The 57,671-nt window shown below is 71.4% G+C and carries 43 protein-coding genes, 1 tRNA gene and 2 pseudogenes (2 of these 46 only partly in view); 28 read left to right on the top strand and 18 right to left on the bottom strand.

All coding sequences use genetic code 11. The annotated features are described in order from the left end of the window. Window positions 1-601 (top strand): annotated as a pseudogene (locus AC07EJ_RS29480) (phosphatase PAP2 family protein) (its annotated part extends 194 nt beyond the left edge of the window); the annotation flags it as partial. A 284-nt stretch (window positions 602-885) separates the two neighbouring features. Then, the gene (locus tag AC07EJ_RS29475; protein ID WP_389484273.1) at window positions 886-1,944 is read left to right on the top strand and encodes a DMT family protein; all 1,059 of its coding nucleotides are present in this window, start codon (window positions 886-888) and stop codon (window positions 1,942-1,944) included. Window positions 1,945-2,028: 84 nt separating this feature from the next. Here AC07EJ_RS29475 and AC07EJ_RS29470 read toward each other — a convergent pair whose 3' ends face one another. Beyond that, window positions 2,029-2,619, bottom strand: coding sequence for a TetR/AcrR family transcriptional regulator (locus AC07EJ_RS29470; RefSeq protein ID WP_389484276.1), 591 nt, complete (start codon window positions 2,617-2,619; stop codon window positions 2,029-2,031). A gap of 290 nt (window positions 2,620-2,909) precedes the next feature. On the opposite strand from AC07EJ_RS29470, the gene AC07EJ_RS29465 reads away from it, so the two are divergent. Continuing rightward, window positions 2,910-4,421 (top strand): MFS transporter, encoded by a 1,512-nt coding sequence (locus AC07EJ_RS29465; RefSeq protein WP_389484432.1) that lies wholly within the window; start codon window positions 2,910-2,912, stop codon window positions 4,419-4,421. A gap of 36 nt (window positions 4,422-4,457) precedes the next feature. Here the strand turns inward: AC07EJ_RS29465 and AC07EJ_RS29460 are convergent, their stop codons facing one another. From AC07EJ_RS29460 to AC07EJ_RS29445, 4 genes are all read right to left on the bottom strand, one after another. After that, on the bottom strand, window positions 4,458-5,423 hold the full coding sequence (locus tag AC07EJ_RS29460; protein ID WP_478885388.1) for an LURP-one-related family protein: 966 nt from the start codon (window positions 5,421-5,423) through the stop codon (window positions 4,458-4,460). Between the two features lie 143 nt (window positions 5,424-5,566). Continuing rightward, window positions 5,567-7,624: a phosphocholine-specific phospholipase C gene (locus tag AC07EJ_RS29455; protein WP_478885387.1), complete on the bottom strand. Its 2,058-nt coding sequence runs from the start codon at window positions 7,622-7,624 to the stop codon at window positions 5,567-5,569. Between the two features lie 172 nt (window positions 7,625-7,796). Beyond that, the gene (locus AC07EJ_RS29450) at window positions 7,797-10,880 is read right to left on the bottom strand and encodes an alpha-mannosidase (protein WP_478885386.1); all 3,084 of its coding nucleotides are present in this window, start codon (window positions 10,878-10,880) and stop codon (window positions 7,797-7,799) included. Between the two features lie 13 nt (window positions 10,881-10,893). Continuing rightward, window positions 10,894-12,222 carry a 6-phospho-beta-glucosidase gene (locus tag AC07EJ_RS29445; protein WP_478885385.1) on the bottom strand — a complete coding sequence of 443 codons (1,329 nt, stop codon included), beginning with the start codon at window positions 12,220-12,222 and terminating at the stop codon, window positions 10,894-10,896. Window positions 12,223-12,279: 57 nt separating this feature from the next. On the opposite strand from AC07EJ_RS29445, the gene AC07EJ_RS29440 reads away from it, so the two are divergent. The 3 genes from AC07EJ_RS29440 to AC07EJ_RS29430 all read left to right on the top strand — a co-directional run bounded on the left by AC07EJ_RS29440 (window position 12,280) and on the right by AC07EJ_RS29430 (window position 15,746). Continuing rightward, the gene (locus AC07EJ_RS29440; protein WP_478885384.1) at window positions 12,280-13,119 is read left to right on the top strand and encodes a hypothetical protein; all 840 of its coding nucleotides are present in this window, start codon (window positions 12,280-12,282) and stop codon (window positions 13,117-13,119) included. Window positions 13,120-13,170: 51 nt separating this feature from the next. Next, window positions 13,171-14,505, top strand: a complete 1,335-nt coding sequence (locus tag AC07EJ_RS29435; RefSeq protein ID WP_389484291.1) for an MFS transporter — start codon at window positions 13,171-13,173, stop codon at window positions 14,503-14,505. 101 nt (window positions 14,506-14,606) lie between these two features. Continuing rightward, on the top strand, window positions 14,607-15,746 hold the full coding sequence (locus AC07EJ_RS29430; RefSeq protein WP_389484293.1) for a lactonase family protein: 1,140 nt from the start codon (window positions 14,607-14,609) through the stop codon (window positions 15,744-15,746). A 40-nt stretch (window positions 15,747-15,786) separates the two neighbouring features. Here AC07EJ_RS29430 and AC07EJ_RS29425 read toward each other — a convergent pair whose 3' ends face one another. After that, window positions 15,787-16,401: a hypothetical protein gene (locus AC07EJ_RS29425; protein ID WP_389484295.1), complete on the bottom strand. Its 615-nt coding sequence runs from the start codon at window positions 16,399-16,401 to the stop codon at window positions 15,787-15,789. A 396-nt stretch (window positions 16,402-16,797) separates the two neighbouring features. Here AC07EJ_RS29425 and AC07EJ_RS29420 point away from each other — a divergent pair, with 396 nt between their 5' ends. The 8 genes from AC07EJ_RS29420 to AC07EJ_RS29385 all read left to right on the top strand — a co-directional run bounded on the left by AC07EJ_RS29420 (window position 16,798) and on the right by AC07EJ_RS29385 (window position 29,953). Further along, window positions 16,798-17,025 carry a type A2 lantipeptide gene (locus AC07EJ_RS29420; RefSeq protein ID WP_116507716.1) on the top strand — a complete coding sequence of 76 codons (228 nt, stop codon included), beginning with the start codon at window positions 16,798-16,800 and terminating at the stop codon, window positions 17,023-17,025. Window positions 17,026-17,126: 101 nt separating this feature from the next. Then, a complete protein-coding gene (locus tag AC07EJ_RS29415; protein WP_389484298.1) occupies window positions 17,127-17,930 on the top strand; it encodes an HlyD family efflux transporter periplasmic adaptor subunit in 804 nt (267 codons plus the stop codon). Further along, window positions 17,915-20,170, top strand: coding sequence for an NHLP family bacteriocin export ABC transporter peptidase/permease/ATPase subunit (locus AC07EJ_RS29410; RefSeq protein ID WP_389484300.1), 2,256 nt, complete (start codon window positions 17,915-17,917; stop codon window positions 20,168-20,170). The genes AC07EJ_RS29415 and AC07EJ_RS29410 overlap by 16 nt, the downstream gene beginning before the upstream one ends. 67 nt (window positions 20,171-20,237) lie before the next feature. Continuing rightward, a complete protein-coding gene (locus AC07EJ_RS29405; RefSeq protein WP_389484433.1) occupies window positions 20,238-23,027 on the top strand; it encodes an NHLP bacteriocin export ABC transporter permease/ATPase subunit in 2,790 nt (929 codons plus the stop codon). A gap of 191 nt (window positions 23,028-23,218) precedes the next feature. Beyond that, on the top strand, window positions 23,219-25,900 hold the full coding sequence (locus tag AC07EJ_RS29400) for a glycoside hydrolase family 31 protein (protein WP_478885383.1): 2,682 nt from the start codon (window positions 23,219-23,221) through the stop codon (window positions 25,898-25,900). A gap of 141 nt (window positions 25,901-26,041) precedes the next feature. After that, entirely contained in the window at window positions 26,042-26,686 is a 645-nt protein-coding gene (locus AC07EJ_RS29395; RefSeq protein WP_478885382.1) for a hypothetical protein, read from the top strand. Between the two features lie 148 nt (window positions 26,687-26,834). Further along, a complete protein-coding gene (locus AC07EJ_RS29390) occupies window positions 26,835-27,548 on the top strand; it encodes a pentapeptide repeat-containing protein (RefSeq protein ID WP_478885381.1) in 714 nt (237 codons plus the stop codon). 224 nt (window positions 27,549-27,772) lie between these two features. Next, window positions 27,773-29,953: a CpaE/TadZ family protein gene (locus tag AC07EJ_RS29385; RefSeq protein WP_478885380.1), complete on the top strand. Its 2,181-nt coding sequence runs from the start codon at window positions 27,773-27,775 to the stop codon at window positions 29,951-29,953. Between the two features lie 193 nt (window positions 29,954-30,146). On the opposite strand, the gene AC07EJ_RS29380 is transcribed toward AC07EJ_RS29385, so the two are convergent. The 6 genes from AC07EJ_RS29380 to AC07EJ_RS29355 form a co-directional block, all read right to left on the bottom strand. Further along, window positions 30,147-31,304: a thiolase gene (locus AC07EJ_RS29380; RefSeq protein ID WP_393583319.1), complete on the bottom strand. Its 1,158-nt coding sequence runs from the start codon at window positions 31,302-31,304 to the stop codon at window positions 30,147-30,149. After that, window positions 31,301-31,672, bottom strand: coding sequence for a Zn-ribbon domain-containing OB-fold protein (locus AC07EJ_RS29375; RefSeq protein ID WP_389484315.1), 372 nt, complete (start codon window positions 31,670-31,672; stop codon window positions 31,301-31,303). Before AC07EJ_RS29375 ends, AC07EJ_RS29380 begins: the two co-directional genes overlap by 4 nt. A gap of 26 nt (window positions 31,673-31,698) precedes the next feature. Continuing rightward, window positions 31,699-33,852 (bottom strand): acetate--CoA ligase family protein, encoded by a 2,154-nt coding sequence (locus tag AC07EJ_RS29370; RefSeq protein ID WP_478885379.1) that lies wholly within the window; start codon window positions 33,850-33,852, stop codon window positions 31,699-31,701. Then, on the bottom strand, window positions 33,849-34,997 hold the full coding sequence (locus tag AC07EJ_RS29365; protein ID WP_389484320.1) for an acyl-CoA dehydrogenase family protein: 1,149 nt from the start codon (window positions 34,995-34,997) through the stop codon (window positions 33,849-33,851). The genes AC07EJ_RS29370 and AC07EJ_RS29365 overlap by 4 nt, the downstream gene beginning before the upstream one ends. Window positions 34,998-35,075: 78 nt before the next feature. Further along, window positions 35,076-35,969, bottom strand: coding sequence for an HpcH/HpaI aldolase/citrate lyase family protein (locus AC07EJ_RS29360; RefSeq protein WP_389484322.1), 894 nt, complete (start codon window positions 35,967-35,969; stop codon window positions 35,076-35,078). Further along, a complete protein-coding gene (locus AC07EJ_RS29355; RefSeq protein WP_478885378.1) occupies window positions 35,966-36,859 on the bottom strand; it encodes an HTD2 family dehydratase in 894 nt (297 codons plus the stop codon). The genes AC07EJ_RS29360 and AC07EJ_RS29355 overlap by 4 nt, the downstream gene beginning before the upstream one ends. Before the next feature lie 221 nt (window positions 36,860-37,080). Here AC07EJ_RS29355 and AC07EJ_RS29350 point away from each other — a divergent pair, with 221 nt between their 5' ends. From AC07EJ_RS29350 to AC07EJ_RS29335, 4 genes are all read left to right on the top strand, one after another. Further along, window positions 37,081-38,286 (top strand): MmgE/PrpD family protein, encoded by a 1,206-nt coding sequence (locus AC07EJ_RS29350; RefSeq protein WP_393583327.1) that lies wholly within the window; start codon window positions 37,081-37,083, stop codon window positions 38,284-38,286. Further along, window positions 38,283-39,515 (top strand): CaiB/BaiF CoA transferase family protein, encoded by a 1,233-nt coding sequence (locus tag AC07EJ_RS29345; protein ID WP_389484329.1) that lies wholly within the window; start codon window positions 38,283-38,285, stop codon window positions 39,513-39,515. Before AC07EJ_RS29350 ends, AC07EJ_RS29345 begins: the two co-directional genes overlap by 4 nt. Then, the gene (locus tag AC07EJ_RS29340; RefSeq protein WP_389484330.1) at window positions 39,512-40,678 is read left to right on the top strand and encodes an acyl-CoA dehydrogenase family protein; all 1,167 of its coding nucleotides are present in this window, start codon (window positions 39,512-39,514) and stop codon (window positions 40,676-40,678) included. Before AC07EJ_RS29345 ends, AC07EJ_RS29340 begins: the two co-directional genes overlap by 4 nt. Before the next feature lie 104 nt (window positions 40,679-40,782). Then, window positions 40,783-41,526, top strand: a complete 744-nt coding sequence (locus AC07EJ_RS29335; RefSeq protein ID WP_389484332.1) for a GntR family transcriptional regulator — start codon at window positions 40,783-40,785, stop codon at window positions 41,524-41,526. Window positions 41,527-41,563: 37 nt separating this feature from the next. Here the strand turns inward: AC07EJ_RS29335 and AC07EJ_RS29330 are convergent, their stop codons facing one another. Both AC07EJ_RS29330 and AC07EJ_RS29325 read right to left on the bottom strand, forming a co-directional pair. Next, window positions 41,564-43,531 carry an oxidoreductase gene (locus tag AC07EJ_RS29330; RefSeq protein ID WP_478885377.1) on the bottom strand — a complete coding sequence of 656 codons (1,968 nt, stop codon included), beginning with the start codon at window positions 43,529-43,531 and terminating at the stop codon, window positions 41,564-41,566. 61 nt (window positions 43,532-43,592) lie between these two features. Then, on the bottom strand, window positions 43,593-44,198 hold the full coding sequence (locus AC07EJ_RS29325) for a TetR/AcrR family transcriptional regulator (RefSeq protein WP_389484336.1): 606 nt from the start codon (window positions 44,196-44,198) through the stop codon (window positions 43,593-43,595). A gap of 153 nt (window positions 44,199-44,351) precedes the next feature. Here AC07EJ_RS29325 and AC07EJ_RS29320 point away from each other — a divergent pair, with 153 nt between their 5' ends. Then, complete coding sequence (locus AC07EJ_RS29320; protein ID WP_389484338.1) at window positions 44,352-45,818, top strand: APC family permease; 1,467 nt, start codon at window positions 44,352-44,354, stop codon at window positions 45,816-45,818. Here the strand turns inward: AC07EJ_RS29320 and AC07EJ_RS29315 are convergent. After that, on the bottom strand, window positions 45,764-46,492 hold the full coding sequence (locus tag AC07EJ_RS29315) for a Mut7-C RNAse domain-containing protein (RefSeq protein WP_389484340.1): 729 nt from the start codon (window positions 46,490-46,492) through the stop codon (window positions 45,764-45,766). The genes AC07EJ_RS29320 and AC07EJ_RS29315 overlap by 55 nt on opposite strands. A 364-nt stretch (window positions 46,493-46,856) precedes the next feature. Between AC07EJ_RS29315 and AC07EJ_RS29310 the strand changes: the two genes are divergently transcribed. From AC07EJ_RS29310 to AC07EJ_RS29285, 6 genes are all read left to right on the top strand, one after another. Beyond that, window positions 46,857-47,966, top strand: a complete 1,110-nt coding sequence (locus AC07EJ_RS29310) for a beta-ketoacyl-ACP synthase III (protein ID WP_478885376.1) — start codon at window positions 46,857-46,859, stop codon at window positions 47,964-47,966. A gap of 76 nt (window positions 47,967-48,042) precedes the next feature. Beyond that, window positions 48,043-48,345 carry a phosphopantetheine-binding protein gene (locus tag AC07EJ_RS29305; RefSeq protein ID WP_389484345.1) on the top strand — a complete coding sequence of 101 codons (303 nt, stop codon included), beginning with the start codon at window positions 48,043-48,045 and terminating at the stop codon, window positions 48,343-48,345. After that, entirely contained in the window at window positions 48,342-49,583 is a 1,242-nt protein-coding gene (locus AC07EJ_RS29300; protein ID WP_478885375.1) for a beta-ketoacyl-[acyl-carrier-protein] synthase family protein, read from the top strand. The genes AC07EJ_RS29305 and AC07EJ_RS29300 overlap by 4 nt, the downstream gene beginning before the upstream one ends. Window positions 49,584-49,648: 65 nt before the next feature. Beyond that, window positions 49,649-50,641: a 3-oxoacyl-ACP synthase III family protein gene (locus tag AC07EJ_RS29295; RefSeq protein WP_393583342.1), complete on the top strand. Its 993-nt coding sequence runs from the start codon at window positions 49,649-49,651 to the stop codon at window positions 50,639-50,641. A 40-nt stretch (window positions 50,642-50,681) separates the two neighbouring features. Continuing rightward, a complete protein-coding gene (locus AC07EJ_RS29290; protein ID WP_389484353.1) occupies window positions 50,682-51,296 on the top strand; it encodes a carboxymuconolactone decarboxylase family protein in 615 nt (204 codons plus the stop codon). Beyond that, window positions 51,293-52,573 (top strand): cytochrome P450, encoded by a 1,281-nt coding sequence (locus tag AC07EJ_RS29285; protein WP_478885374.1) that lies wholly within the window; start codon window positions 51,293-51,295, stop codon window positions 52,571-52,573. Before AC07EJ_RS29290 ends, AC07EJ_RS29285 begins: the two co-directional genes overlap by 4 nt. A 42-nt stretch (window positions 52,574-52,615) precedes the next feature. Here AC07EJ_RS29285 and AC07EJ_RS29280 read toward each other — a convergent pair whose 3' ends face one another. Then, entirely contained in the window at window positions 52,616-53,149 is a 534-nt protein-coding gene (locus AC07EJ_RS29280) for a hypothetical protein (RefSeq protein WP_389484387.1), read from the bottom strand. A 119-nt stretch (window positions 53,150-53,268) separates the two neighbouring features. Further along, window positions 53,269-53,808: a RidA family protein gene (locus tag AC07EJ_RS29275; protein ID WP_478885373.1), complete on the bottom strand. Its 540-nt coding sequence runs from the start codon at window positions 53,806-53,808 to the stop codon at window positions 53,269-53,271. Between the two features lie 21 nt (window positions 53,809-53,829). Between AC07EJ_RS29275 and AC07EJ_RS29270 the strand changes: the two are divergent. Together AC07EJ_RS29270 and AC07EJ_RS29265 are read left to right on the top strand one after the other, a co-directional pair. Then, window positions 53,830-53,982, top strand: a pseudogene (locus tag AC07EJ_RS29270) (IS5/IS1182 family transposase); the annotation flags it as partial. Between the two features lie 565 nt (window positions 53,983-54,547). Further along, on the top strand, window positions 54,548-57,001 hold the full coding sequence (locus AC07EJ_RS29265) for a SpoIIE family protein phosphatase (protein WP_478885372.1): 2,454 nt from the start codon (window positions 54,548-54,550) through the stop codon (window positions 56,999-57,001). Between the two features lie 202 nt (window positions 57,002-57,203). Here AC07EJ_RS29265 and AC07EJ_RS29260 read toward each other — a convergent pair. Then, window positions 57,204-57,291: transfer RNA gene (locus tag AC07EJ_RS29260), tRNA-Leu, on the bottom strand. Between the two features lie 142 nt (window positions 57,292-57,433). Between AC07EJ_RS29260 and AC07EJ_RS29255 the strand changes: the two genes are divergently transcribed. Beyond that, window positions 57,434-57,671 carry the 5' end (the start) of a DUF2254 domain-containing protein gene (locus tag AC07EJ_RS29255; RefSeq protein WP_478885371.1) on the top strand. 1,100 nt of this gene lie beyond the right edge of the window, so the window shows 238 of its 1,338 coding nt (coding positions 1-238); it begins with the start codon at window positions 57,434-57,436; its stop codon lies beyond the right edge, outside the window.

Raw genomic sequence — 57,671 nt, 5'->3', positions numbered from 1 at the left:
CGCGCACCGCGTGTGGGACCTCGAACGCGCCGTCCATCTGCCGGGCGAGGGCGCTGTGCAGCATGCCCTGCTGCACAGCGACGGCCTCGTCCACATCGCGAACACGTACTACGCGACGGTGCACTTCCCGGCGACGGCCGCCTTTCTGATCTGGCTGTATCTGCGCAGGCCGCGGCACTACATATGGACGCGCCGGGTACTGGCCGCCCTCACCGCCGCGGCCCTTGTGCTGCATCTCACCTTCCCGCTGGCCCCGCCGCGGATGCTGGCCGCGGCGCACCTCGTGGACACCGGCCAGGTGTACGGGCCGACCGTCTACGGCGCGACGCCGCAGACCGACTCGATGGCGAACCAGTTCGCCGCGATGCCGTCCCTGCACTTCGGCTGGGCCCTGATGGTCGCCGTCGGCCTCATCGCCGCGACCCGCTCCCGGCTGCGCTGGCTGTGGCTCCTGCACCCGGCGCTCACCCTGTTCGCCGTGATCGGCACGGCGAACCACTACTGGCTGGACGCGATCGTGGCGACGGCCCTGCTCGGTATCGCGCTCGCGGTGATCCGGCTGCCCGGCACCGTGCAGACCCCGCGGCCGGGGCAGTCCCTCGGCCGGCACCTGCTGCCCGCCCCTCGCACCGCGACCTCGCTCACCGCGACGGCGGAGACCATGGGCGCGGCGATACCCGCCCCCTGGACCCCGGCGCATCAGCGCGGCGGCTCCCTCTCCGCGGCCGAAGTGCTCGCGCGCATCCCGGTGTCGGTGACCGCGGGCTCGGCGTCCGCCGTCGAGGCACCGGTCGCGTCGGTCGCACCGATCTCATCGGTGTCATCGGTCCCGTCGGGAGCGACGGGTCCGTGGCGCACGGTCCTCACGGCGACAGGAGCACACCGGTGAACGCCACCCTCCTCGCCGTCGCACTCTCCCTCGTCTCCGCGGTCGCCTACGCCGCTGCCGCCGTCGCCCAGGAACGGCTCGCGTCGCGCGCCGCGGGAACCGACTCGGGCATCCTGCGCCTGCTCGGCACAGGCGCCTGGTGGGGGTCGGTCCTGCTCAACGCGTCCGCCGCGCTGCTGCATGTAGCGGCCCTCAAGTACGGCCCCCTCACCCTCGTACAGCCCCTCGGCGCGCTGACGCTCGTGGCGGCCGTGCCGCTCGGGGCGCGCATGGCCGGACGGCGCGTCCTGTCCGTCGAATGGCGCGGCACCGCGCTCACGCTCGCCGGACTCGGCGCGCTCCTGCTCACGGCCTCGGGCCCGGCCCCCGACGACACGCTCAGCCTCGGCGAGGCGCTCGCGGTCGCCGGTGCGACGGCCGCGCTGATCGGTCTCCTGTCGCGGCGCGGCGCGAAGCCGGGGCTGCGGCAGGCGACGGCCTCCGGTCTCGCCTCGGGCATCGCCTCGGCGCTCGCCCAGACCGTGACCGTCGCGGTCACCGACCGGACGGGACCGCTGCTCAGCGTCGAGGTGATCGTCGTGGCGCTGCTGATCGCGGCGTTCGCCGTGGGCGGCCTGCTCCTGTCGCAGATCGCCTACCGCGGCGGCCTGGGCGCCCCGCTCGCGATGGTCACCCTGTCCAACCCCGTGGCCGCGGCGATCATCGGTGTCACCCTGCTCGGCGAGCGGCTCCAGGGCGGACTCACGGGGATCCTGCTCGCGGCGGCGGGGGCGACGCTCGCGGCCCGGGGCGTCCTGCTCCTCACGCGTACGTCGCCGGAGACCCAGGAGATCCAAGAGACTCCGCAGGCTCGACCGCAGCCGTCGCTCACGGCGGCGGAACCGCTGCCCGAGCTGCCGCCCCGCGTGACGGAGCCGGGCCCGGTCGCGGGCCTGTCCGGGCCGTCCGGCCTGCAGAGCCTCCCGCCGATGCCCGTACTTCCGGGCACGGTGGTCATCCTGCCGTCGGTCCCGCCCCAGCCGGAGCCGGCCCCGGGCGCGCTCCAGGCTTCCTGAGAGCGCTCTTCCTTCACGCGGTCCGCTCTACGCGTCGCGCGTCACGGCCTGCGCGTCATGCGTCACGGCTCTACGCGTTGTACGTCACGGCCTGCGCGGCGCGGGACGCGTCCTCATGCCGTCGAGCGTGATGCCGAAGACCCGGTCGCGCTGCTCGGTGTCCACGTAGGCGGCGCCGGTGACGCCGGAGATCAGGCGGAGCAGGTCGTCGAAGGACATGTCCGTGCGGACCTCCCCGGCGGCCTGCGCGCGCAGCAGCAGCGGTTCACCGGCGTCGAGCATGGCGCGGCGGCAGGCGGTGAAAATGTCCGACTCACCGCTGAGCGCCTCCCTGATGGCGCGCTTGGTGACGGTGTAGTCCACGAAGCGGCGCAGCCAGGTGGCGAGCCCGTCCCACGGCGGGGCGTCCTCTAGTTCGTCGGCGAGCCGGCACAGGGCGTCGACCTCTTCCGCGTAGACGGTCTCGAAGAGGTGCCTGCGCGTGGGGAAGTTGCGGTACAGGGTGCCGATGCCGACGCCGGCCTGGCGGGCGATGTCCTCCAGCGACGCCTCCGCGCCCTTCTCGGCGAACGCGTCGCGGGCCGCGGCCAGGAGCGCGTCGAAGTTGCGGCGCGCGTCCGCGCGGCGCGGGCGCTGGGCCGCGACGATCCCGCCGACGAGTTCCCTGTCCGTCATGCGTGCCACTCCCGGGGTGAGGCAGCGCGGGCTGCCGAGGTTGTACCGGAGGCTCCCCTCCGCTATCGTTATCGAAGTCGAGGGGTGCCTCCACTTTAACAGCCGACGCACCCCGTGCCCCGCCGCACAGCGCTGCGGGCAGACCGGCCGAAGCGGCCGGATCCCACCATCCTCCCAGCTCGCGCGCGCCCGCGGACCGCGGCCCCTGCCGCAGGTCACGCCGGTGTGCCCGGCCACCTTCCGTTCAGAGAGACACCGCCTTGAACCGGAATCGCACGCCCAGGAATCCCCTGCCCCAAAGCCCCGCGTCCTCAAGTCGCACGGCGCCGGGCCCGGCGTCCAGAAGCTCCAACCGCCTCACCTTCGCGGTCCTCGCGACGGGTGCCGGCGTGTTCTCGATGATGCAGTCGCTGGTCGCCCCGGCCCTGCCGACCGTCCAGCACGCCCTGCACACCACCCAGGCCACCTCGACCTGGGTGATGACCGCCTATCTGCTGTCCGCCTCGATCTTCACGCCCATACTCGGCCGGGTCGGCGACCTCGTCGGCAAGAAGCGCACCATGGTGGCCGCGCTCGTCGCGCTGACCGTGGGCTGCCTGCTCGCGGCCCTCGCCCCGAGCATCACCGTCCTCATCGTCGCCCGCGTCGTGCAGGGCATCGGCGGCGCGCTCTTCCCGCTGTCGTTCGGCATCATCCGCGACGAGTTCCCCGGTCACCGGGTCAGCCCCAGCATCAGCAACCTCTCCGCCGTCATCGCGGCGGGCGGTGGCGTCGGCATGGTCGCGGCCGGGCCGATCGTGGGCGCGCTCGACTACCGCTGGCTGTTCTGGCTGCCCGCGGCCGTCGTCGCCGTGACGGCGCTGATCGCGTACCGCTACGTGCCCGAGTCGCCGACGCGCGGCACCGGACGCGTGAACTGGCTCGGCTCCGTGCTGCTCTCCGGCTGGCTCGTCGCCCTGCTGCTGCCCATCAGCCAGGCCACGTCCTGGGGCTGGGGATCGGTCAAGGTCGTCGGACTGCTGGCCGCCGCCGCGGTCCTGTTCGCCGCCTGGGTGCTGTCCGAGGCCCGCTCCGCGAGCCCGCTGATCGACCTGCGCGTCATGCGGCTGCCCGCCGTGTGGACGACGAACACGGCCGCGCTGCTCTTCGGCGCGGGAATGTACGCGGTGTGGTCGTTCCTGCCCGGGTTCGCCCAGACGCCGCCGTCCGCCGGGTACGGCTTCGGGGCGAGCGTGACGGGCGCGGGGCTGCTGATGCTGCCGATGCTCGTGGCGATGTTCCTCGCCGGAGTCCTCAGCGGCAGGCTCGAACCTCTCGTAGGAGCGAAGGCACTGCTCACCACCGGTGCGGCGTTCGGCGCGGCGTCCTGCGCGATGCTCGCCGCCTGGCACGCCGAGCAGTGGCAAGTCGCCCTCGCGGCAGGCGTGTTCGGGCTCGGCATCGGGCTCGCGTTCGCGTCCATGGCGAACTTGATCGTGCAGAACGTCCCGGCGGCGCAGACCGGCGCGGCCACCGGCATGAACGCCAACATCCGCACCATCGGCGGCTCGATCGGCGCCGCCGTGATGAGCATCCTGGTCACGGGCCACCTCCAGGCGTCGGGACTCCCCTACGCCTCCGGCTACACCCACGGCTTCACGCTGCTCGCGGCGCTGTGCCTCGCCGCCGCGCTCGCCGCGTTGCTGGTCCCGGGCGCGCGCCGCGCGGGCGGACCACGCGTCCCCGCCGCGCACGGGACGACGGCCGGCACGACGGCCGGGGCGGACGAGCAGGTGGGCCTGGAGCAGCCCACGTCGCGGTGATGGTGCCACTACGGCGCCCGCCGGGCGCCGGACCCGTCAGCCGAAGCCGCGCGAGTCCTGCTTGAGGGCGGTGTCCACCGTGAGGGCGGTCGCCACGACGAGGCTCAGGAGCGGCTCGGGGAGCTGGTAGTGGATCTGGAGGACGTAGTTGTCCGCGGTCGTGAACATCGTCTTGGCGAGTCCCTCCCACGTCTTCGTGATGCGGGCGACCTCGTTATCGGCGTGGTCGACGATCGAGAAGTTCCAGGCCCGCCAGTTCTCGGCCTTGATGGCGCCGATCTGCTGGCCGTTCACGTTGATGCCGAAGTTGATCTTGCCGATCATGTTCTGCTGGACGATCTCGCCGACCGGCGAGCCGTCCGGGCGCTCCACGACGACACGCGACTTCATGAACTTCGCGGGCCGCGTCATGACGAGCTGCGGCTGCCCGTACGCGTCGCGGATCTCCAGCTTGTGGGTCATGAACTGGTCGAGGCTGGAGACGAAGCGCGCGACCTTCTTGAGCGTGCTCTGGCCGACCTGGACGACGGAGCCGATCTGGGCGCCGTTCTGATCCATGACGGTGTACTCGTTCGTCAGCTCGATCAGCTTGGCCTTCTGGTTCACCACCAGGACGGGCTCGGTGAAGAGGCTGCCGCCGCCCTGACCGGTGGGCGCGACGCCTGCCTGGTGCTGCACCTGGCGCTGCACCTTGGCGGGGTCGATGTACTGCTGTTGTTGCTGCTGCGGGGCCTGCTGCCCGTACGGACCGGCGGCGTGCTGCTGGGGCTGGTGCTGCTGCACAGGCTGCTGGTGCTGCTGAGGCGCGAACTGCCCCTGGGCCTGCTGCTGCACGTGCTGCTGCTGAGGCTGCTGCGCCTGCTGCGGGACCTGCTGGCCCGCGGGCTGCTGCACGGGGCTGGTGTGTTCGGTCCACTGCGCGCCGTCCCACCACCGCAGTGTCTGGGGCGCGCCCTGGGGGTCGGGGTACCAGGCTGCAGGGGTGTTCGATGGCGTCGTCACCCGGGCACACTATCGCGCCATCCTGTGGTGGCATCCAGACCGGACAGATGTGACGTACGCCGCCGCCCGAACCGGGACGGAACGGGCGGCGGCACCACTTTCGAGCGCCAGAAGCGCCAGAGAGGTCCTGACGCCCGGCGGCCTCAGGCCGTGACGATCCCTGGGTCGCTCACGCCGGCCTGTCCGTTCTCGACGTGGCCCGCGAGGCGGCGCAGATACGTGCTGTCGCTGTCGGCGGTCACCTTCAGGTCGTACCAGCGGTTGGTCGCGCGCAGGTCGACGGTCTGTGTGACGGTGGCACCGGCCCGCACGGTGTACGTCTGCGGCTGTCCGCCGTAGGCGTTGGTGACGGTGAGGTGGACGTCGCCGCCGGTGGGGTTCGTCAGCGTGAGCGTGAGGTTGCCCGTGCTCGCGTCGTGGCGGGCGGTGAGGCCGGGCTCGGCGGCCGTGTTGATGCCCTTGAAGGCGCGCAGGAATCCGTTCGGGCCGTGCACCGTGAGGTCGTACTTCCCGGCGGAGTAGGTCGAGTTCCAGGAGTCCGAGATCGACTTACCGGCCTCGGTGGAGTACGTCCAGGGGCCGTCGGTCCGGCTCTGCGACCTGACCTGGAAGGCCGCGCCCGCGGAGGGGCCGCCGCTGAACGTGAGCTGGAACTTGCCGGTCGACGGCGTGGAGACCCCGTCGACGTACGGCGCGTACGGCAGCGGGCGCGCGGGCCGGGAGCCCGCCTCCTGCTTGGGCAGCACGGGGTTGGCCGGCGGCTTCGGTACGTAGCTGGAGTGCCGGTCGTGGTCCGGCGGCACGTATCCGGCCGTGCTGGGCAGTTGCGCCGGGTCCGTGTTCGTGAGGGAGAAGTCGAACGCGGAGGACAGGTCGCCGCAGATGGCGCGGCGCCATGGCGAGATGTTGGTCTCCTTGACGCCGAAGCGCTTCTCCATGAACCGCAGGATCGAGGTGTGGTCGAGCGTCTCGGAGCAGACGTAGCCGCCGGTGGACCACGGCGAGACGACGATCATGGGGACGCGCTGGCCGAGGCCGTAGGGGCCCGCCGCGTAGCTCGCGTTGCCCTTGAAGTAGTCCAGCGTGGTGTCGGCGGTGGACAGGCCCTGGTTCGCGGAGGCGGGGGCGTACGGCGGCACCACGTGGTCGAAGTAGCCGTCGTTCTCGTCGTACGTGACGAACAGGGCCGTCCTGCTCCACACGTCCGGGTTCGACGTGAGCGCGTCTAGGACCTGCGAGATGTACCAAGCACCGTAGTTCGCGGGCCAGTTGGGGTGCTCGGAGAACGCCTCGGGCGCGGCGATCCAGGAGATCTTGGGGAGCTTGCCGGCCTTGACGTCGGCCTTCAGGACGTCGAAGTAGCCGTCGCCCGCCTTGGCGTTCGTGCCGGTGCGGGCCTTGTCGTAGAGGGGGTCGCCCGGCTTGGCGTTGCGGTAGTTGTTGAAGTACAGGAGCGAGTTGTCGCCGTAGTTGCCACGGTAGGCGTCGTCGATCCAGCCCCAGCTTCCGGCGGCGTCGAGGCCGTCGCCGATGTCCTGGTAGACCTTCCAGGAGACCCCGGCCTTCTCCAGGCGCTCGGCGTACGTGGTCCAGCCGTAGCCGGCCTCCTGGTTGCCGAGGACGGGCCCGCCGCCGGTGCCGTCGTTGCCGACGTGACCCGACAGCATGTAGTAGCGGTTGGGGTCGGTCGCCCCCATGAACGAGCAGTGGTAGTCGTCGCACACCGTGAACTTGTCGGCGAGCGCGTAGTGGAACGGGATGTCCTGGCGCGTCAGATACGCCATCGTGCCCGTGCCCTTGGCGGCGATCCAGTTGTCGTACTTGCCGCTGTTGAACGCGCTGTGCCCGCCGGCCCAGTCGTGGTCGAGGCCCGCGATGAACTGCATGCCCAGGTCCGCCGCGTCGGGGTGGTAGGGCAGGACCTCCTTGCCGCCGCTCACCTGGTTCCACACGGGCTTGCCGCTGGGCAGCGTCACCGGGCGCGGGTCACCGAAGCCGCGGACGCCCTTCATCGTGCCGAAGTAGTGGTCGAAGGACCGGTTCTCCTGCATCAGGACGACGATGTGCTCGATGTCCTGGACAGTGCCCTTGACGCGGGCCGCCGGAATGGCCGCGGCGCGGTCGATGCTGTTCGACAGGGCGGTGAAGCCCGCGGTCGCGCCTGCTATCTGGAGGAAACGCCGCCGGTTGAGTTCAGGCATGGGTGTGGGGCCTCTTGAGTGTGTGGGGACAGAAGCGAGCAGAGTGTTCCAAGAGGACCGGCCAGAGGGGAAGGGGTGATGACACTTGCATGAAAATTCGCTGTATGCGTCAGAAACAATCACGCAGCCGGGATCCGTGGGGAGGACCAACCGGCCCTCCCCACGGACGACTTCATCCCCGGTCGCCCACCGCGAGCCGCAGCGTCACGATCTGGAACGGCCGCAGCGCCACCCGCACGGCGTCACCGCCGTCCGACGGCTGCCGCCGCACCTGGTCCGGCTGCTGCGCGAGCGGCCGCTCCAGGAGGTCGGTGACCTGGACACCGACGAGGGGGAAGCCCGTGCGCAGGATGCCGGCGGCCCGGCCGCCCAGGGACTCGTAGAGCCGGACGACGACATCGCCCGAACCGTCGTCGGCGAGCTTCACCGCCTCCACCGTCAGGCCGTCGCCGTCCACCGACACCACCGGCTCCGGCGCGGCGCCCGAACCGGCCACCCGTAGCGGCAGGTTGAGCGCGTACCCCTCGGCAACGGCATCGGCGATGCTCGCGCCGGGCAGCAGGGAGTAGGTGAAGCGGTGCGCGCCCTGGTCGGCCTCGGGGTCGGGGACGCGCGGGGCGCGCACCAGGGAGAGGCGGACGGTGGTGGTCGTGCCACCGTCGTCGCGGGTCGTGCGCGAGACGTCGTGCCCGTACGTGGAGTCGTTGAGGACCGCGACGCCGTAGCCGGGTTCACCGATGTGGACCCAGCGGTGGCCGTACACCTCGAAGCGGGCCGCCTCCCAGCTGGTGTTGGTGTGCGTGGGGCGCTTGACGTGGCCGAACTGGATCTCGGCGCTGGAGTGGTCGGCGCGGACGTCGACGGGGAACGCGGCCTTGAGGATCTTCTCGGTCTCGTGCCAGTCGATCTCTGTCTCTACGTCGACGCGCTTGCTGCCGGCGTTCAGGGTGACGGTCTGCGTGACGCGGGAGCCCTTGCCGAAGGCGCGCCCCACACGGACGGCGGCGCGCAGCGGCCCCTCCTCGGCCACCGTCACGGACTCGGCGTCGAGGAGGTCGCGGTACTTGTTCCTGTAGTGCTTGTCGATGTCCCAGGCGTCCCAGTAGTTGGGCAGGTCGCTGTGGAGGCGGAGCAGATTGCCCGGCCCGGCGAGGACCTCGCGTTCCGCGGTCAGGTCGTACACGGAGGCCAGCGTCCCGTCGGGGCCGATGACGACGCGCACGAGGCCGTTGTCGAGGGTGCGGCCGTCCGTGACGGTGACCGGGTGGTCGGGGACGGCCGGGGCGAGGGGCGCCGACCCGTTGGCGGGCACGTGGGTGAGGGCCGGCTCCCCGGCCGGGGTGCGGATCACTTCGGTGCGGGCGTACGGGCTGGTGTTGAACACGTGCGGCCCGCCCTCGCCGACCCCGAGCGCCGCGACCGCCTCCGCCGTGATCGCTTCGACTTCGCCCGCCACGCGCGCGTACTCCGCCTCGGCCTCCCGGTGCACCCAGGCGATGGACGACCCGGGCAGGATGTCGTGGAACTGGTGCAGGAGCACCGTCTTCCACAGCCGGTCGAGCTTCTCGTACGGATACGTGTACCCCGGCGCACGCAAAGCGGCCGTCGTGGCCCACAACTCGGCCTCGCGCAGGCGGTGTTCGCTGCGGCGGTTGCCCTGCTTGGTGCGGGCCTGCGAGGTGTACGTGGCGCGGTGCAGCTCCAGATAGAGCTCGCCCGACCACACCTGGTCCTCGGGGATCTCCTTGCTCGCCGCGGCGAAGAAGGCGTCCGGGTGCTCGACCACGACCTTCGCGGAGCCCTCCAGGTCCGCGAGCCGGCGGGCACGCTCCAGCATCTCTCGGGTGGGGCCGCCCCCGCCGTCGCCGTGCCCGAAGGGCGCGAGGGAGCGGGTGCCGCGCCCCTTGTCCTGGTAGTTGCGGACGGCGTGCGCCATCTCCCTGCCGGAGAACTCGACGTTGTAGGTGTCGACCGGCGGGAAGTGGGTGAAGATCCGCGTGCCGTCGATGCCCTCCCACCAGAACGAGTGGTGGGGCAGCTTGTTGGTCTGGTTCCAGGACAGCTTCTGCGTGAGGAACCACTCGTTTCCGGCGAGCCGGGCGAGCTGCGGGTAGGCGGCGTTGTAGCCGAACGAGTCGGGCAGCCACACGCCCTTGGTCTCGACGCCGAAGTGCTCCATGAAGAAGCGCTTGCCGTGGACGAGCTGGCGGGCGATGGCCTCGCCGCCGGGCAGGTTGCCGTCGGACTCGACCCACATCCCGCCGACGGGCGCCCACTGGCCGTTGGCGACGGCCTCCTTGATGCGGTCCCACACGTGCGGGTAGTTGTCCTTGACCCACTCGTACTGCTGGGCCTGCGAGCAGGCGAAGACGAACTCGTCGTACTCGTCTGCGAGCGCCGTCACGTTCGAGAAGGTGCGGGACGTCTTGCGCTTCGTCTCGCGGATCGGCCACAGCCAGGCCGAGTCGATGTGCGCGTGGCCGACGGAGGAGAGGGTGTGCGCGCCCGCGTGCGCCGGCTTCGCGAGGGCCGGGGCGAGGACGGCGCGGGCGGCGGCGGCCGTGCCGGAGATGTCGTCGAGGTCGAGGGCGTCGAGCGCCGCTTCGAGAGTGTGCGCGATCTCATGGCGGCGCGGCTCGTGCTCGCTCAGCTCCAGCATCAGCTCGCGCAGGACCTGGAGGTCGAGCGAGAGGTGGAAGACGTCCTCGTCGAGGATCGCGAGGTCGGCGCTCCTGAAGGTGTAGAGCGGCTGGTCGCCCGCCGTGCGCGGGTCGCCGAGCGGGGTGGGGTGCGCGAAGCGGTCGGCGAGGATGTCCGGGTTGGAGGCGGCCTCGATGAGGTAGTCGACCTCTTCGCCGCCCTGCGCGGGGCGGGCCACGGGCACGTACTGGTTCTGCGGGTTGACGGCCTTGAGGGGGCGGCCGTCGGGGAGGTGGACGAGGGCCTCCGCCTGGTTGCCGGGCCAGTCGTTGACGAAACCCAGGTCGAAGACGGCCTCGACGCGGCGGCCCGCCCACTCGGCGGGGACCGTTCCGTGCGCCGTGAACCAGGTGGTGCCCCAGGGCGGGCCCCAAGGGGTGCCGACACTGAACGGCTTGTACGCGGCCGACTTCGCCTCGGTGAAGGGCACGGGTTCGCCGGGCGCGTGCCAGGCCTGGAGGGCGAGCGGGACCCTGGCGCTGTGGACGGCGGGCTTGACGCGCTGGTCGTGGACGCGGGCGACGCGCTGCTCGATGCGGCGGAGTTCGTCGTGCATGCGGGCTCCTCTGCTAGCGGGTCAGATAGGCGAGGCCGGGGTGGGCCGCCGTGTATCCCTCCAGGAGGCGACGGGCCACGGTCACGGAGTCGACGAGGGGGTGCAGGGCGAACGCCTTGACGGCGGTGGCGCGTGCGCCGCTCTCGGCCGCGGCCAGCACCTCGCGCTCGACGGCCTTGACCGAGGAGACGAGGCCCGTGGCGTGGCCGGGCAGCGGCGCCACGCTGACGGGGTGTGCGCCGTTGGCGTCGACGAGGCAGGGGATCTCGACCACGGCGTCGTCGTCGAGGGACGGCAGGGCGCCGCGCCCGCGCACGTTGAGGATCAGCGTCGCGCGCTCGTCGCGGGCGATGGCGCGCATCAGGGCGAGCGCCACCTTCTCGTAGCCGCCCGACTCCTCCAGGTCGGCGGCGTCACGCTCGCCCGCGCCGGACGCCTCGCGGTTGTGCGCCATGTACGTGGCCTCGCGCTCGGCGCGGGTGCGGTCCCAACTGGCATACGACGGGTCGGCGTAGAAGGCGGCCTGCTGGTCGAGCAGGAACGCGCCGCGGGTGCGTTCGGCCTCCTGGTAGGCGCGGACAGTCTCGCGGTTGAAGTAGTAGTAGTGCAGGTACTCGTTCGGGATCGCGCCGAGGGAGCGGAGCCAGTCCGTGCCGAAGAGGCGGCCCTCCTCGAAGGAGCCGAGCAGCTTCTCGTCGGCGAGCAGGCGCGGGAGCTCGTCGCGGCCGTTCACCCTGAGTCCGCGCAGCCAGCCGAGGTGGTTGAGGCCGACGTAGTCGATCCAGGCCTCGCCCGGGTCGGCGCCGAGGACGCGCGCCACGCGGCGGCCGAGTCCGACGGGCGAGTCGCAGATGCCGATGACGCGGTCGCCGAGGTGCCGTGACATGGCCTCGGTGACCAGGCCGGCCGGGTTGGTGAAGTTGATGACCCAGGCGTCGGGCGCGAGTTGCTTCACACGGCGCGCGATGTCCACGGCGACGGGCACGGTCCGCAGGCCGTACGCGATGCCGCCGGCGCCGACCGTCTCCTGGCCGAGTACCCCTTCGGCGAGGGCGACCCGCTCGTCCGCGGCGCGGCCCGCGAGGCCGCCCACGCGGATCGCGGAGAACACGAAGTCGGCGCCGCGCAGCGCCTCGTCGAGGTCGGTGGTGGCGTGCACGGCGGGCGCGTCCAGGGCGCCGGTGGCTTGTTCTGCCAGTACGCCGGTGACGGCCCGCAGCCGGGCCGGGTCGGTGTCGTGCAGCGTGACCTCGGTGACGCGGCCCGGCGCGTGGTCGCCGAGCAGCGCTCCGTACACCAAGGGCACCCGAAATCCGCCACCGCCGAGAATCGTCAGCCTCATGCGCCGATCGTAGGGCAGCCTGGTCCGCGACCCGATCTTCGACCGGCGGAGGCCGCCATGAAACCCCCCACGCAACGACGGACGAGACGCCAACTCCTCATCCTGGCCATGACCCTGGGTGCCCTGACGCTCGGCGCGGGCACAGCCACGGCCGCACCCACCTGGACCGAGACCGGCACCGCGCAGGTGGGTTCACTCACCGGCAGCCAGGGCCTGGCGAGCCACGCCGACGGCTCGCTGGTGTACCGGGGCCTCGCCTCCGTACCGCTCGATCTGCGCACGGCGGGCTGGTCACACATAGGCGACCCGGATGTGGCGCAGGGGTACACGTTCGACGCGTACCAGGGAGGCGACGCCACGACGAAGAAGATGTTCGCGGTGACGGCTCCGGACGGGCAGCGCACCACGTATGAACACACCTTGGATCAGGGCGAGTTGCTCAACAACTCGTTCGCGTCCGTATCGCCCGACGGGCAGTGGCTGGTGGCCGGCGAGTGGGGCACCATGAAGCGGCTGCAGGTCTTCCCGGCCCCCGTGCTCAACCCGTCCGCGCCCGCGCCCGGCGCGAATCTCCCGCAGGCCGGGCAGATCACGCTCGACAAGCGCGTCGACAACATCCAGGGCTGCGACTTCACCGACGCCACACATCTGGCGTGCTCGTCCGACGGCGCGACGAAGGAGGTCCTCACGGTCACCCTCGACCGCCCGCTGGACGGCTCGCCGGTCACCGGGCACGTCACAGCCGCGTTCACGATCCCCCAACGCAGCATCTGCTCGGGCACGTTCGAGGCCGAGGGCATCGACTACGACACCGCGCGCGGCACGCTGCGCGTGGAGATGGTGCCGCCCTCGCCGTGTCTGGTGACGACGACGGTGATCTCGTACCGCATGGGCTGACCGTGACCTCGGGCCGTAAGGCCTGAGGTGTGGGACGGCGGGGTTCGGGGGATGGTCGCGATCATGACAGATCGCACGTCCCCCTCCCCGTCGGCCCTGTCCGGCTCCCCGGACCCGTCGGATTCCGCTCCCCCGCGCCGCCCGCTGCGCCAGCTCCTCGCCGCCTCGGTCGGCAACGCCGTGGAGTGGTACGACTGGTACGCGTACACCTTCCTGGCCACGTACATCGCGGGCCAGGTGTTCCCCAAGGGCTCGGGCAACTCCCTCGTACCACTGCTCTCCACGTTCGCGGTGTTCGCCGTGGGGTTCTTCATGCGGCCGGTCGGCGGGCTCCTCATGGGAGCGGTCGCCGACCGGCGCGGCCGCCGGGCCGCGCTGACCGTGACCATCCTGCTGATGGGCGGCAGCAGCCTACTGGTCGGGCTCACCCCGACGTACGCGTCCGTCGGCGTCCTCGCGCCCGTGGTCCTCGTCCTCGCGCGGCTGCTCCAAGGGCTGTCCGTCGGGGGCGAGTTCGCGGCCTCGACCACCTTCCTCGTGGAGTCGGCGGGCCCGGGACGGCGCGGCCTGTTCTCGTCCTTCCAGTACGTGTCGACGTCCGCCGGACAGCTCGCGGCGTCCGGTGTCGCGGCGGTGCTGGTGAGCACACTCGGCGACGGGCAGATGGACGGCTGGGGCTGGCGCGTGCCGTTCGTGCTCGGCGCGCTCCTCAGCCTGGTCGGCTTCTGGATCCGGCGCGGCGCGTACGAGACGCGCAGTGCCGAGCAGCGCGCGGCCGAGCGGCCGGGTCTCTTCGACGCGCTGCGCCATCACCCGCGCGAATCGCTCCTGATCTGCGGTATCACGGCGGGCGGCACGCTCGCCTACTACACGTGGACGTCCTACCTGCCCACGTACGCGGAACTGAACGCGGGTATCGACAAGGCCGACGCCCTCGTCGCGGGGACCATCGCGCTGGCGTTCTTCGCCCTGCTCCAGCCGGTCGGCGGCATGCTCTCGGACCGGTTCGGGCGCAAGCCGCTGCTCCTCTTCTTCGGCCTGGGCTTCGCGCTGCTCAGCGTTCCGCTGCTGCGCTCGCTCGGCGGCTCGTTCGGCTCGCTGCTCCTGGTGCAGTGCGCGGGGATGGTGCTGCTCACCGGCTTCACGTCGATCTCGGCCGCGGTCAACGCCGAGGTGTTCCCCGCACGGGTGCGCGCGGCGGGCATCGGCTTCCCGTACTCGCTCACCGTCGCCGTCTTCGGCGGGACGGCTCCCTATGTCGGCACGCTGTTCAAGGAGACCGGGCACGCCGGGCTCTTCCCCTGGTACGTCGCCGTGCTCTGTCTGGTGTCGTCCACGGTGTATCTGCGACTGCCGGAGAGCGCGCACAAGGAGCTCGACCGCTGAGGTGCGTTGCACAGGATGCAGCCACGGTTGCGCCTCTTGCCGGCTGAGGGGGCGCGCACCAGGGTAGGAGCCACGTCACTCTGACACCGGAGGTACCAGGAATGAGCAGCAGCACCGGCCGCCGCCGCTTCCTCGGCGGGATCGCGGCCGTCGCGGCCGGCGGTGTCGTCACAGCCGCGGCGGGTCCCGCGCAGGCACGGCCGCCGCGCGGGGGACGGCCCCTGTACCTCGGCACGTACACCTCGCAGGACGGCGGTGGCAGCGGCATCGGGCTCGCCACGTACGACGAGAGCACGGGCGGCATCACCGGGACCGGCACGATCGACGGGGTGGCCGACCCCTCGTATCTGGCGCTGCACCCCGGCGGCCACACCCTGTTCGCGGTCGACGAGGGGCAGGACGGCGGTGTGACGGCGGTCCGGCTCGCGGACCGGCGCGTGCTCGGCCGGCAGAGCACCGGCGGCGCGGGCCCCTGCCATCTGTCGGTGCACCCGAGCGGCCGGTGGCTCCTGAGCGCCAACTACCTGTCGGGCAGCGTCGCCGTGCACCCGATCGCCGCATCCGGCACGCTCGGTGAACGCACCGCTCTCGTCACCCACTCGGATCCCGCGCCCGGCCCCGGTCAGGAGGGCCCGCACGCCCACCAGATCATCACGTCCCCGGACGGGCGGCACGTGCTCGCCGTCGACCTGGGCAACGACACCGTCTACACGTACCGCCTCGACACGACGGCCGGAACGCTCGCGCAGGTGTCGTACGCGTCGCTGCGCCCGGGGGCGGGCCCCCGCCACCTCACGTTCCACCCGGGCGGCCGCTTCGCCTACCTCGCCAACGAGGTCGACAACACGGTCGTCGTCTGCGCGTACGACCCGGGGACGGGACGCCTCACGCCCGGCGAACCCCAGCCCACCGGCACCGGGTCCGGCACCAGCTACCCGGCGCAGATCCTGGTCACGGCCGAGGGCGGGTTCGCCTACCTCGCCAACCGCGGGCACAACAGCCTGACGCGGTACGCGATCGAGGCGGACGGCGCCCGGCTGCGCCTGCTCGACACGGTCCCCGTCGGCGGCGACTTCCCCCGCCACATCGCGTTCTCGCCGGACGAACAACTGCTGTTCGCCGCGAATCAGAAGTCGGGGTCGGTGACCGTCTTCCACGTCGACCACTGCGGCGGCGGGCTCACCGCGGCGGACGGCCCCGCGTTCGCCGCGCCGATCGCCGTGTGCGCGCTGCCGCTGTAGCGCGGCGCGGTAGGGGGAGTCGCGCGGGCCGGCGGTCAGGTCACCGCATGATCCCGGTGAGCGCGTCCCCTTCCTTCGCGCACTCCCACGCGCCCTCGCAACACGCCTGCCAGGACCGGGCGTCGGGGCCGAGCAGCACGGCGCGCTGGCCGGCGGACGCGGGGGTCAGCAGCGACAGGCGCAGTCCTGCGGTCTCGACGACCAGGTCGGTGGCAGTCCGGCCCGCTCCCGCCGCCGGGCCGTCAGGCAGCCTCGTGGCCTCGGGCAGCGCTTCGGCGACCTCGGCCGCCGGGTAGCCGAAGAGGTCTATGTCGTCCCAGGCGACCGGAGTCGCCGGCGCGGGGACCGTGGTGGTGATGTCGAGCCGGGACAGCCGGTCCGCCGCGCCGGGGCCGCCACCCCGAAAGACGAGCGTGACGCCGTCGAACTCGGCCTCGAAGGCCCAGTCCGGTTCGTGGAGGAGCCCGCTGAGCCAGGCGTCGTGCGCGTGCCGCAGCTCCGGGTACTGCTCGTGCGTCAGTGTCATGCACTGCCGCCTGCGCGTGATCGCGCCCCCGCCAAGCCGGGAGAGCACCTCGTCGGGTGTCATCCCGAACCGCACCGTCCCCGCACCGCCGGGCAGCGTCACTCCTGTGTCCTGCGACAACTCCAGCATCGCCCCATTGTTCACGGCGAGGCCCGGGAGACAACCCCCCGGCCGCCCCGCGCACCCCTCCAGTAAACCTGCACACCGAATGCGCAGTCCGGTCACGGTGTGCTGTGAATGCACACAACCCTCAAATACGGCCCCGGCCAAAAAAGCGGGAGTGTCCATTTTGCAGAAATTCGCGGAGCCGACTCTGAAATTCCAACCTGTGGATTCTGTGAAGGGTCGGCCCCCATGTCGTGAACACTCCTGCACGCGGCGGTAATTCCGTGCCCGCACAGCCTCTGACCGGGGACCTTCCGATTGGATGTGCGAGGTGTCGGCGTGCTTTGATCCTCCGCACTGCGGGAGTTGCGCAAGTGATTCACGCATTCTGGATTACCAATGAGAAGGGCAGCTCACATCATGAACTCCACCCCCCAGGTTGAGACCCTCGAGATCTCCGACGCCGACCTCGACAACGTGTCGGGCGGCCTCGTCGGCGGTCTCGCCGCCAACCTGACCGGCACGGCCGACTCGATCGTCCCCGTCTCCGGCGTCGTCGGCGGCCTGACCGGCACCGTCGAGGGCCTGACCGGCGTCAACACCGCCGCCGTCACCGGCCTGGCCACCGGCCTGACCGCTGGTCTCTGAGCCACGGCTCTGCAAGGGCCCCGGAACCTCCCCCCGGTTCCGGGGCCCTTGGGCACTCCCGGCACCCCGCCGGACCGGAAGACAGGTAAGGGAAGTACGTCGTGCAGTTCCGCCAACAGGCCCTGTCCAAGCTGCAGTCGCCCGAGGAACTCGACCTTCCCGTGCGGCTCGCCAGGCCCCAGGGCGTACTCGCGCTGGCCGTGACCCTCGTCGTGATGGCGGCCGCGTCCGTCTGGGCGGTGACCGGGTCGCTCTCCTCGACGCTGCGGGTTCCCGGCGTCCTCACCCACGCGCAGGGCAGTTACGTCCTCCAGAGCCCCGTCACCGGTCAGGTCACGGGCGTGCTCGCCAAGGAGGGGCAGCGCCTCGCCGCGAACTCCCCGCTCCTCAAGGTCAGTACACCGCAGGGCGACCGCTATGTGCGCACCGTCGACGCGGGCCGCGTCACCACGCTCGTCGCCCGGATCGGCGCGGTCGTCACCACCGGTTCCGACGTCGCGACCGTCGAGAAGACGGGCGCGAAGGACCCTCTCCTCGCGATGCTGTACGTCCCCGCGGACCGCGCGGGCACCGTGCCTGTCGGAGCGGACGTGGACCTCACCGTCCAGTCGGCGCCGTCCCAGCAGTACGGCATGCTGCGCGGCCGGGTGCAGGCGGTCGGGCGCGGCGGGCAGACCCGGCAGCGGGTCGAGGCGTTCCTCGGCGACAAGGAACTGGCCACGCAGTTCACGAAGGGCGGCCCGACGGTCGCGGTCCTCGTGAAGCTCGTCGCGTCACCCTCCACCAAGTCGGGCTACGCGTGGTCGTCCAAGGGCGGACCCCCGTACGCGCTCGACTCGATGACCCCCGCCTCCGGCGCCGTGCACCTCGCCGAGCAGCGCCCGATCGATTGGCTGCTCCCGTGAGCCCCTCCCCCGCAGTCCAGCAGCAGCTGCCCCCGGCCGGACACGGCCGCCGCCGCGCGCGCCCCGCGCCGAAGCCGCCGCGCCGCCGCCACCGCACCGTCCGCACGCCCACCGTCCTGCAGATGGAGGCCGTCGAGTGCGGCGCCGCGTCCCTCGCGATGGTCCTGGCGCACCACGGCCGACACGTCCCGCTGGAGGAGCTGCGCATCGCGTGCGGCGTCTCGCGCGACGGCTCGCGGGCCAGCAACCTCCTGAAGGCGGCCCGTAGTTACGGGATGACCGCGCGCGGCATGCAGATGGAGCCGGCCGCGCTCGCGGAGGTCGAGGCGCCCGCCATCCTCTTCTGGGAGTTCAACCACTACGTCGTCTACGACGGCATGGGCCGGCGCTTCGGGCGGCGCGGCGTGCACATCAACGACCCGGACAAGGGCCGCAGGTTCGTGCCCTCCGAGGACTTCGACACCAGTTTCACGGGCGTCGTCCTCGTCCTCGAACCCGGCGACGACTTCCGTCCCGGCGGGCGCAGGCCCGGCGTGCTGCGGGCCCTTCCCGCGCGGCTTCGCGGCACGACGGGCACGATGCTCGCGGCGCTGCTCGCCAGCCTCCTGCTCGTCGCGGTCGGCGCGGCGCTGCCCGCGCTCAGCCGCACGTACATCGACATGTTCCTGATCGGTGACCAGACCTCGCTGCTCGGCGCGCTGTTCGCGTCGATGGGCGCCATGGTGGCGCTCACTGCCGTGCTCACCTGGCTCCAGCAGGCGAATCTGCTGCGCGGGCGCGTCATCGCGTCGACGCTGAGCAGCGCGCGGTTCTTCGGCCATCTGCTGCGGCTGCCGGTGACGTTCTTCGCGCAGCGCAGCCCGGCCGACCTGGTGCAGCGCCTCCAGTCGAACGACGCGGTCTCCGAGACACTCGCGCGTGACCTGACCGCGGCGGGCGTCGACGGTGTCGTGGTGCTCCTGTACGCGGCGCTGCTGTGGACGTACGACCCGCAACTCACGCTGGTGGGAGTGGGCATCGCGCTCGGGAACGTCGTCGCGATGCGGATCGTGATCCGGCTGCGGGCCACCCGTACGCAGAAGCTGCGCGCGGACACGGCACGGCTCACCAACACCTCGTACACCGGCCTTCAGCTCATCGAGACGATGAAGGCGACGGGCGGTGAGAACGGGTACTTCCGGCGCTGGGCTGGGCAGCACGCGACCACGCTGGAGGAGCAGCAGCGGCTCGGGGTGCCGAGCGCGTGGCTCGGCATCGTGGCGCCGACCCTGGCGACGCTCAACAGCGCCCTGATCCTGTGGATCGGCGGCCTGCGCGCGGTCGAGGGGCACCTGTCGGTGGGTCTGCTCGTGGCGTTCCAGGCACTCGTCACCCGCTTCACCGCGCCCATCACGCGCCTCAACGGTGTCGCGGGACGCATCCAGGACTTCGCCGCCGACGTGGCGCGCCTCAAGGACGTGGAGAGCTTCCCGGCGGACGCCCTGTACTCACGGCCCGACGCGGCGGCGAGCACGCGCCGGCTGAAGGGGCACGTCACGCTCGACGACATCACGTTCGGCTACAGCCCGCTGGACAAGCCGCTCCTCACCGGCTTCTCGCTGGCCGTCGGACCCGGTCAGCAGGTGGCGCTGGTCGGCGGCTCGGGCAGCGGCAAGTCCACGGTGTCGCGGCTGATCTCGGGTCTCTACAGCCCGTGGGAGGGCACGATCCGCATCGACGGGCAGCGCCTGGAGGACATTCCGCGGGGTGCCCTGTCGGCGTCGGTGTCCTTCGTCGACCAGGACGTGTTCCTCTTCGAGGGAACGGTCCGCGACAACGTCGCCCTGTGGGATCCGTCGATCCCGGACGAGGCCGTCGTCGACGCTCTGAAGGACGCGGCGCTGTACGACGTCGTCGCACGCAGGCCCGGCGGCATCCAGGGCCGGGTCGAGCAGGACGGGCGGAACTTCTCCGGCGGTCAGCGCCAGCGCCTGGAGATCGCGCGGGCCCTGGTGCGCCGGCCGAGCATCCTCGTCCTCGACGAGGTGACCAGCGCGCTCGACGCCGAGACGGAGCAGCTCATCATCGACAATCTGCGGCGCCGCGGCTGCGCCTGCGTCGTGATCGCGCACCGGCTCAGCACGGTGCGCGACAGCGACGAGATCGTCGTCCTCGACCACGGCCAGATCGTCGAGCGGGGCCGGCACGAGGCGCTCGTCGCCGCCGGCGGGCCGTACGCCGAGCTGGTCAAGGAGCACTGACGTGACGTACGCAGATCAGGAGTACGCGGCCGGCGACCAGGTGACCGCCGCGTTCGGCTCCCTGGGCATGCCGGTGGACTGCGCCGGCATGCGCAGCCTGAACCTCGAAGGACCGCAGGTCCTGTGGCTGGTCATCCAGGGCGCGCTCGACCTGTTCGCGGTCGACGCCGCCGCCCAGGGCCACTGGCACTTCCTGGGCCGGCTCGAAGCGGGGACCCTGCTGCTCGGCCCGGTCGAGGGACCCCAGCACACCCTGGTGGGCCGCCCGTTGCAGGGCTGCCTGTTGCGCCGCATCGGACTGCGCGAACTCCAGCGCCCCGACTACGGCGACGCCTCGTGGTCGTACGACCAGCAGTACCTCAGCCAGTACGACACCCAGGACGCCGCCCTCAGCCTTCTCGAGCATGCCTTCGCCCTGGGTGTGGGCCGCAGCCAGCGCGTCCTGTTCGAGGCACCCCTCGACGGCCGGACGGCCGGCGACGACTCCGTGGGCGACGACGACATCCTGTGGCTGCCGATCCTGCCGGGCAGCGTGCAGTACGGGGCCTCGTACAGCGCGGACACCGTGGGCGAGCTGCTCGTCGACGGGTCGATGTGGCAGCGCATGGTCAACCAGCAGTTCCGACTCCTGTCGGCGCTCGACCGGTGGATCGAACGCCTGGAGAACGCGCACGAGACCCGGACGGCGGCGGGCATCAAGGCGGGCGAGACCGTCCGCGAGGAGGCCGACCGGACGCTGCTGGCATCCATCGGCCGCCAGGGCAAGGGGAGTTCGCGGCGCGGCTCCTCCTCCGGGAACGGCGACGACGCGACGTACGCGGCGTGCAAGCTGGTCGCGGGCGCGGCCGGGATCACGCTCGCGGCGCCCGAGCGCAGCGGCGCCGTCAGCGACCGCGTCGACCCGGTCGAGCAGGTCGCCGTCGCCTCACGGATCCGCACCCGCGCGGTCCGCCTCGACGGGCGCTGGTGGCGCGAGAACGCGGGCCCCCTGGTGGGGCACCGGGCGTCCGGCACCCCGGTCGCGCTGCTGTGGCGCCGCGGCGGGTACGAGGCCGTGCATCCGTCGAGCGAGCGGCGGACCCGGATCGACGAGGACAACGCGGAGGAGTTCGAGCAGCGGGCGGTCATGCTGTACCGGCCGCTGCCCGACCGGGCGCTGAGCCCCCTGCGACTGCTGCGGTTCAGCGCGCGCGGCACGCGGGCCGACGTGCGCAATCTGCTGCTCGCCGGGCTCGTGACGGTGGCGATCGGGGCCCTGGTGCCGGTCGCCACCGGGCGGGTGCTCGGCGTGTACGTGCCCAACGCCCAGACGGACCTGATCGTGCAGGTCTCCCTCGCGGTCATGGTGACGAGCATCGTGTCGGCCGCGTTCATGCTGCTGCAGAATCTGACGATCCTGCGCATGGAGGGCCGGATCGAGAGCGCGCTCCAACCCGCCGTGTGGGACCGCCTGTTGAGGCTCCCGACGCGGTTCTTCGCGTCGCGTTCCACGGGTGAGCTGGCGAGCGCCGCCATGGGCATCAGCTCGATCCGCCGCCTCATGTCCGGCGTGGGCCCGGTGGTGGTGCAGTCCGGCACGGTCGGCGCGATGAACCTCGTCCTGCTCCTCCTCTACAGCGTCCCCCTGGCACTGACCGCACTCGCCATGCTCGCGGTGATCGCGGGCGTGTTCCTCACCCTCGGACTGTGGGAACTGCGCTGGCAGCGCCGCCTCGTCGTACTCGGCAACAAGCTCAACAACCAGGCGTTCCAGACACTGCGCGGCCTGCCGAAGCTGCGGGTCGCGGGGGCGGAGAGCTTCGCGTACGCCTCGTGGGCCGGGGAGTTCGCGCGTAGCCGCGAGCTCCAGCGGCGCGCGGGCCGCATCAAGAACCTGACGACGGTCCTCAACGCCGTCTATCTGCCGCTGTGTTCGCTCGTGATGTTCATGCTGCTCGCGGGCCCCGCGCGGGGCACCCTCTCCGCGGGCGACTTCCTCACGTTCAGCACCGCGGTGACGATGCTGCTGTCTTCGGTCACGCAGCTCACGGGCGCCCTGATCTCCGCCGCCGCCGTCCTGCCGATGTTCGAGCAGATCAAGCCCGTCCTCGACGAGGCGCCCGAAGTGCGGGCCGCGAGCACCCAGCCGGGCGAACTGACCGGCGAGATCGAGGCGCGCGGCGTGTCGTTCCGCTACACGGACGACGGGCCGCTCGTCCTCGACGACGTGAACCTGTCCATCAGGCCGGGTGAGTTCGTCGCGGTCGTCGGTCCGAGCGGCTGCGGCAAGTCCACGCTCCTGCGCCTCCTCATCGGCTTCGACAAGCCGGTCTCCGGCGGTGTCCTGTACGACGGTCAGGACCTCGGCGCGCTCGACCAGGCCGCCGTGCGCCGGCAGTGCGGCGTCGTCCTGCAGAACGCTCAGCCGCTGACCGGGTCGATCCTGGACTGCATCTGCGGCGCCGAGGTGTTCACGCAGGAGGAGGCGTGGGAGGCGGCGGCGATGGCGGGGCTCGCCGAGGACATCAAGCGGATGCCGATGGGTCTGCACACGATGATCGCCGGCGGCGGCGCCATCTCGGGCGGCCAGCGCCAGCGCCTGATGATCGCGCAGGCGCTGATCCGCCGGCCGCGCATCCTGTTCTTCGACGAGGCCACGAGCGCGCTGGACAACGAGACCCAGCGCACTGTCATCGACAGCACCCGCGCCCTGAACGCCACGCGTGTCGTCATCGCGCACCGCCTGTCCACGGTGATGGACGCGGACCGGGTGATCGTCATGGCGGACGGCCGCATCGTCCAGCAGGGACCGCCGGCCCAGCTCCTCGCGGACACGAACGGGCGGCTGCACGAGCTGGTGCGGCGCCAGATGGCGTAGGGCCTCTCGTTTGGATCATGCCGGGCTGGCGGGCCCACTCGGACTTCTCCGTTCCCCATCCGTTGACATGCTCGCGCTCGAAGCGGGATGTTGATGCCTGCGACTGCTCAAAGCTGCTCGCTGCGTCAATATTTCAAGCATGAGTAAACAAACGGCTGTTGGTTCGAGCGGAGATGGGATCTGTGCGAAGAATGCACCGAAGACTGGACCTGACACAGGCCCACCGCGCGCGGTGGGCCGCGGGCGCCTCAGCCGGGCTCGTGACGGCGCTCGCCGCCGCACTCCTGGCCTCCCCCGCGCAACAGGCGAGCGCGGCGACGCCCGGCAGCGGCGTCCTCGACGACGCCCACAAGAGCGTGACGTGGCAGAGCCCCGTGTACGCCGCCGGGACGGTCGGCGATCCCGGCAAGTGCCCGGCCGCCGCGGACGACCCCGACAACAAGGTGTGCGACCGCTTCGACCTCAAGGTGTCGGTCCCTGACGGGTACTGGGACGACAACCCCGAGGGCGGCGTCCCCGTCTCGATCGAGTGGGCGAAGCAGCCCACCGACGACTTCGACATGTACGTCTTCGACGACGCGGGCAAGCAGGTCGCCGCCAGCGCGGGCACGGCCGACCCCGAGGCGACGGTGATCCCGAAGGCCGACGGCACGTACCACGTCGTGGTCGTCCCCTACGACGTGCACGACAACTCCTTCGTCGGCAAGGCCTATCTGCCCGAGACGACCGACGCGGGCGACCTGACCTCCTTCACGGGCAAGGGCGGCAGCTACACCATCGGCGCCGGCACGCTCAAGGCCAAGGCCGACTTCCTGACGGGCGGTCAACTACGTCTCCAGGCCGACCCGTCCGGCTCGTTCAGTGACCCGGCCGGCTCGCAGATCGTGCGCAAGCAGCCCGCGCCGGACAAGCACACTTCGTCGTTCGACGCGGGCGCTTACTACGGCATCCGCTCCGCCGGCGCCGTCCTGCGCGTCTACAAGAAGCCGCTGCGCTTCGGCCTCTACAAGGCGGACAACAGGACGCGGATCTGGCAGGAGGACAAGCCCCTGCGCTGGTCCACCGGCGGCATGCGGCAGAGCCTGGAGCGCGGCAAGGACGAGCAGTTCTTCGGTGGCGGCGAGCAGAACGGCTCGTTCTCGCACCGCGACAAGACGGTCTACGTCGCGAACAACACCAACTGGAACGAGGGTGGTTACAACAACTCCCAGCCGTTCTACCTCTCTTCGGCGGGCTACGGCGTCTACCGCAACACCTTCGCCCCCGGCGTCTACGACTTCGGCCCCTCGGTCCACACGGGCCAGCAGGAGCGCCGCCTCGACGCCTACTACTTCCTCGGCGACGCGAAGAAGGTGATCGGCGGCTACACGTCGCTGGTCGGCAAGCCGTTCATGCCGCCGGTGTACGGCCTCGAACCCGGCGACGCCGACTGCTATCTCCACAACGCCAACCAGGGCGAGCGCCACACCCTCGACTCCCTGAAGGTTGCCGACGGGTACGTCGACCACCAGATGCCGCTCGGCTGGATGCTGGTCAACGACGGCTACGGCTGCGGCTACGAGAACCTCGCCGAGACCGCGAAGGGCCTCCAGGACCGCGGCGCCGAGATGGGCCTGTGGACGCAGGACGGCATCGACAAGCTCGCCGACCAGGTGAAGGCCGGGCAGCGCGTCGCCAAGCTCGACGTCGCCTGGATCGGCAACGGCTACGGCATGTCCCTGGACGCCTGCGACAAGGCGAAGGCCGGTATCGAGGACAACAGCGACGCACGCGGCTTCGTCTGGATGCCCGTCTCCTGGGCGGGCGCGCAGCGCTGCGGCGTCCTGTGGAGCGGCGACCAGAAGCTGTCGTGGGACTTCGTGCGCTGGCAGATCCCGACGTACGCGGGCGCCACGATGTCGGGCATCGCCTACAACTCCGGTGACGTGGGCAGCATTTACACCCACGACGCGAAGATGTACGCGCGTGACCTCCAGGCCAAGACGTTCCTGCCGGCCATCATGACGATGGACGGCTGGGCGACGGACATGACCACCGGCAAGAAGATCAACCAGCAGCCGTGGGTGGACGGCGAGCCCTACACGTCCATCAACCGCAAGTACCTCCAGCTGCGCGAGCGCCTGCTGCCGTACCTGTACACGCTGTCCGCCGATGCGGCGAAGACCGGCGTCGGCGGCGTGCGCCCGCTCTACCTGGAGTACCCGGACGACCCCGAAACGCTGGGCGCGAACGCCAAGTACGAGTACCTGGCGGGCGACGACTTCCTGGTCGCCCCGGTCTACAAGGACTCGGACACCCGCGACGGCATCTACCTGCCCAAGGGCACGTGGACGGACTACTGGACGGGCAAGACCTACAAGGGCCCGACCACACTCGACGGCTACCACGCCCCCATCGACACGCTGCCCCTCTTCGTCAAGTCCGGTGCGGTCGTGCCGATGTGGCCGAAGGGAACGACGTCGTACAAGTCCCGTGACGTGCACGAACTGGACTGGGACGTGTATCCGCAGGGCCACTCCTCCTACACGCTGTACGAGGACGACGGCGTGACCCGCGACTTCGCCAAGGGCGCGTCGGCGACACAGCGCGTCACCGTCGACCAGGGCAGGCACGCGACCGACATCAACGTCGGTGCGAGCAAGGGCAGTTACAAGACCAAGCCGGACGCCCGTGCGTACCGGTTCACCGTCCACAGCGAGGGTGCCCCGCAGCGGGTGTCGGCACAGGGCCATACGCTGCCCCGCGTCGGCTCGGCGGACGCGCTCGCCGCGGCCGGGTCCGGCTGGTACTACGACGCGGACACGGGGGTGACGACGGTGAAGACCGCGCGCCAGTCCCTGGACCGCGGCTTCACGGTGACGCTGCGGCGCTGATCCACAGAGACAGAGCTCAGAGAGAGTGGGCGAGGGCGGGTCCGGTCACGGGCCCGCCCTCAGCTCGTCGGCCGCGGCTCGCCGGCCTCCGAGCGCCGACCCCGGCGCGCGCTGTCAGTGGGGCCGCCTACGCTCGCGGGCATGGGGATCACCACGGCCTGGGCCATCAGCTCGCACGAGGACCCGTTCGTCGAGGGGCTCGGCCCCCGCATGCTCCCGCTCGTCGAGGCGGAGCGCGACCGCCCCGGCGCCCGGCGCAGCTGGCACCGCTGGCATCGCCGCCCCCTGCCGGACTACCGGACCTGGTGGAGCCCGTACGGCCGGGGCAGCGCCGCGGAGGCCGAAAGCCTGGACGACTTCCTCGAGTTGACCGCCTGCGGCGACCACGTCCAGGAGTTGTACGACGGCTCGTCGCCCGACGACGACTTCTGGCTCGTTCGGGACGTCTGGGAGGAGACGGCGGACACGGACGTGATGTTCATGTCGGTCCAGAGCAAGGACTACGCGGTCGCGTCCCTCTTCCACTCCATCGGCCCGCGGCGCGCCGCCCTCCTGCCCGGCTGGTGCGGCAACTTTCTGCTCACGTCCACGCAGGTGCGGGAGACTCTGTCGAGCGTCGAGCGGGCTCTGACGTTCACCCCTGAGGAGTGGGCCGCCGCGCAGGACCAGGACTGGCTCGGGTACGCACCGGACGAGGAGAGCGTGCTGGAGGGGCCGCTGCGCGTGTGGCGGCGAGCCGCCGAGGCGGGGCTCGGGTTGTGCGGGGTGGCGGTCAAGATTTACTGACGTCCCCTTCCCCTCGCCGCCAGATACGTGACGACATGAGTGAAACCGAATGCGTCCCGGTGCGCGTGGTGGAACAGGAGAGCTCGGAGAGAGCCCGGCCGGCAGCGCTGGGCCGCGAAAGCGTGAGCACGTAAGGAGGCGGGTGAGGATGTCCGCAACGGCCGATGTGCACCGTATTGTCCGCGTCCCGCCCGCCGACCCTGCGGCCGCCGCCGTACTCGCCTCGTGGGCGCGGAAAGAGGAGCGGAAAGAGGAGCACGAGGAGGATTCACCGCTCGATGTGTCCGGGCTCGATCTGTCTGGCGCCGACTTCTCCGGACTGGACCTCGCCGTGGGGCTGTTCTGCGGGACCGTGTTATGGGGTACCCGTCTCGTAGGAACGGATCTGTACCGCGCGCACATGGAAGGGGCAGTGCTCGCGGGCGCCGATCTCTCCCGCGCCTGCCTGACGAAGGCGGTCCTCGACGAGGCTGACCTGAGGGGCGCGACTGCGGCGGAGGCGAATCTCGGCAGCGCGGAGCTCTACGGCGTCGACGCACGTGGTGCCTCCTTCCGCGGGGCCCGGCTCAACGGCGCCTCTTTCCTCGACGCCCGCCTCGAAGGCGCCGATCTCACCGGCGCCTCGGTGCGCGAGACGTCCCTCAAGGCGGCCCTCGACGACCGGACCCGGGTCGAGGGCCTCACCGGCACGGTCTTCGGCCCCGCGCGGCTCGAAGGGAGCGGTTCGTCGCGTGAGTTGGCCGGTGCCGCGCTGGAACGCTGGCTGAACGAGCGGGGTGCGTCGGTGGAGGTACTCCACTGCGTACTGCGGCGCAGTGCTGCTCCGTCCACCACGCCGACCAGCGCGTCTGCGGCCCGATGATAGGTTCGAGCGCGTGATATCGACGGGGCCACTGAGCCGTACGGCACTGAACCGAGTCACTGCGGTGGGCGAGCGCGGGCGGGTCGATCTCGTCCCGCCGGGCGTACGGTGACCGCTCGGCGACCTGTTCGCATCGGTCGGTGTGGTCACGTCGCTCCCGTCGGTGATCGGCGTGTTCGGTGTGTACGGGCGGTTGCCCGGCATCTTCGCGTAAGGGCTCGGGAATGACGCAGAGCGACTGGCAGAACGATGTACTGCGGGACCTGCTGAGGCGGACCCAGGCACAACTGGGCGGGGAGGTCACCGACATGGCACCGGCGGACGGGCCCGGTTCCGGGGTGCCTGGTCAGGGCGCGGAGGGGCCGAGTTCCGGGGTGCCGGGACGGGGCGCCGCCCGGTCGGCGGACTCCGACGCGGCGGAGCGAGGTCCGGCGACGGCCGGGGAAGCTGAGGCATCTGTGGCCCCCGCGCCCGGACGCGACCCGCTTCCGCGCCGACGCCCCAACACGGCCCCGTCACCGGACGCGGGCCCCGGCCCGTCGCCCTCACCGCCGCTCGATCCGGACGACCACGCCGCGGATGCGCCAGAACCCCGCTCCGCCACCCCGGCCGCGCGCCGGACGGCGTCACTGGCCGCCCGTCTCGCGGCAGGCCGAGCGGAGCGGCCGACTCCGCCGACGGACGCGGTGGCGTCCACCGCCCCTGATCCGACCAAGCCCACGGACGAGTCGACCGGCGCAGCCGCACCCCTGCACGCCCCGGCGCCGGCCGCGCCCACGTCTCTACTCAAGGCCGACATCGCGGACGCGGAGCCCACTCCAGAGCCATCGCCCGACGCACCCGCCGACGCCCTGCCGACCCGGAAGCCCCCGGCACCAAAGCCCCGGACCGACAGCACGGGCACCTCGGCCATACGGAACGTGTCCATCGAGATCCAGAAGAAGGCCGCACCAACACCCATAGCCCCGGCCGCCAACACGGACACCGCGCCCGGCCCGGGAGCATCCACCCACACGCCGGAGCCGCAAGCCCCAACACCCACAATCCCGGCCGCCATCACAGACACCACGCCCACTCCGGGGACAGCCACCCACACACCGGCGCCGCACACACACGAGGCACCCGCTCACCTCCCGGTCCCGCACGCCCCAACACCCATAGCCCCAACCCCGCTCCCGGCCCCAGCTCACACCACGGACGCCACGCCCGCCACGGACGCACCCATCCACACCCCGGCGCCCACCCCGCCCCCGAACACCCCGGCCTCCCACCTACCGCACGTCGGCCCTCCCCCCTCCGCGCTCCCGGCCCCCTACACACCCGCCGCCGAGCCACCCTCCGGCCCCGCGGCGCCGCCCGCTCCCACCGCCCCCACCGGACTGCCCGCCCCCTATCACCCCGCTCCCGTGCCGGGCGCCCAGCCGTACCCGCCCACACCTCACACCCCGGTCACCCTGAATTCCGGTGCGCGGAACCCCCGGCTGCCCGCCTTCACCCCCGAGTCCGTGCCCACCGTCGACCCGCGGCTCGCGGGGGCGGCCGGGCGGGCTCAGCACGGGGACACCATGGCGCGGCGTACCGGGCATTCGCTGCGCAGGCTCGCCTCGTCCGCCGCGCAGGGAGGGTCCGAAGAGACGCGTCTCGCACGGGAGTTGCAGCAGCCGGTGGCCAACGGCCGGGTGATCGCCGTGACGTCCATCCGCGGCGGCGTCGGCAAGACCACCGTGTCCGCCCTCCTCGCCCGCACCCTCAACCACTACCGGCACGACCCGGTGCTCGCGCTGGAGGCGGACGCCGCACTCGGCACGCTGCCGGTGCGGCTCGGCGCCGAGTCGGTGCGCTGGTCGTGCCCGGACCTCGCGCAGATCCTCAAACCGTCGATGCAACTCATCGACGTCACCGGCTATCTCGTGCCGGTCACCGACGGCGGCTGGCTGCTCCCGGCGAGCCAGGGCCGCGTCGGCGCCCCGCTCGACGTACGCACGTACCGGACCGTGTCGCTCGCGCTGCGTCGCCACTTCGCCATGACGGTCGTGGACTGCGAGACGCTGCCGGGCGAGGTGGCGCGTACGGCGATGGACACGGCGCACGCGCGCGTGGTCGTCGCCCCGATGACGGTGGAGGGCGTGGGCGGCACGCGTGTGGTGCTCGACTGGCTGGCGCAGCTGCCGAAGGCGGCCCTGGCCAGTACCGTCGTCGCGCTCACGTCGAGCGCGCCCGACATGACACTCGACCTGAAGGCGGCGACCGCGCATCTGCGGGAGACGGGGGTCGCGGTGGTGCACCTGCCGTACGACCGTCATCTGGCGGCGGGAGGGCCGATCCGGACGGCGCTCCTGTCGGAGGCGACACGCCGCGCGGCCACGGGTCTGGCGGCCGAGGCTGTGCAGCGGGCGGCGAGGTAGCGGCGCTGCAGGGGCGGTGGACACCTGACTGGTACGGATACGCGGCGACGTAGCCGTGCTGGCGCTGCACGGCCCGGCCCCCGACGACTGCGCGCCCGCCTCGCGGCCCCCACGTGCGCGGCGCTCCTCGGCCGCCCCGGTGACCAGGGCGCTCCTGCCGTGCAGCATGGGTTGAATCTCCTTGTCCGGCAGGTCAGTTGAGGGTGTCGGCCGTGCCGAGCAGGGCGGTGACCTGGCTGGAGAGCACGCCTCCGTTGCCGTGGGCGAGGGCGACGCGGGCCCCCTCGACCTGGCGTTCGTCGCAGTCGCCGCGCAGTTGGCGTACGGCCTCGATGACGGTGAAGATGCCGTACATGCCGGGATGGCCGTACGAGAGGCCGCCGCCGTTGGTGTTGACGGGCAGCCTGCCGCCGGGCGCGATGCCGCCGTCCGCGACGAAGGGACCGCCCTCCCCCTTGGCGCAGAACCCGAGGTCCTCCAGAAACAGGACGGGGTTGATGGTGAACGCGTCGTACAGCTCGACGACGTCCACGTCGCCCGGGGTGAGCCCGGCCATGTCGAAGGCCCGGCGTCCGGACTCGGTTGCGGCGGTGACGGTGAGGTCGGGCATCCGCGAGATGTTGCGGTGCCAGGTGGCCTCGCCCCCGCCGAGCAGATAGGCGGGCACGGCGGCCAGGTCGCGGGCCCGCTCGGCCGACGTGACGACGAGGGCACCGCCGCCGTCCGTGACGAGGCAGCAGTCCCGCACGGTCAGCGGGTCGCTGATCATGCGGGAGCCGAGGACGTCCTCGCGGGTGAGGGGCTTGCGTTCGAATGCGGCCGGGTTGAGCTGCGCCCACGTGCGCGCCGCGACCGCCACATCGGCCAGCTGCTCCCGTGTGGTGCCGTACTCGTACATGTGCCGCGAGGTGGCGAGCGCGTACATGCTCAGCGGGTAGCGGGGGCCGTACGGCTCCTCGTACGGGTCGGGCCTGGTCGGTGAGACGAGTCGGCCGCCGTCGGAGCGCTGCGTGCTGCCGTACACGATCACCGCAGTGGTGCACAGGCCCTGCTCGATCGCCGCGGCCGCGTGCAGCAGGTGGGAGACGAAGGAACTGCCGCCGATGTTGGTGCCGTCGAGGTGACGGGGGCGGATGCCGAGGTACTCGGCAGTGTCCATGGCGGCCATCGGCAGGTACGACGAGGCGGTGAACAGGCCGTCGACCTCGGACTTGGCGATGCCCGCGTCGGCGAGGGCACGGGCGGTGGCCTGGCCGACCAGGTCGAGGTGGGTGAGACCGGGGGCGACCTCGCCGAGGTCGGACTCGGCCACGCCGACGACGGCGGCCCTGCCGCGCAGCGACTGTGTCATCGGGCGTCCTCCTTCGGTTCGAAGACGGCGGTGTCGCCGTCCGCTGTCGTACGGAACCGGACGCGGTCGCCGATCGCGACGTCCTCCGGCGCAGGGCCCTCGACCCGCGACATCATGCGGAAGCCGTCGTCGAGGTCGACGAGGACGACGTTGTGCGCGCCGTCGCGGCCGCGCACGACGGTGGTCGCGTACACGGTGCCGTCACCGGTGCTGCGTTCCCAGCTCAGCTTCTGCGTACCGCAGTCGGGGCAGAGGGTGCGGGGCGGGAAGAAGGCTGCGGAGCAGTGCTCGCAGCGCTGGAAGCGGAGTTCGCCGCGGCTCAGGCCGGCGCGGTGGGCGAGGGCCGGGGACCGGTGTTCCGGTGTCACGGCGTCTCCACGGAGGGCGGGTGGGTTCATCGTGCGTCCTGTTCCGAAGGGGCGCTCAGCAGGGCGAGGCAGTCCACGGCGACGGCGCCGTCGCCGGCCGCGCCGCACAGCAGCGGGTTCACGTCGAGTTCGAGGAGGTCGTCGGCGAGGTCGGTGGCGAGCCAGGACAGGCGGACGAGCGCGTCCGCCACGGCGTCGACGTCGCGCGCGGGCGCGCCGCGCGCCCCGTCGAGGACCCGCGCCGCGCGCAGCGAGCGCAGCATGCGCACCGCCCCCGTGTGGTCGACGGGGGCCACGGCGACCTGGCTGTCGTCGAGTACGTCGACGAGGACACCGCCGAACCCGGCGACCACGACGGGCCCGAACGCGGCGTCGCGCTGGATGCCGAGGATCAGCTCGGTGCGGTCGCCGCCCGCCATGCGCTGCACGAGGAGCCGCGCGTCGCCGACGCCCGCGCGGCCCGCGGCGTCGAGGATGTCCCGGGCCGCCCCCCGCACGTCGTCCGGCGCGGTGAGGCCCAGCCGCACGCCGCCCATGTCGCTCTTGTGGGAGACGTCGGCCGAGAGCAGCTTGACGGCGAGGGGCCCTCCGAGGTCCGCCGCCGCGCGTATCGCTTCCTCGGGGTCGCGTGCCGTGCGGGCCGGCGCGGAATCGAGTCCGTAGGCGGCGATGAGCAGTGCCGACTCGTGCTCGTCGAGCCGGGTGCGGCCCTGGGCGCGGGCCTCCTCGATGACGGCGCGGGCGGCTCCCGGGTCCGTGCCCGTCGGACGTTCGCCGGTCGGCAGTGGCGGGCGGAGGCTGAAGTCGGCGAGGTGTCCGAGGGCCGCCGCGGCACGGCCCGGGTCGCTGTAGCAGGGGACGCCCAGTTCCCGCAGCCGCTGCCGCGCCCGGCCGTTGCCGCCGGTCCAGACGACGACGAGCGGCTGGTCGGTGGTGCCGTGCGCCTTGGCGATGGCGTCGGTCAGTTCGTCGATGTCGCCGTCGGCGTTGCCGAGCAGGACGCCGATCATGTCGGTGCCGGGGTGTGCGAGCGCGACGTCGAGGGCGCGGCGCAGCATGCCGGGGTCGCTGACGAGCGCCGCGGTCAGGTCGACGGGGTTGCGAGGCGAGCCGAACGGCGGGATGACGTCGGCCATGCGCCGCTGCCACTCCTCGTCCCACGTGTCGACGGTGATTCCGCGGGTGGCCGCCTCGTCGGCCATGAGGACTCCCGCGCCACCCGACAGGGAGAGGGTGGTGAGGCGGCGGCCTCTGGTGCGGCGGCCGGTGGCGAAGAGCTGGGCGGCGTCCAGCATGGGTTCGACGCCGCTCACGCGGGTGAGGCCGAACTGCCGTGCCGCGCCGTCGAAGACGCGGTCCTCGCCGGCCAGTGACGCGGTGTGCGACTGGGCGGCGCGGGCACCGGCGGCGGAGCGGCCCACCTTCACGGCGATGACGGGTTTGTCGGCCGCGTGCGCGGCGCGGGCCGCGTCGAGGAGCCCGGGGCCGTCGCTGACGCCTTCGAGGTAGGCGAGGAGGACCTTCGACTCGTCGGTTGCGGCGAAGGCGCCGAGGAGTTCGGACACCGAGATGTCGACCTCGTTGCCGGTGTTGACGTAGTGGGCGAGGCCGATGCCGTACTGGCGGGCCTCGCTGAAGATGAACGAGCCGAAGGCGCCGCTCTGGCTGACGAACGCGACGGGTCCCGGCCGCAGTTCGATGTTCTCGTCGAGCGCCGACGTGAACGTGGGCACGGCCCGGTCGTGGACGCTGATGAGGCCGAGGCAGTTGGGCCCGAGGACGCGGACGCCGCCCTCCTCCGCGGCTGCCTTCAACTCCCTCTGGAGTTCGGCTCCTTGTACGCCGGTCTCGGCGTAACCGGCGGCCGCGACGATCGCCGCCTTGATGCCGCGGCGGCCGCACGCCCGGATGCCGTCGGCGGCGTGGGCGGCGTCGAGCATGACCATCGCGAGGTCGATGTCGCCGTCGATCGCGTCGAGGGTGGGGTGGGCGGGCAGGCCCTGGACGGTGGCACGGCGGGAGTTCACGGGCAGGATGCGGCCCGCGTATCCGAAGCGCTTGAGGTAGTCGACGGGGCGCCCGGACAGCTTTCGGGGGTTGTCGGAGGCGCCGAGTACAGCGATCGAGCGGGGGTGGAGCAGGATGTCGACGAGGTCCGTGCGGGACGGTCGCACGCTCATACCCTGGCCTCCCGCAGCAGCCCCTTGCCGATGATGAGTTTCTGGATCTCGCTGGTGCCCTCGTAGATGCGGAAGAGGCGCGCGTCACGGTAGAGGCGCTCGACGGTCGAGTCGCTCATGTAGCCACTGCCGCCGTGCACTTGGACGGCGCGGTCGACGACCCGGCACACCATCTCGCTGCAGAACAGCTTGGCGCTGGAGGGCCCCATGCGGGTGTCCGTGCCTGCGTCGAACGCCTCGGCGGCGGCAAGCACCAGGGAGCGGCCCGCGAGGAGTTCGGCGTGCGACTCGGCGAGGAGTTCCTGGACGAGCTGGAAGCGGCCGATGGACTCGCCGCCCTGCTCGGCGGTGGCCGCGTAGCGCACGGCCTCGTCGAGTGCGCGGGCCGCGAGGCCGACGCACAGGGCCGCGATGTGCAGGCGGCCGCGCGTGAGGGAGGCCATCGCGGCGCGGAATCCGGTGCCGGGTTCGCCGCCGAGTACGGCGTCGGCGGGGACCCGCGCTTCGTCGAAGTAGACCGGTGCGGTGTGGGCGCCGCGCTGGCCCATCTTGCGGTCAGGTGGCCCGACCCGTACGCCCGGCGCCGTGCTCTCCACGAGGAAGGCGGAGATCCCTCGGTGGGCATCGGCGTCCGGGTCGGTCCGTGCGAAGACGACGAACAGGTCGGCGTGGTCGGCGTTGGTGATGAACCGCTTGGCGCCGGACAGGACCCAGCTGTCTCCCTCGCGGACGGCGCGGGTGCGTACGCCGCTGGGGTCCGAGCCCGCGCCGTCCTCGGTGAGGGCGAACGAGGCGACCGCGGAGCCGGTGGCGAGCGCGGGCAGCCAGCGCTTCTGCTGTTCGGGCGTGCCGAAGTTCACCAGGGCCTTGCCGGCGATGCCGTTGTTGGTGCCGAGCATGGAGCGGAACGCCGGTGTGGTCCAGCCGAGTTCGATGGCGAGGCGCACGTCCTGGCGCATGTCGAGGCCGAGCCCGCCGTACTCTTCGGGCAGCGCCCAGCCGAACAGACCCATGTCGGCGGCGCCGCGCCGCAGCCGCTCGGGTATGGCGTCGCTCTGCTCGATCTCCTCCTCCAGCGGCACGACTTCACCGCGGACGAAGTCCTTCACGGTGCGCAGGATGTCCTCGAAGACATCGGAGTCCATGGCTGTGTCTCCTTCGTGTCGGGGTGTGTCGGGGTGTGTCGGGTGCGTCCGGCTCGGTACGTGATTCTTGACTGCCCGTCAGGACGCGGGCGTCATCCCGCCCGCAGGCCCCGCCCCGAGCAGCCGTCGCGCCCGCTCCTGCACCGGCCTGTCGACCATCACGCCGTCGACGGCCGACACCGCGTCGCCCGCGGCGAGCACCTTCCTGGCCCAGGCCAGTTCCTCGTCCGTCGGTGCGAAACCCGCGGTCACCGCCGGGAGTTGCTTCGGGTGGATGCACAGTTTGCCTCCGAAGCCGAGCCGTCTGGCGTGCTGCAGGTCCTGCGCGAGGGCGTCGTCGTCGAGCGCCGTGGTGACGCCGTCCAGCGGGGGCGCGACACCGGCGGCGGCACACGCCATGACCAGCCGGGACCGCGCATACGCCAGCGCCAGGGTGTCGTCGTGGCGCACGCCCAGCTCGGTGGCGAGGTCGACGCTGCCGAAGGCCGCGCGGACGACGCCGGGCGCGCAGCACACGTCGAGGGCGCGCTCGGTCCCGGCCGCCGTCTCGACGAGCGGGATCACGGCACAGACTTCCGCGATCCGTGCGATCACCTCGGGGTCCTCGGCCTTGGGCAGCATCACCGGACAGCCGAACGCGGTGACGAGGTCCAGGTCGGCGTCCCACCAGGACGTGCCGGGCGCGTTGATCCGCACCACTGCGTCCCTGCCCCGCGCGAGCCAGTCGGCGGCGTGCCGGCGGCCCGCGTCCTTGGCGTCCGGCGCGACGGCGTCCTCCAGGTCGATGATCACGGCGTCGGCCCCTGCACCGGCCGCCTTCTCGAACCGGTCGGGGCGGTGCCCCGGTACGAAGAGCAGGGTGCGGGCGGCGGCGATACGGGCGCGGTCGCGACTCAGGCGCTCGGGGTCGGTGAGTTCGAAACGCGCGGGGACAGCACTCGCCCGTTCGACTCCGGTGCATTCAGAAATCATGCGAACGTCACCTCTGCCGTCGCATGCCGCTCGTCCCGACGCGTGGCGATCCGCAGCCCGGCCGACCCTCCGTCGTCCGCCAGGTCACCGAGCGCACACACCCGCTCGCCCACGAACACTGGCTTGCGGAGCCGGTAGGAGAGCGTGTGGATCTCCCGCCCGGGGGCCTCGCGGCGGGCGAGTTCCAGCATGAGCTGGACGAGGAGCGGTCCGTGGACGACGAGCCCCGGGTAGCCCTCGACGTCGCGCGCGTACGGCTCGTCGTAGTGAATGCGGTGCGCGTTGGCGGTCAGTGCGCTGTACCGGAACAGCAGGGGCGGCGAGGGACACACGATCAACTGCCAGTCGGCATCGGAGAGTTCGGCCTCGCCGAGGTCGAGTCCGAAGCGCCCGCTCCGCCGCTCGCCCTGGCCCACGCGGTAGACGAGGTCCTGCTCCTCGGTGACCCTCACCTCCCCTTCCTGTGCGATCTCATGGCGGACGGTCGCAAAGGCCATCTCGCCGGTGCGGCCGCGCTTGATCTCGACCTTGGCGAGGGAACTCGTACGCCGGGCAGGCACGCCCACCCGCAGCGGCGCGGTGAACTCCGCGCGGCCGCCGGCGAACATGCGTCTGCGGTCCGGGAGGGGCGGCAGGAAGTGGCCGTGCGCGGGGTGCCCGTCGGCACCCAGGTCCCGCTGCGCGGGCCATTCGAGGAAGTGCAGCCAGTGCCACAACGGCGGCAGCGGCTCCCCCTCGCCGGCCACGGTCGCCTCCTGGTCGAGCACCTGGCTCAGCGCGGCGACGGGCGCGGCGGCGACGGGATCGTCCTGCGTCACGGGCGCCGGGGCCCAGCCGTCCAGGTACCGCGCGAGCCCGAAATCGCCCTGGGATGCGTCCAGTTGGGGCATGGTCCTCAGTCTCCGATGCGTTGAGCCGATGTGGCCGCCTCAATGGCGCATTGTGCCGTACAAAACGCCACCCAGCGTCCGCCTCACCAGCCATCGCGTCAACCCCCTTGGGGTGAAGTTGCACGTGAAAGCTTTGAGTTGCCGTGCAGTGGCGGCATTGACGGCCCCATCATTTGGCCGTACAAAATAACCACGCAGTGCAGGACGTACGAAGGGAAGCCATGCCGGCCATCGCGGAATCGCTCGCCGAGTGGGCGTACGGATACGAACCCGACGCCGAGGATCTGGCGCTCGCCCGGCGCTCCCTCCTGGACACGGTCGCGGTCACGCTCGCCGCGCGCGACCACCCGGTATGCGCGCCGGCCGCCGAGCTGCCGGACGCGGCACGCTGGGCCGCGGTCGGGCACGTGCTGGACTTCGACGACCTGCACATCGAGTCCACTACCCACATCAGCGTGGTGATCGTCCCCGCGGTCCTCGCGGCGCGGGGTGACGCGCGCGCCTATCTGGCCGGGGCGGGCGTGATGGCCCGGCTCGGCACGCTCCTCGGCTGGTCGCACTACGCGGCGGGCTGGCACGCCACCTGCACGGCGGGCGCCCCCGCCGCGGCCGTCGCGGCGGGCGTCGCCTGGGGCCTCACGCCCCGGCAGCTGGCGACGGCCATGGCGCTCGCAGTGCCCGGTGCGGGCGGGGTCCAGGCCGCGTTCGGCACGCACGGCAAGTCGCTCCAGGTCGGCTTCGCGGCGGAGGCGGGGGTGCGGGCCGCGCGACTCGCGCGGGCCGGCGCGACGGCCGACCCGCGGGCGGTCGACGCGTGGCTGAAGCTGGTAGGGGCGGAAGGAAGGGTGCCGCAGACCGGCGGCCCCGCCGTCCCCGGCGGCCTCGCCATCAAGATGTTCCCCTGCTGCTACGCGATGCAGCGCCCGATCGCGGCGCTGCGCGCCCTGCGCGCCGAGTACGGCCCCGACGACGTCACGGCCGTCCGCGTCACCACCCCCGGGGCCACGATTCACCCCCTCATCCACGACGACCCGTACACCGGGCTCGAAGGCAAGTTCAGCCTCCCGTACGCGGTGGCGACGGCCCTGCTCGACGACTTCCCCGGCTTCGGCGCCTTCACGGACGACGCCGTGGGCAGGACCGAGGCGCGGCGCCTGATGGCCACGGTCGAGACGGAGCGTACGGAGGGCGGTGCCGGGCTCCTCGACGGCGAGGTCGGCCTCGCGGTGACGCTCACCGACGGCCGGGTCCTCCGCTCCGCCCTCGCCCATCCCCCGGGCTCTCCCCAATGCCCGCCAACAGAAGCCGAGTTGACGGAGAAGTTCGCCGCGTGCGGCAGTGACGTACCGGCTCTCCTCAAGGACACGACCTGGGAGTCGGCCCGCGCGCTGCTCCTCGCCGAACTCCCCGGGAAGGCACCCGCATGACCGGTCCGCTCCCCCTCGAAGGCATCACGGTCGTCAGCCTGGAACAGGCCGTCGCCGCGCCCTTCGCCACTCGCCAGCTCGCCGATCTGGGCGCCCGCGTCATCAAGGTCGAGCGTCCCGGCGGTGGCGACTTCGCCCGCCGCTACGACACCACCGTGCACGGCCAGGCCAGCTACTTCGTGTGGCTCAACCGCTCCAAGGAGTCCCTCACCCTCGACCTCAAGTCGCCGGCCGGCCGGGACATCCTGGAGGAACTCCTGGCGGACGCCGACGTGTTCGTCCAGAATCTCGCGCCGGGCGCCGCCGACCGCATGGACCTCGGCCCGGCCGCGCTCCAGGCCCGCCACCCGCGTCTCATCCCCTGCACGATCAGCGGGTACGGCACCAGTGGCTCCTGGTCGCAGCGCAAGGCGTACGACCTGCTCGTGCAGTGCCAGACGGGACTGCTCTCCATCACGGGCTCACCCGACGAGCCCGCCCGCGTGGGCATCTCGGTCGCCGACATCGCGGCGGGCATGTACGCGTACAGCGGCGTCCTCTCCGCCCTGTACACGCGGGCCACGACCGGGCGCGCGCCCGCCGTCGAGGTCTCCCTGTTCGAAGCGCTCGCCGAGTGGATGAGCCAGCCCGCCTACTACACGCGCTACGGCGGCACCCAGCCGCCGCGCATCGGCGCCCAGCACGCCACGATCGCGCCCTACGGCCCGTTCATCGCCTCCGACGGGAAGGAGGTGCTGCTCTCCATCCAGAACGAGCGCGAGTGGCAGGCCCTGTGCTCCACCGTCCTCGGCCGCCCCGAACTCACCGACGACCCCCGCATGGCCACCGGAGCCGACCGCGTCGCCCACCGCGACGAGGTCAACGCGGCCGTCTCCGCGCGCTTCGCCGAGCTCGGCAGCGAGGACGCCATGGCACTCCTCGACAAGGCCGGCATCGCCAACGCGGGCGTGAACTCCATCGCCGAGTTCCTCGCCCACCCGGCCCTCGCCGAGCGCGACCGCTGGCGCGACATCGCGGTGCCGGGCGCGCAGGAACCCGTACAAGCCCTGCTCCCGCCGGCGGACCTCTCCGGCGTCACCCCACGGATGGACCCCGTCCCCGCCGCGGGAGAGCACACCGAACAGATCCTCAGCGCGCTGGGCCGCAGCGCCGCCGACATCGAGCGGTTGCGCGCCCAGGGCGTCATCGACACCACGCACGACCGCGAGCAAGGAGCGTCCGCGAAGTGAGCACCCTCGACACCCTCTCCTCCGACGAACAGATGATCGTCGAGACCGTGCGGAACTTCGTGGACCGGGAAGTCAAGCCGGTCGTACGGGAGTTGGAGCACGCGAACACCTATCCTGAGGCACTCATCGAGCAGATGAAGGACCTCGGCATCTTCGGCCTCGCGATCCCCGAGGAGTACGGCGGAACGCCCGTCTCCACGCCCTGCTACGTACTGATCACGGAGGAGCTCGCGCGCGGCTGGATGAGCCTCGCGGGCGCCATGGGCGGCCACACCGTCGTGTCCAAGCTGCTGCTGCACTTCGGCACCGACGAGCAGAAGAACCGCTATCTGCCGAAGATGGCGACCGGCGAGGTCCGCGCGACGATGGCGCTCACCGAGCCCAGCGGCGGCTCCGACCTCCAGGCGATGCGCACGGTCGCGCGGCGCGACGGGGACGCGTACGTCGTCAACGGCGGCAAGACCTGGATCACCAACTCCCGCCGCTCGCAGCTGATCGCGCTGCTGTGCAAGACGGATCCGGCGGCCGAACCCCAGCACCGCGGCATCTCCATCCTGCTCGCCGAACACGGCCCCGGGCTCACCGTCTCGCGCGACCTGCCGAAGCTCGGCTACAAGGGCGTCGAGAGCTGCGAGCTGACCTTCGACGACTACCGGGTCCCGGCCCGCGCGCTGCTCGGCGGCGTCGAGGGCAAGGGCTTCGGGCAGATGATGAAGGGCCTGGAGACGGGCCGCCTCCAGGTCGCCTCGCGCGCGCTCGGTGTCGGCAGGGCCGCGTTCGAGGACGCGCTGCGCTACGCACAGGAGCGCGAGACGTTCGGCGAACCCATCTACAAGCACCAGTCGATCGGCAACTACCTGGCGGACATGGCGACTTCGCTCACCGCGGCGCGCCAGCTCACCCTGCACGCCGCACGGGAGGCGGACGCAGGCCGCCGCATCGACATGGAGGCGGGCATGGCCAAGCTCTTCGCCTCGGAGACCGCCATGCAGATCGCCCTGAACGCGGTCCGCATCCACGGCGGCTACGGCTACTCCACCGAGTTCGACGTAGAGCGCTACTTCCGCGACGCGCCCCTGATGATCGTCGGCGAAGGCACCAACGAGATCCAGCGCAACGTCATCGTGCGCCAGCTGGTCTCCCGCGGCGGCCTGGACGTCTGACCAGCGCACCGTCTTGTACGGCCATTAGACTGACGGCACAGGCAGGGCGGTGAACGGCAGACATGACGCGTACGACACGCACAGAGCGGACGAGGGGGACACAGATGGCGGCCCCCGGGCGTGACAGCGCCTACGTACGCCTCGCGCGCGAGCTGCGCGAGGCGATCCTGCGGCACGACTACCCCGAGGGGGTGCGGCTGCCCACGGAGGCGGAGCTCGCCGCCTCGCACGGGCTCAGCCGGCAGACCGTGCGGCGCGCCTTCCAGGACCTGGTCACGGAGGGTCTGGTGCACCGGGTCCCGGGGCGCGGCACGTTCGCGGCGCCCCGCGAGGAGCAGTACCTGCGGCAGTTCGGCTCGGTCGAGGACCTCATGGCGCTGTCCCTCGACACGACGATGCGCCTGGTGTCGCCGCTGCGCCGCCGCGTCGACGTCGACGCGGCGGGCAGGCTGCGCGTCGGCTCCGACCGCGTGGACCACCTCTCGTTCCTGCGGCTGCACGAGGACACCCCGTTCTGCCTGACGACGGTGCACCTCCCGCCGGATGTCGGCGCCCTCGTCGCGGACCGCCCCGAGCTGACGGAGGCGGGCGCGGACAGCCGCGTCACCGTCATCGGCCTCCTCGACGGCCGCCTGCCCGAGCCGATCGCGGAGGCGGAGCAGTCCGTCACGGTCACCCTCGCCTCCGCCGAGGTGGCCGCGCATCTGGACTGCCAGCCGCAGCATCCCCTGCTCCGCATCGACCGCCTCTACCTGTCGGCGTCGGGCCGCCCGGTCGAGCTGGCCGTGAGCCACTTCCTGCCGGAGCACTACTCGTACCGGGTGCGGCTGCGCCGCCATCCGCGCTGAGGCGCGTACAGCGGCCGGCCGCCGCTCATGGCTTGCCTCAGAGCGACGACGCCACCGTCAGCCCCTCCAGCACGGCCTCCTCAACAGTCCGCGGTGACACGCAGTCCCCCGCCATCAGGACCTCCCCCACCCGTCCGCTCGCCAGCGAGGCCAGCTCACCCACGGGATCGTGCCCCTGGGCGAGGACGACGGCCGCGACCCCTTCGATGATCACCGGTTCCTCGGTGAGGGTGTGCTGGAAGTACGCCGTGTCGGCGTCGGCTCCGTAGGGACGCACCGTCGGCACGGTCTCGACCCCGGCCCGCGCGGCCTCGGCGAGCATCGACGCGCGCACATACTGCTGAAGGTGCTCGCCCGCGCCGAAGCCTGTCGTACACAGCGTCACTTCCCGTCCCTGGCCCGCGAGTTGGACGGCCACACCGATCCCGATCCAGTCGCCGCGCCAGTCCGCGACGACGATCCGGCCCTTGGGGACCTCGGCGGTGCCGCGAATGACATCCCAGGCGTCCAGGACGACGGGGTCGTCGAGGAGTTCGAGTGCGGGCCTGCGCGGCACCGCTCCGGTCGCGACGATGAGCGCGTCCGCCTCCTCACGGTCGAGCAGTTCGGCGTCGACCCGGGATCCGGTGACGATCCGTGCCCCGGCCCGCCGCGCCTCGCCCTCCAGGTTGGTGATCGCACCGCCGAACTCGGCTCTGCCCGGCAGGAGTTGGGCCAGCAGCACCTGTCCGCCCACGCGCCGTCCCGCCTCGTGCACAGTGACGTCGTGCCCACGGGCTGCGGCCACGGCGGCGGCCTTGAGCCCGGCCGGTCCGCCACCCGCGATGAGGACCTTCCGGCGCCTGGTGGGCAGCGGAAGTCTCGTGAACCGGCGCTCCCTGCCGGTCTCGGGGTGCTGGATGCAGGAGATCGGGTAGCCGCGCTGGAAGTGGCCGATGCAGGCCTGGTTGCAGCCGATGCAGGCCCGGATCTCCTCCGTGCGGCCGTCGCTCGCCTTGCCCGGCATGTCCGGGTCGCAGATGAGTGCGCGGGTCATGGCGCAGGCGTCGGCCTGGCCCTCCTTGATGATCTGCTCGGCCTCCTGGGGCTGGTTGACGCGTCCGGCGACCATGACCGGCACGTCCACCGCCGCCCGCACGCGGGCCGCGAGCGGTGCGGTGTATCCGGCGGGCTGGGTCATCGGCGGCGCGATGTGCACGGCGCCGGAGACCGTCGCCGACGACCCGGCGCAGACGCTCACATAGTCGACGAGTCCCTCGCGATCGAGCCGTCCGGCCGCCTCGACGGCGAGTTCGGCGGTGAGGCCGTCGTGGCTCAACTCGTCGCCGGAGATGCGTACTCCGGCGACGAAGTCGGGTCCGGTGTGCGCCCGTACGGACGCGAGGGCCTCGCGCAGGAACCTCAGCCTGCCGTCCGCGTCGCCCCCGTACCCGTCGGTGCGCACGTTGACCTGCGGGTTGAGGAACTGGGCGGGGAGATACCCGTGGCTGGCGACCACCTCCACCCCGTCGAGCCCGGCGGCACGCAACCGGCGGGCGGCCTCTCCGTACCCGTCGACGACCTCGCGTATCTCGGTCCCGGTCATGGCGCGGGGCATCACGTGGAAGCGCTCGCTCGGCGTCGCGGACGCCGACCAGGCGACAGGCGCGGAGCCGTCGCGGGATTCGAGGATCTCGCGTCCGGGATGGAAGAGCTGCCCGAAGACCTTGGCGCCGTGCCGGTGCGCGGCCTCGGCGAGCCGCCGGTACCCCTCGACGCACGAGTCGTCCGTGGCCATCAGCACGTGTGTCGTATAGCGCGCGGTCTCGTGAACTCCCGCCACCTGTACGACGATGAGGCCGACGCCACCTTCGGCGCGCGCCTCGTGGTAGGCGACGAGATCGTCGGTGACCTGCCCGCCTTCGACGAGGACCGTGTCGTGGCCGGAGGACAGCACGCGGTTCTTCAGGGTCACGCCGCCGATGACGAGCGGGCTGAACAGGTGCGGGAATGCGGTCGACGTCATGACGCGGTGCCTCCTGTGAACTGCGGTGCGGATCAACTGGGTTGAGGGAGAGAAGAACTGCTCAGTCGCGTACGCCGAGGACCGACCGGGCGGTGGCGAGGATGACGGCGGCGTAGCCCTCCGCCCCCATGCCGCTGCCCGACGCGACGGCCATGTCGCAGCCGTCGACGGCGGCGAGCACGGACCGCACGGCGACGTCGGTGGGCACGGCGGGCGCGAACTTCCCCGCCTCGACGCCCGATTCGACGATGCCGTGGACGAGCTCGCGCCAGTCCTCGTGGGCGCGGCGCACCCCGTCCCGCAGCTCGGGCCTGCGGGCGGCGCTCGCGCAGAACTCCGTCCAGGTCGCGCTCCGCCGCTGGAGGTCGGGGTCGTCGGCCAGCTCGCGCACGAGGAGCTCGAAGCGGCGCCACGGGTCGGGCTCGGCGGACGCGCCCGTGCGCCAGCGGGCGATGAGTTCGCCGATCGACCACTCGAAGGCCTCACGGAACAGCAGGTCGCGCGTGTCGAAGTAGTGCTGGAGCAGCCCGATGGACACACCCGCGCCGCGCGCCACGTCCCTCATGCGCGCCGCGTCGAAGCCGCGCTCGGCCATGACCAGGGCGGCCGCCCGAAGAATCCGCTCGCGCTGCACCTCGCCCGCGTCGCCGCTCTCGCGCTCCCCCATGCCTCGCTCCTCTTCCTGGAATTGGGCCCTGCCGGACCCCTATGCCAGCCAACAATAACGAATTATTGTGACCGCCGACACAGCACGGCGGCACCACTTTCCGCCGCACCGGACCTTCTCCCGTCAGTCCCCAGACCGAGACAGGTGGCCCCCTTGAGCCAACAGCTGCACAAGTCCCTGACCTGGCGCGACGGCCTCGCCATCGCCATGGTGATCCCCAACGGACTGCTCCTGACGGTGGGTTACACCGTGGGCGCGATCGGCGGCTGGACGGCGATCACCATCTGGTGCGTCGGGGCGCTCGTCGCGTTCGCGCAGAACATGCTGTTCGCCGAGACCGCCGCGATGTTCCCCGGCATGTCCGGCGGCATCAGCAGATACGCCACCGAGGGCTGGAAGCGCTACTTCGCCCCGCTGGGCGCCGTCGCGTCGTACGGCTACTGGATCGGCTGGTCGTTCAGCATCGCGGTGAACGGCGCGGCGATCGGCCACCTCATCACCTCCCAGTGGTTCCCGCACGCCCCGTCGATCCCGTTCCCCGGCCACCGCATCGGCCTCCCGGAAGCGCTCGCGGTCCTGGCGATAGCCGGCGGCTGGGCCTGCAACTACTTCGGCGCGCGGCTGGCCGCGAGCGTCTCCAAGGCCGTCGCGGCCCTGGTGATGTGCGGCCTCGCGGTGGTCGTCATCGCCCCGTTCCTGCGCCCGGGCAGCTGGGACGCGTCACGTCTGACCTGGTACCACGGCGGCAGCTGGATGACGCTGATCGTGTGGTTCTACGTCACGGCCTGGACGACGTACGGCACGGAGATCTGCGCGTCGTTCGCCCCCGAGTACCGCGACACGGCGCGCGACACGGCGAAGGCGCTGCGGCTGACGTCCCTCATCTCGCTCGGTGTCTTCTTCGTCGTGCCGCTCGCGACGGTCGGCAGCGTCGGCGAGGAGACGCTGCGCTCGGATCCGGTCGGCGCGTTCGCCACCGCGTTCACCCGGGCGCTCGGCGGCTTCTCCGACGTGGGCGTCCTCATCCTGATCGTCTCGATGTTCTTCGGCATGGTGTCGTGCACGGCGGACGGGGGCCGGGCGCTCTACGGTCTGGCGCGCGAGGGCATGACCGTACGGCAGCTCGACAAGGTGAACCGCTGGGGCGTGCCCGGCCGCGCCCTCACGCTGGACGCGCTCGTCAACGCCGCGATCGTGGTCCTGCTCGGCGAGCCCCTGAGCATCCTCATCGCCAGCAACTTCGGCTATCTGGTGGCCATGACGCTCGCCGTCGCCGGCTTCCTGCTCCTGCGCAAGGACCGCCCCGACTGGCCCCGCCCGATCCGCCGCGCCCGCGCCTGGATCCCGGTGGCCTGGGTGCTGCTGGCCTTCAACGTCGTGATCGTCTCGGTGGGCGTCACACACCCGTCCCTCGCCGGCTACGGCGGAGCCACGGAGTCGTTCCTCGCGGTCGGCATCCTGCTGATCTCCGTGGTGCTGTACGCGTACCGAAGGGTGGTCCAGGACAGGCAGCGCATCGCCTGGCGCATCGAACCGCCCCTGACACCCGAGGACGAGGAGGCCCCTCAGCCCCCGAACTCGTCGACCGCCCGCCCCACGATCCCCTCCAACCGGTCGTGATGAGCGCCCCGCCAGTACACGCGCTCGCACTCCTGGCACTGGGCGAACACGTCGTAGGTGCCGCGCGTCCCGCCTTCGAGCAGGTCGGCGACGTCTTCCTTACGGGCTTCCTTCAGCAGCCCGTTGCAGGCGGTGCACCGGGTCCAGGGGCGCAGCTCGGGCGTGAACCGGCCCAGCACGTCGCGTAGTTGCTCGTCGGGCCGGTCGCTGTAGACGTACGCGCCGGCCCACAGCTCACGCCGCCGCAGCAGCCCCCGGTCCCGGCTGAGCATGACGCGCCGCTCGGCGGCGGAGCGGGCCGCGAGCGCGGGGTCGCCGATGTCCGTGGACTCGTACGCGGAGTCGACCCCGAGCAGCCTCAACCGCCGCGCCAGCGTGCCGAGATGGACGTCCAGGAGGAACCGCAGCGGAGCACCCTCGACGCGCTGCGGCCGCACGACGGCCCGTACCTCGACCCGCTCCCCCGCCACGGGAATGTGTCCGACGCCCACCTCACGCCCGTCCACGACCAGCGCCCCGACCTCCGTCAGCGGCACGCCGAGCGACTCGATCACATGGCCCAGCGTGGAGACGCCGTCGGTGACGAGCGGGACGGCCGCGCCCCCGCGCCGCGCATGCGGAACGAACAGCTCCAACTCGGGCCTGACGCTGATGACGATCTCCGGTCCGTTCATCGGCTCAGGATGCCATGGGCGCGGAGCCGGGGACCTGGGGTTTTCCCCTCGCTCGTGGTGACGGCCGCCGCACGCCGAACCGCCTTACGAGTGACACTCGTTCGGCCCACCGACCGCTATTCGGAATCGATACTTCCGCTTCTGAGCTGCGCGGATACAGCCGTGCGGCCACCTCTGGGATTTCGTTCGAAAGAGATGTTCTGTTTATGAAGATCCTTTCTGTGCTTACAGTTCTCCCGGTTCGTACAGGAATCAACATGCTCGTACGGGGCGCGGCACGCTGCGTCCTGGAGCGGCATGCCTCACGAACAGCGGCTTCGTACAGGGGTCGGCTTGCAGGATCGAGACGTAGAGCGAGGATCGGGTGACTTCGGCTGACGCGCACAGGCCCGCCGGCCGGTCCGGCGCAGTCCTGGAGGGGCTGGCGGGCTGGGTGCCACCGCGCCGGATCACCAACGACGAACTCCCCGCCGCGTGGGACGTCGACGACACGTGGGTGCGGCGGCGGACCGGGATCACCGCCCGGCACTGGGCCGGCCCCGGCGTCCGTACGGGCGAACTCGCCCTGGAGGCCGCCGTCCGCGCGCTGGCCGTCGCCGGGGACCCCGTTCCCGACACCGTGCTCGTCGCGACCTCCACGCCCGACGTGCCCATGCCCGCCATGGCCCCGCTCCTCGCCACCCGCCTCGGGCTCGACCGGGCCGCCGCCTGGGACATCTCGGCGGCGTGCAGCGGCTTCGGCTACGGACTCGCCACGGCCGTGGGCGTGATCGCCTCCGGCGCCGCCGAACGCGTCCTCCTCGTCGCCGCGGAGGTCTACTCGACCCTCGTCGACCCCGCCGACCGCGGCGCGGGCATCGTCTTCGCGGACGGCGCGGGCGCGGTGGTCCTGCGCCGTGGCACCCACGGCGAGCCGGGCAGCGTGCTCGCCTTCGACCTCGGCAGCGACGGCTCCGGCCACGAACTGATCCGGATCCCCGGCGGCGGCGCCGCCGAACGCTCGGACCCGGCCGCCCACACCCCGGCCGACCGCCACTTCCGCATGCGGGGGCGCGAGGTGTTCCGGCACGCGGTGACCCGCATGACCGAGTCGTCCCGCGCCGTGCTCGACCGCACCGCGTGGACCACCGACGACGTGGACCGGTTCGTGGCCCACCAGGCCAACGCCCGGATCCTCAAGGAGGTCGCCGAGCGCCTCCAACTGCCCGCGCAGAGACAGGTGTCCAACATCGAGCACGTCGGCAACACAGGCGCCGCCTCCATCCCCCTGGCGCTCGCCGACGCCGCCTCCCGCGGCCTGCTCACCCCCGGCCAGCGCGTCCTGCTGACCTCGTTCGGAGCGGGGCTCACCTGGGCCTCGGCCACGCTCCTGTGGCCTGAACTGCCGGCGGTACCGCCGGTGCGTACGCCGCCACAAGCCTCGCTGCGTACGCCACCTCAAGCCTCGTCGCATACGCCGCCACAAGCCTCGTAACGCTCCCCGTATGCCGGCACCCCGCACCCCCCTCACACACACGCACGCACACACGCACGACCTGAAAGGACCGCTCATGTCCTCGTCGTCCCCGACCGCCCCCGCCTCCCCCTCCGCCCGGATGGCTTCCGCATCCCGGGCCCGCGCCGCCGTCGCCTCCGTCCTCACGCACAAATTCGAGGTCAGCCCCGACAGCATCCGCCCCCTTACCACCCTCGCGAGCCTCGACCTCGACTCCCTCGCCCTCGCGGAGCTCGCCCTGGCCCTCCAGGACCAACTCGGCGTGCGGGTCGACGAGTCGGAGGCCACCAAGCGCACGACCGTGGCCGAGCTGACCGCCACCCTCGCCTCCCGGCTGATCACGGCAGGGGTCCGGTGACGACGACCCCCGACCGTACGATCTCCGTCACCGGCCTGGGCCTCATCACCCCGGCCGGCGTCGGCCGCGAGGCGACGTGGGCGGGAGTGCTGCGCGGCCGGTCCACCGCCGCCCAGGACCCCGAACTCAAGGAACTCCCGGTCGACTTCTCCTGCCGCATCCCCCTCATGACCCCCGAGCAGGCGCGGATCGGCGGAGGCAAGTCCTGGCGGATGGGCCAGTTCACCCGCCTCGCGGTGCTCGCCGCCAGGGAGGCCGTCGCCGATGCGGGGTTCACCCCCGGCGGGGACTGGGGTGGCGCCCGGGTCGCCGTCGTCATCGGTTCGGGCCTCGCCGGCGCCGCGCATCTCGAGGAGCAGTCGGAGCGGTTCCTCAAGGGTGGGCCCGAACAGGTCGCGCCCACCCTCATCCCCATGCTCATCTCCAACATGGCGGCGGGCGAGGTGGCGCTCGACCTGGGCGCATGCGGCCCGTCGCTCGCCACGGAGAGCGCCTGCGCCTCGGGCGCGAGCGCCCTCGTCGTCGCCCGCGATCTGCTGCTGTCCGGAGCCTGCGACATCGCGGTCGCGGGCGGTACGGAAGCCGCTGTCACGCCGGTCGTCACCACCGGGTTCCAGCGGATGGGCGCCCTGTCCGCCCGCGCGGACGAACCCGCGGCGGCCTCAAGGCCGTTCGCCGTCGACCGCGACGGTTTCGTGATCGCCGAGGGAGCGGCGGTCCTCGTACTGGAACGGTCGGGGGACGCACGGGCCCGCGGTCACCGCACGTACGCGCATCTCGCCGGGGCGGGCCAGTCCACCGACGCCCACCACCCGACCGCGCCCGCACCCGGGGGCACGGTCGCCGAGAGCGCGCTACGCACCGCCGTCGCCGACGCGGGGCTCGCCCCGGGCGACATCGACCATGTCAACGCCCACGGCACCTCCACCCCCCTCAACGACCGCGCGGAGGCCGAGCTCATCGCCCGTGTCCTGCCGCACGCCCCGAGTGTCACCGCTCCCAAGGGCGTACTGGGCCACAGCCTGGGCGCGGCGGGGGCGATCGAGGCCGCGCTCACCGTCCTGACGATCCATCACGGCACGGTCCCACCGGTCGCGAACCTCACGCCCGGGACCCTGGGCTTTCCGCTCGACTGCGTGACCGGCGCGCCACGCCCTCAACGCGTACGGGCCGCGGTCACGCATTCGTTCGGCTTCGGCGGGCACAACGTGGTGCTGACGCTGACGTCGACTACGTGAACCCGCCTCCCCTATCCCTGGTTCCCCCCGTAGCGCCCCTGAGAGAGAAACACCCCCTGTTGACTGTGTACAGCAGCATCCTTCACGCGGCGGTCCATGTGCCGCCCGGCCGGCAGTCCGTCGCCGAGGCGGAGGAACGCTTCCGCTCGCACAACCCCCACGTCTCCTTGTCGCCGGGCGTCCTGGCGCACATGTACGGGCTGTCGGAGCGGACCGTCGCCCCCGCCCACGAACAGCCCTCCGACCTCGCGGCCCACGCGGCACGCCGCCTGTTCGGGGCGTCCGACATCACCGATCCGTGGGACATCGACCTGCTGATCTTCACCGGGATCCTCGCCGACATGGAGGAGCCCGCCACCGCACACGTGGTCGCCGACAAACTCGGCCTGGGCTGCCCGGTGTTCGACCTGAAGAACGCGTGCAACGGCGTCCTCAACGCCATCGAGGTGGCCGACGCCCTCATCAGGTCGGGCCGCTACCGCCGGATCCTCGTCACCACCGGCGAGGTGTCCACGCGCGAGAGCCGCTGGTCGGTCGACGACCCCGGTGACGTGCTGACCGCGTTGCCCAGCCTCAGTACAGGCGACATGGGATCGGCCCTGCTGCTCGAGGCGTCCGAGCGCCCCGGCGTCATCGGCTCCCGCTTCTTCGCCAACTCGTGGGGCTGGCGGGCGGCCACGCTGACCAACCCCTACACCCATGACCGCACGCTTGGTCAACTACGCGTCGATTCGGAGCAGTTGGTGGAGTCGTTCGCCGGGATGCCCGAGAAGGTGAGGGGAGCGGTCTACGACCTAGGAGTAAAGGTCGACGAACTGGACCTCGTGTGCGTGCACCAGCCGTCGGTCGCGTTCACGAAGGTGGCGTGCGAATGGGTGGGCGTCGGCCCGGACCGCGTTCTCGCCACGTTCCCCGCGCACGGCAACGTGGCCACCAACACGATCCCCCTGCAACTGGCCACCGCACTGGACAGCGGACGACTCCAACGAGGGGACCTGGTAGGACTGTTCGGCTTCGCGAGCGGGGCGAGTGCGGGGGTGGTGGTGTGCGAGTGGTGACCCCGAGCAGAACGCCGCTCCCGACCGAGACGGTGCGCACATGGTGACCCCGCGCATCCCTCCGCTGCCGGCCGAGGAGTGGCCGCCCGTCCTGCGCGACCTGCTCGGCGCGTCGAGCCAGGACGGACCGGGGCGCGTCAACCTCTTCGGCACTCTCGCCCACCATCCACCGCTGGCCGAGGCGTGGCTGCGCCTCGCCCAAGTCCTCACCCATCAGGGCACGTTGACGCCTCGGGACCGCGAGCTGGCCATTCTGCGTACGTCGTACCGGCTGGGCTGCGACTTCGTACGCGCGCGTCACGAGGAGCACGCCCGGCTGGCCGGACTGACCACCGCGGAAGTAGCCGCGACAGCCTCCCCCGACCTCGCCCTCACCCCCACCCTCGCCCCCCACTACTGGCACCCGGCCGACCTGGCGGTCCTGCGTACGGCCGACCTTCTCGCCGACCACGCAAACCTCCCCGAGCCCCTGTGGCAGGAGCTCGCGGAACGACTCCGCGCGGAGCAGCTGGTCGAGCTGCTCCTGGTGATCGGCCAGTGTGCGATGGTCTGCACGACGCTGAACACGCTGGGCACTCCCCCCGACACAACGGCCCCCGCCCCCGCCCCCTCCTCTCCCTCCCCCACCTCCCCGAAAGGGCGCCTCCCCGCATGACCGTCGCGCTCACGCAGCAGCTCACGAACCGGCTCGCGCACCAGCTCGCGCCGCTTCGCCTGCCCGCCCCCTACGGGGCATGCCCGTTCACCCCGCCGCCCGCCTACGCGGAGGCGGCGCGCAAAGGCCCGGTCACGCGAGCCGTCCTGCCCGACGGCTCACCGTGCTGGCTGATCACGGGCTACCGGGAGGTGCGCTCCGTCCTGGCGGACGCCCGCTTCAGCGCTGACGCCCGTACGCCCGGCTTCCCGTTCCTCTCCGCCGCCCAGCGCCAACTGGCCACGGAGCGCCCGAGTTTCATCCGCCTGGACGACCCGGAACACGCGAGGCTGCGCCGCATGGTCACCAAGGACTTCCTGGTGAGACGGGTGGAGGAGCTGCGCCCAGACATCCAGCGGATCGTGGACGAAGCGATCGACGCCTTCGAAGCGACGCATACCAAGGGTCAATCATCGGATCCCGTAAGGGACTTCGTAAGGGGCTCCGTAAGAGACCTCATAACGGACTTCGCCCTCCCCGTCCCCTCCCTCGTGATCTGCCTGATGCTGGGCGTCCCGTACGAGGACCACGACGTGTTCCAGCGCCTCAGCCGCACGCTGCTGGACAACACCGCGACCGAGGCCGAGGTCACGGGGGCGCACCGCGGCTTGACGGGCTACCTCGCCGGGCTGGCCGAGCAAAAGGCGCGCGAACCCGGCGACGACATCCTGAGCCGGCTGGCCGCCCGCGACGACCTCACCCCCGAACAGGTCGCCTCGCTCGGCTTCATGCTCCTGGTCACGGGCCACGAGTCCACGGCGAACATGTCGGCACTGTGTGTCCTGGCCCTGCTCAGGAACCCCACGTTGGCGGGACGACTCCGAGACGACCCTGGCCTGGTGCCCGCAGCCGTGGAGGAGTTGCTGCGCCACCAGACGATCATCCACCTCGGCCTGGCGCGCGCCGCGCAGGAGGAGGTGGAGGTGGGCGGGGTCACGATCGCGGCGGGTGACGGCGTGATCTGCATGCTCTCGTCGGCCAACCGCGACGAGGAGGCCTTCGGCCACACCGCGGCCCGGCTGGACCCGACCCGCCCCGACGCGCGCCGCCACCTGGCGTTCGGCTTCGGCGCCCACCAGTGCCTGGGCCAGACACTGGCCAGGGTGGAACTCCAGATCATCCTGACGACGCTGCTACGCCGCCTGCCGAACCTACGCCTGGCGGTGCCGGAATCAGCCCTCACCTACACCACGGAGAACATCGTCTACGGGGTGAGGTCGCTCCCCGTCACCTGGTAGTCCGATGAGCCGGCACCTGGTAGTCCGATGAGCCGACCCGCGTCAGCAACCACGCCCCCGCGGCTCGAACTTCACGCGCGCGTGCTCGTCCTTGCCGTGGACCTCGCTGTACGTGGCGGGGCTGACGCGGAACCAGCGGTCGTCCTTGGCGGCCTTGCCGTTCACGTCGTCGAGCCGCACACACCACCGCTCGGTCCGCACGACGCGGGTGTACGTCTCACTGCCCTTGCGGACCTTGTGGCACTGCTTGTAGTGATCGGTGGTGTACCAGGTGCGGGTCCTCTTGCGCTTGCCGCTGCCGCTGCGCGAGGTGTGCTTGACCTTCCGGGTCGCCGGATCGCACTCCTTGACCATGTGTGCGCGGGTGCCCTTGGCGGTCTTGCGCGGGAGGTGCCGGACGGCGTCGTAGAGACCACGCACCTGGTCGGAGTGCGGCTGAGAATAACTACCGCCCTTCCCACCGCCCTTACCTCCGGCGTGACCGTCCCCCTTGTCCGCACCGCCACCGCACGCACTCAGAACAGCCACGAGCATCAAGGTCAGGCCGGCGAGTACCGGGCGCTGCTTCACGGACATTTCACCTCTTCAGGGGGCCGCACACCAGAGGTGTACACGTCATACGTCGCGCCGCAGCGTATCCGATCACGTGTGAAGGGCAGGCAGGCGGGCAGGAGGCCCGAGAACGCCCGCCCGACCTATGCCGGCACTCGGGAGGCGACCACCTCGATCTCAATCATGAGTCCGGGAATGATCAGTTGGTTGACCTGGACCGTCGTGGAGGTCGGGAAGGGCCCGTCGGCATACATCCTCTTCCGGTACGGCAATGCGCCGACCAGGGCTTCCATGTCAGTTACATACATGCTTTCGCGCACAACATGGCGGAAATCAAGGGAGTACCTGGCCAGGCTCTCCTTGATGCGCGCGTAGACGAAGGCCATCTGGGCGGGCAGATCGCCGGGAGAAACGCAGTTGAAGTCCTTGTCGAGGGCCGCGGTGCCCGACAGCCAGACGGTGTTGTCCACGCGGACCCCCTGGGAGTATCCGAGGGACCTCTGCTGGGATTCCCAGTAGTAGACGAGATCGGTTCTGCCGGGGGCTGCCGCGGATGCCTCGGGCGCGGCGAGTCGGCCGGCGACGGCGGCCACTCCGGTGATGCCGGCGCCGGCGAGGAGGCGCCGGCGGACGACGTTGTTGTTGGGGTCCTCATTTGAGATCGATTCGCCTCGGGCACTCATCACTTTTGCCTCCTGTAGTGAGTGGTGATGCCGTCGGCGCCGGAACGCCCGCAGGGCGGTGGTCGGCGTCGGCGCGGGGACCGTGAGGTCTTGGCCGCGATCATTTTCACGGCCATGTCGGGATGTACGCGGACCGCGCTCCTCCGGTTCACCGAGTGGTCCGAGGCGACGGTGTGAGCCAAGTTAGGCAAGTTCCACCGCGTGGTCCGCAAGTCCCCACTCGCCCCAAGGGGCGCGCTCAGCGGCCCGCGTGCCCGACGAACACCGTCCAGGCCGCCAGGGAGACGGCAACTCGCGGACTCTCCTTGTCCGCCACACGCTGGGGCACGGTGCCTCTCGCTCAGGCGGGCAAGACGGTGTGGGCGGTGCTCGGTCGCTCCGTGTGACAGGGGCGGTGCGCTCTTGAGAAGCGTGCCGGACGGAGGGTGCGGACGCGAAGTGCCGCCCGTGGTCCCGCCCAGGCAATCGACCTGGTCAACGGCTCGATCCGGAGTTTCCACGCTCGACAGGTTCCTCGGCGTCCAACGGCATCCGGAGAACACCGTGGCCAAGGGCCCCATCAGGCTGTTCTGTGCACTGATCACCGCGGTTAGCTGACTCGCAGGAGGCACGACTCGACGATAGAGTTGGATTCGGAATTGTCGGACCCGGCCAGCGAAATAACGCCCTCTGTACGGCAGCGAAATTTCCTGAGGTGTGGCACAACCAAGTGCCGCGGGTCTCGGAGCGGGTGTGACACATGCACGACGCCATGTTCCACGGCACCCTCGGCGATCTCCCCGAGCCGGGCGACAAGGGATACGCCACTGTCGATGGAGACGGTGTGCTGACGGGCTGGAGCCCAGGTGCCCAGCGGCTGCTTGGTTACACCGCCGAGGAAGTCCGCGGGCGGCGTGGGGCCGACCTGCTGTACTTCCATGCCGACGCCGCCGGTCTCGTGGCGCGCTGCCGAGCGCGGGAGGACACCGCCCTCGGGGCGATAGCACTGCGACACCGGAATGGCAGCCGAGTCGAGGTCGGTATGTGGGCCCATTCCCTCGTGTCCACCACCGGTGAGCCGTATTGGCTGGTCCAGGCGGAGAGCATCGATGCCGTACGCCGGAAGAATCTCGGCCGCGCGCTCCTGAAAGGCTTGTTCACCGAATCGCCTTTCCACATCGACGTATTCGACACCCAGTTCCGCTTTGTCGCGCAAAATGCACGGCGCTTGAAAGGTTTCAGGAACCAGGATTTCCTCGGGCGCACCATGCGGGAGGTGGCCCCGGCCGGAGTGATGGACATGACGGCCTTCGAGAGCCGCCAGCGGCAGGTCCTGGCCACCGGTGAAGCGCTGGTCGCCACTGAGGTGCACGCCCGGGCTCCCGATGACCCGGACCGGTACCAAGCCTTTTCGGAGACCATCGTTCCGCTGCGGAGCGACTCCGACGAGGTGATCGGACTGGCACACGTGGTGTTCGAAGTGACCGAGCGGGCCCGGGCACGGGAGCGGCTGGCCCTGGTCAACGACGCGAGCGCGAAGATCGGCAGCACACTCGACGTGCTGCACACCGCGCAGGAACTGACCGACGTGGCCGTCCCCCTCCTGGCCGATCATTCCTATGTCAACCTACTGGACTCGGTGTTCGGGGGCGATGAGCCGGTTACCGGTCCCGTCTCCGAGGCCATGCCACTGCGCCGTGCGGCAAGTTCGACTGTCCCTGAGGGTCCGATGGAACCAGTGGTCGAGACGGGGGACGTCGACCCGTTCACCTCCGGGGCCAGGACCTTGTTCACCCGTGCTTTGGCCAGTGGCGAACCCCTGCTGCTGACGGGCGAAGAGGTGATAGCCGCCATCGCCGCGGTCGCCCCTCAACGGGCCGCGTTGGTACGCGAATACGGCGTCCACTCGTGGCTGCTGGTACCGATGTTCGCACGAGGAGCCGCGCTAGGTGCGGCGGTCTTCCTGCGCCACCGGGGGACGCATGCGTTCGAGGCGGAGGACGTGCTGCTGGCCGAGGATTTCGTGGCGCGTGCCGCCGTGTGCATCGACAACGCGAGGCGGTACACCCGCGAGCGGACGACGGCATTGGCGCTGCAACGCAGTCTGCTGCCGCAGCAGATGCCGGTCCTCGGTGCTGTGGAAGTGGCGTCACGCTATCTGCCGGCGGGCGGTCACGCGGTGCTGGGTGGTGCCTGGTTCGACGTGATTCCGCTGTCGGGCGCTCGAGTGGCCTTGGTGGTGGGAGATGTGGTCGGGCATGGCCTGCAGTCGGCGGTGACCATGGGACGGCTGCGTACCGCGGTGCGCACCCTCGCGGATCTCGACCTGTCGCCCGAGGAGTTGCTCACCCATCTCGATGACCAGGTCAACCGGTTCCAGGAGGAACACGGGGAGGGACTCACAGACGGGGCGGCCGGAACGACATGCGTGTACGCGGTGTTCGATCCCATCGCACGGCGATGCACGGTGGCGCGGGCGGGACATCCGCCACCTGCGCGGGTGACGGCGGACGGGAAGGTCGAGTTCATCGATCTGCCCGGCGATCCTCCGCTCGGTCGCGGCGGAGCCCCGTTCGAGAGCGGCGAGGTGATTCTGGCTGACGGGGACCTGCTCGTGCTGTACACCGACGACCCGGCGCACGCACCGGAGCAGAGCGCGGACACGGCTCTCGCACGGCTCCGCGAGGCACTGTCCGACACCCAGCTCACCCCGCCGCCTGGGCTCGACAGTGTCTGCGACGCGATGATCCGCCACTTGATGCCGGCCTGCCCGCAGGACGATGCGGCCCTGCTCGTAGCGCGGGTACACGGGCTTGCCCCGGACCGGCACGTCACCTGGCAACTGGCGGCCGAGCCCGAGGTCGTTGGCGAGGCACGCGCGCTCGCGAACCGGAAGCTGGCCGAATGGGGCCTGGAGGAACTGGAGTTCACCACGGAACTCGTGGTCAGCGAACTGGTCACCAATGCCATCCGCTACGGCAGCCCGCCGATCCAGTTGCGGCTGATCCGCGACGGTAACCTGATCTGCGAGGTCACCGACGGCAGCAGCACCTCCCCCCACATCCGGCGCGCGCTGGACACCGACGAGGGAGGACGCGGGCTGTACATGGTCGCCCAGCTCGCCCAGCTCTGGGGCACCCGCTACCACCCCCGCGGCAAGACCATCTGGGCCGAGCAATCCCTCCCCAACAGCGCTGGTGCCGTTGCCAGGTAGCTCCGGACCTCGGGGCCGCTTGCCCGGTGGACGCTCACTGTGGCCTCGGCGCCGGTGATGCGGGTGCTCGTCGGCTGAGAACATGATCGCCGATCCGACGCCGGGCCCAAAGACCCCATGAACGACGAATTACCGGTGACCCTTAAGGGATCAACCGGTAACTCGTGAACGACATAGGGACGATCTCGTGAACGTCCCTCACTGGTGTCCGAGGGGGGACTTGAACCCCCACGCCCGATAAAGGGCACTAGCACCTCAAGCTAGCGCGTCTGCCATTCCGCCACCCGGACTAGGTGTTTGTCGCCCGGCCGGGGCGTTCCCCGCGGCGACATGGATAACAATACCAAGGTTTCGGAGTGCCTTTCACCTGCATATCCGTCGCCTCGGCGGCACCTGCGGAGGGTCGGGAGCGGGGCCGCCTACAGTCTCACCATGAGTAGCCAACCGGTCACCGGGGCGAATCGGCGCGTGCGGCGGCCGCGGGCCCTGTCGCCGCTGCGGGAGCATCTTCGGGACACGTTCTGGTTCGCGCCGACCGGAGCCATGGTCGGGATCTTCGTCGTGTGGTTCCTGGCCAACGAGCTGGACACCGCCATCGTCGACGCGCTGCGTCATGCCGGTTCGTACGACAGCATCCGCGAACTCCAGAGCGTCGCCGACGACGCACAGA

The sequence above is a fragment of the Streptomyces sp. NPDC045026 genome, from assembly GCF_056432625.1.
The sequence above is the reverse complement of the archived record's forward strand: the minus strand, read 5'-3'. Positions and strand labels throughout refer to the sequence as shown.

Coding starts and splice junctions, on each gene's coding strand:
- AC07EJ_RS29470 (WP_389484276.1), bottom strand. CDS start 2,619: ATGACGGACAGGGAACTCGTCGGCGGGATCGTCGCGGCCCAGCGCCCG.
- AC07EJ_RS29455 (WP_478885387.1), bottom strand. CDS start 7,624: ATGCCTGAACTCAACCGGCGGCGTTTCCTCCAGATAGCAGGCGCGACC.
- AC07EJ_RS29450 (WP_478885386.1), bottom strand. CDS start 10,880: ATGCACGACGAACTCCGCCGCATCGAGCAGCGCGTCGCCCGCGTCCAC.
- AC07EJ_RS29445 (WP_478885385.1), bottom strand. CDS start 12,222: ATGAGGCTGACGATTCTCGGCGGTGGCGGATTTCGGGTGCCCTTGGTG.
- AC07EJ_RS29440 (WP_478885384.1), top strand. CDS start 12,280: ATGAAACCCCCCACGCAACGACGGACGAGACGCCAACTCCTCATCCTG.
- AC07EJ_RS29435 (WP_389484291.1), top strand. CDS start 13,171: ATGGTCGCGATCATGACAGATCGCACGTCCCCCTCCCCGTCGGCCCTG.
- AC07EJ_RS29430 (WP_389484293.1), top strand. CDS start 14,607: ATGAGCAGCAGCACCGGCCGCCGCCGCTTCCTCGGCGGGATCGCGGCC.
- AC07EJ_RS29425 (WP_389484295.1), bottom strand. CDS start 16,401: ATGCTGGAGTTGTCGCAGGACACAGGAGTGACGCTGCCCGGCGGTGCG.
- AC07EJ_RS29420 (WP_116507716.1), top strand. CDS start 16,798: ATGAACTCCACCCCCCAGGTTGAGACCCTCGAGATCTCCGACGCCGAC.
- AC07EJ_RS29405 (WP_389484433.1), top strand. CDS start 20,238: ATGCCGGTGGACTGCGCCGGCATGCGCAGCCTGAACCTCGAAGGACCG.
- AC07EJ_RS29400 (WP_478885383.1), top strand. CDS start 23,219: ATGCACCGAAGACTGGACCTGACACAGGCCCACCGCGCGCGGTGGGCC.
- AC07EJ_RS29395 (WP_478885382.1), top strand. CDS start 26,042: ATGGGGATCACCACGGCCTGGGCCATCAGCTCGCACGAGGACCCGTTC.
- AC07EJ_RS29390 (WP_478885381.1), top strand. CDS start 26,835: ATGTCCGCAACGGCCGATGTGCACCGTATTGTCCGCGTCCCGCCCGCC.
- AC07EJ_RS29385 (WP_478885380.1), top strand. CDS start 27,773: ATGACGCAGAGCGACTGGCAGAACGATGTACTGCGGGACCTGCTGAGG.
- AC07EJ_RS29380 (WP_393583319.1), bottom strand. CDS start 31,304: ATGACACAGTCGCTGCGCGGCAGGGCCGCCGTCGTCGGCGTGGCCGAG.
- AC07EJ_RS29370 (WP_478885379.1), bottom strand. CDS start 33,852: ATGAGCGTGCGACCGTCCCGCACGGACCTCGTCGACATCCTGCTCCAC.
- AC07EJ_RS29365 (WP_389484320.1), bottom strand. CDS start 34,997: ATGGACTCCGATGTCTTCGAGGACATCCTGCGCACCGTGAAGGACTTC.
- AC07EJ_RS29360 (WP_389484322.1), bottom strand. CDS start 35,969: ATGATTTCTGAATGCACCGGAGTCGAACGGGCGAGTGCTGTCCCCGCG.
- AC07EJ_RS29355 (WP_478885378.1), bottom strand. CDS start 36,859: ATGCCCCAACTGGACGCATCCCAGGGCGATTTCGGGCTCGCGCGGTAC.
- AC07EJ_RS29350 (WP_393583327.1), top strand. CDS start 37,081: ATGCCGGCCATCGCGGAATCGCTCGCCGAGTGGGCGTACGGATACGAA.
- AC07EJ_RS29345 (WP_389484329.1), top strand. CDS start 38,283: ATGACCGGTCCGCTCCCCCTCGAAGGCATCACGGTCGTCAGCCTGGAA.
- AC07EJ_RS29335 (WP_389484332.1), top strand. CDS start 40,783: ATGGCGGCCCCCGGGCGTGACAGCGCCTACGTACGCCTCGCGCGCGAG.
- AC07EJ_RS29330 (WP_478885377.1), bottom strand. CDS start 43,531: ATGACGTCGACCGCATTCCCGCACCTGTTCAGCCCGCTCGTCATCGGC.
- AC07EJ_RS29325 (WP_389484336.1), bottom strand. CDS start 44,198: ATGGGGGAGCGCGAGAGCGGCGACGCGGGCGAGGTGCAGCGCGAGCGG.
- AC07EJ_RS29315 (WP_389484340.1), bottom strand. CDS start 46,492: ATGAACGGACCGGAGATCGTCATCAGCGTCAGGCCCGAGTTGGAGCTG.
- AC07EJ_RS29305 (WP_389484345.1), top strand. CDS start 48,043: ATGTCCTCGTCGTCCCCGACCGCCCCCGCCTCCCCCTCCGCCCGGATG.
- AC07EJ_RS29290 (WP_389484353.1), top strand. CDS start 50,682: ATGGTGACCCCGCGCATCCCTCCGCTGCCGGCCGAGGAGTGGCCGCCC.
- AC07EJ_RS29285 (WP_478885374.1), top strand. CDS start 51,293: ATGACCGTCGCGCTCACGCAGCAGCTCACGAACCGGCTCGCGCACCAG.
- AC07EJ_RS29280 (WP_389484387.1), bottom strand. CDS start 53,149: ATGTCCGTGAAGCAGCGCCCGGTACTCGCCGGCCTGACCTTGATGCTC.
- AC07EJ_RS29275 (WP_478885373.1), bottom strand. CDS start 53,808: ATGAGTGCCCGAGGCGAATCGATCTCAAATGAGGACCCCAACAACAAC.
- AC07EJ_RS29265 (WP_478885372.1), top strand. CDS start 54,548: ATGCACGACGCCATGTTCCACGGCACCCTCGGCGATCTCCCCGAGCCG.